General features: G+C 70.9%; 53 protein-coding genes and 1 tRNA gene (1 of these 54 cut by a window edge). 31 read left to right on the forward strand and 23 right to left on the reverse strand.

Annotated features, from left to right (window positions below; all coding sequences use genetic code 11):
- A protein-coding gene (locus tag ACWD6N_RS18895) for a glycerophosphodiester phosphodiesterase family protein (protein WP_354963000.1) crosses the window boundary here: on the reverse strand, window positions 1-597 show its 5' end (the start). It extends 1,446 nt beyond the left edge of the window; only the first 597 of its 2,043 coding nucleotides appear in the window; its start codon is at window positions 595-597; its stop codon lies beyond the left edge, outside the window.
- Window positions 598-788: 191 nt separating this feature from the next.
- On the opposite strand from ACWD6N_RS18895, the gene ACWD6N_RS18900 reads away from it, so the two are divergent.
- Complete coding sequence (locus tag ACWD6N_RS18900; protein WP_354962999.1) at window positions 789-1,211, forward strand: hypothetical protein; 423 nt, start codon at window positions 789-791, stop codon at window positions 1,209-1,211.
- A gap of 79 nt (window positions 1,212-1,290) precedes the next feature.
- Here ACWD6N_RS18900 and ACWD6N_RS18905 read toward each other — a convergent pair whose 3' ends face one another.
- The gene (locus ACWD6N_RS18905; protein WP_354962998.1) at window positions 1,291-3,585 is read right to left on the reverse strand and encodes a HelD family protein; all 2,295 of its coding nucleotides are present in this window, start codon (window positions 3,583-3,585) and stop codon (window positions 1,291-1,293) included.
- A 148-nt stretch (window positions 3,586-3,733) separates the two neighbouring features.
- Here ACWD6N_RS18905 and ACWD6N_RS18910 point away from each other — a divergent pair, with 148 nt between their 5' ends.
- Window positions 3,734-4,369 carry an SGNH/GDSL hydrolase family protein gene (locus tag ACWD6N_RS18910; RefSeq protein WP_354962996.1) on the forward strand — a complete coding sequence of 212 codons (636 nt, stop codon included), beginning with the start codon at window positions 3,734-3,736 and terminating at the stop codon, window positions 4,367-4,369.
- 113 nt (window positions 4,370-4,482) lie between these two features.
- Here the strand turns inward: ACWD6N_RS18910 and ACWD6N_RS18915 are convergent, their stop codons facing one another.
- Window positions 4,483-5,625: a LolA family protein gene (locus tag ACWD6N_RS18915; protein ID WP_354962995.1), complete on the reverse strand. Its 1,143-nt coding sequence runs from the start codon at window positions 5,623-5,625 to the stop codon at window positions 4,483-4,485.
- 95 nt (window positions 5,626-5,720) lie between these two features.
- Here ACWD6N_RS18915 and ACWD6N_RS18920 point away from each other — a divergent pair, with 95 nt between their 5' ends.
- Window positions 5,721-6,377 (forward strand): response regulator transcription factor, encoded by a 657-nt coding sequence (locus ACWD6N_RS18920; RefSeq protein ID WP_354962994.1) that lies wholly within the window; start codon window positions 5,721-5,723, stop codon window positions 6,375-6,377.
- A 173-nt stretch (window positions 6,378-6,550) separates the two neighbouring features.
- Complete coding sequence (locus tag ACWD6N_RS18925; protein ID WP_354963301.1) at window positions 6,551-7,915, forward strand: sensor histidine kinase; 1,365 nt, start codon at window positions 6,551-6,553, stop codon at window positions 7,913-7,915.
- A 19-nt stretch (window positions 7,916-7,934) separates the two neighbouring features.
- Here the strand turns inward: ACWD6N_RS18925 and ACWD6N_RS18930 are convergent, their stop codons facing one another.
- Window positions 7,935-9,599 carry a tetratricopeptide repeat protein gene (locus tag ACWD6N_RS18930; RefSeq protein ID WP_450005000.1) on the reverse strand — a complete coding sequence of 555 codons (1,665 nt, stop codon included), beginning with the start codon at window positions 9,597-9,599 and terminating at the stop codon, window positions 7,935-7,937.
- Between the two features lie 57 nt (window positions 9,600-9,656).
- Window positions 9,657-10,118 carry a MarR family winged helix-turn-helix transcriptional regulator gene (locus ACWD6N_RS18935; protein WP_354963300.1) on the reverse strand — a complete coding sequence of 154 codons (462 nt, stop codon included), beginning with the start codon at window positions 10,116-10,118 and terminating at the stop codon, window positions 9,657-9,659.
- A 49-nt stretch (window positions 10,119-10,167) separates the two neighbouring features.
- On the opposite strand from ACWD6N_RS18935, the gene ACWD6N_RS18940 reads away from it, so the two are divergent.
- Window positions 10,168-10,689: a VOC family protein gene (locus ACWD6N_RS18940; RefSeq protein ID WP_074318189.1), complete on the forward strand. Its 522-nt coding sequence runs from the start codon at window positions 10,168-10,170 to the stop codon at window positions 10,687-10,689.
- A 24-nt stretch (window positions 10,690-10,713) separates the two neighbouring features.
- Entirely contained in the window at window positions 10,714-11,604 is an 891-nt protein-coding gene (locus ACWD6N_RS18945; RefSeq protein WP_354962992.1) for a hypothetical protein, read from the forward strand.
- Between the two features lie 93 nt (window positions 11,605-11,697).
- On the opposite strand, the gene ACWD6N_RS18950 is transcribed toward ACWD6N_RS18945, so the two are convergent.
- The 4 genes from ACWD6N_RS18950 to ACWD6N_RS18965 all read right to left on the reverse strand — a co-directional run bounded on the left by ACWD6N_RS18950 (window position 11,698) and on the right by ACWD6N_RS18965 (window position 13,972).
- Window positions 11,698-11,877: a DUF4236 domain-containing protein gene (locus tag ACWD6N_RS18950; protein WP_089016974.1), complete on the reverse strand. Its 180-nt coding sequence runs from the start codon at window positions 11,875-11,877 to the stop codon at window positions 11,698-11,700.
- A 151-nt stretch (window positions 11,878-12,028) separates the two neighbouring features.
- A complete protein-coding gene (locus ACWD6N_RS18955; protein WP_354962991.1) occupies window positions 12,029-12,547 on the reverse strand; it encodes a GNAT family N-acetyltransferase in 519 nt (172 codons plus the stop codon).
- Entirely contained in the window at window positions 12,547-13,002 is a 456-nt protein-coding gene (locus tag ACWD6N_RS18960) for an RrF2 family transcriptional regulator (protein WP_354962990.1), read from the reverse strand. Before ACWD6N_RS18960 ends, ACWD6N_RS18955 begins: the two co-directional genes overlap by 1 nt.
- 7 nt (window positions 13,003-13,009) lie before the next feature.
- Window positions 13,010-13,972, reverse strand: a complete 963-nt coding sequence (locus ACWD6N_RS18965; protein ID WP_354962989.1) for a helix-turn-helix transcriptional regulator — start codon at window positions 13,970-13,972, stop codon at window positions 13,010-13,012.
- A gap of 227 nt (window positions 13,973-14,199) precedes the next feature.
- On the opposite strand from ACWD6N_RS18965, the gene ACWD6N_RS18970 reads away from it, so the two are divergent.
- Complete coding sequence (locus tag ACWD6N_RS18970) at window positions 14,200-14,976, forward strand: glucose 1-dehydrogenase (protein WP_354962988.1); 777 nt, start codon at window positions 14,200-14,202, stop codon at window positions 14,974-14,976.
- A 114-nt stretch (window positions 14,977-15,090) separates the two neighbouring features.
- Here ACWD6N_RS18970 and ACWD6N_RS18975 read toward each other — a convergent pair whose 3' ends face one another.
- Window positions 15,091-15,522, reverse strand: a complete 432-nt coding sequence (locus ACWD6N_RS18975; RefSeq protein ID WP_007457244.1) for an SsgA family sporulation/cell division regulator — start codon at window positions 15,520-15,522, stop codon at window positions 15,091-15,093.
- Between the two features lie 294 nt (window positions 15,523-15,816).
- Here ACWD6N_RS18975 and ACWD6N_RS18980 point away from each other — a divergent pair, with 294 nt between their 5' ends.
- The gene (locus ACWD6N_RS18980; RefSeq protein WP_387325204.1) at window positions 15,817-16,446 is read left to right on the forward strand and encodes a TIGR02611 family protein; all 630 of its coding nucleotides are present in this window, start codon (window positions 15,817-15,819) and stop codon (window positions 16,444-16,446) included.
- A 50-nt stretch (window positions 16,447-16,496) separates the two neighbouring features.
- Window positions 16,497-16,568: transfer RNA gene (locus tag ACWD6N_RS18985), tRNA-Val, on the forward strand.
- Between the two features lie 213 nt (window positions 16,569-16,781).
- Here ACWD6N_RS18985 and ACWD6N_RS18990 read toward each other — a convergent pair.
- The 3 genes from ACWD6N_RS18990 to ACWD6N_RS19000 form a co-directional block, all read right to left on the reverse strand.
- Window positions 16,782-17,423, reverse strand: a complete 642-nt coding sequence (locus tag ACWD6N_RS18990; protein WP_354962986.1) for a hypothetical protein — start codon at window positions 17,421-17,423, stop codon at window positions 16,782-16,784.
- 365 nt (window positions 17,424-17,788) lie between these two features.
- Window positions 17,789-18,235, reverse strand: coding sequence for a hypothetical protein (locus tag ACWD6N_RS18995; RefSeq protein ID WP_354962985.1), 447 nt, complete (start codon window positions 18,233-18,235; stop codon window positions 17,789-17,791).
- 284 nt (window positions 18,236-18,519) lie between these two features.
- Window positions 18,520-19,149: a copper resistance CopC family protein gene (locus tag ACWD6N_RS19000; RefSeq protein ID WP_354962984.1), complete on the reverse strand. Its 630-nt coding sequence runs from the start codon at window positions 19,147-19,149 to the stop codon at window positions 18,520-18,522.
- Between the two features lie 243 nt (window positions 19,150-19,392).
- On the opposite strand from ACWD6N_RS19000, the gene ACWD6N_RS19005 reads away from it, so the two are divergent.
- The 9 genes from ACWD6N_RS19005 (at window position 19,393) to ACWD6N_RS19045 (ending at window position 27,096) form a co-directional block, all read left to right on the forward strand.
- Entirely contained in the window at window positions 19,393-19,836 is a 444-nt protein-coding gene (locus ACWD6N_RS19005; protein ID WP_354962983.1) for a hypothetical protein, read from the forward strand.
- Window positions 19,836-20,198 carry a sigma factor gene (locus ACWD6N_RS19010; protein WP_354962982.1) on the forward strand — a complete coding sequence of 121 codons (363 nt, stop codon included), beginning with the start codon at window positions 19,836-19,838 and terminating at the stop codon, window positions 20,196-20,198. The genes ACWD6N_RS19005 and ACWD6N_RS19010 overlap by 1 nt, the downstream gene beginning before the upstream one ends.
- Window positions 20,199-20,310: 112 nt before the next feature.
- Window positions 20,311-21,195 carry an RNA polymerase sigma factor SigJ gene (gene sigJ, locus ACWD6N_RS19015; RefSeq protein WP_354962981.1) on the forward strand — a complete coding sequence of 295 codons (885 nt, stop codon included), beginning with the start codon at window positions 20,311-20,313 and terminating at the stop codon, window positions 21,193-21,195.
- A 133-nt stretch (window positions 21,196-21,328) separates the two neighbouring features.
- Window positions 21,329-22,726: a MocR-like pyridoxine biosynthesis transcription factor PdxR gene (gene pdxR / locus ACWD6N_RS19020; protein ID WP_354962980.1), complete on the forward strand. Its 1,398-nt coding sequence runs from the start codon at window positions 21,329-21,331 to the stop codon at window positions 22,724-22,726.
- 41 nt (window positions 22,727-22,767) lie between these two features.
- On the forward strand, window positions 22,768-23,184 hold the full coding sequence (locus ACWD6N_RS19025; RefSeq protein ID WP_354962979.1) for a cupin domain-containing protein: 417 nt from the start codon (window positions 22,768-22,770) through the stop codon (window positions 23,182-23,184).
- Window positions 23,185-23,186: 2 nt separating this feature from the next.
- A complete protein-coding gene (locus tag ACWD6N_RS19030; protein ID WP_354962978.1) occupies window positions 23,187-24,002 on the forward strand; it encodes an NAD-dependent epimerase/dehydratase family protein in 816 nt (271 codons plus the stop codon).
- 161 nt (window positions 24,003-24,163) lie between these two features.
- A complete protein-coding gene (locus ACWD6N_RS19035; RefSeq protein ID WP_354962977.1) occupies window positions 24,164-24,925 on the forward strand; it encodes a cyclase family protein in 762 nt (253 codons plus the stop codon).
- Between the two features lie 13 nt (window positions 24,926-24,938).
- The gene (locus ACWD6N_RS19040; RefSeq protein WP_354962976.1) at window positions 24,939-26,597 is read left to right on the forward strand and encodes a thiamine pyrophosphate-binding protein; all 1,659 of its coding nucleotides are present in this window, start codon (window positions 24,939-24,941) and stop codon (window positions 26,595-26,597) included.
- 106 nt (window positions 26,598-26,703) lie between these two features.
- Entirely contained in the window at window positions 26,704-27,096 is a 393-nt protein-coding gene (locus ACWD6N_RS19045; protein WP_354962975.1) for a YybH family protein, read from the forward strand.
- 115 nt (window positions 27,097-27,211) lie between these two features.
- Here ACWD6N_RS19045 and ACWD6N_RS19050 read toward each other — a convergent pair whose 3' ends face one another.
- Entirely contained in the window at window positions 27,212-28,666 is a 1,455-nt protein-coding gene (locus ACWD6N_RS19050) for an alkaline phosphatase PhoX (protein WP_354962974.1), read from the reverse strand.
- 761 nt (window positions 28,667-29,427) lie between these two features.
- A complete protein-coding gene (locus ACWD6N_RS19055) occupies window positions 29,428-29,955 on the reverse strand; it encodes a hypothetical protein (RefSeq protein ID WP_354962973.1) in 528 nt (175 codons plus the stop codon).
- A gap of 306 nt (window positions 29,956-30,261) precedes the next feature.
- Here ACWD6N_RS19055 and ACWD6N_RS19060 point away from each other — a divergent pair, with 306 nt between their 5' ends.
- Together ACWD6N_RS19060 and ACWD6N_RS19065 are read left to right on the forward strand one after the other, a co-directional pair.
- Complete coding sequence (locus ACWD6N_RS19060) at window positions 30,262-30,840, forward strand: hypothetical protein (RefSeq protein ID WP_354962972.1); 579 nt, start codon at window positions 30,262-30,264, stop codon at window positions 30,838-30,840.
- A gap of 59 nt (window positions 30,841-30,899) precedes the next feature.
- Complete coding sequence (locus tag ACWD6N_RS19065; RefSeq protein WP_354963299.1) at window positions 30,900-31,247, forward strand: ArsR/SmtB family transcription factor; 348 nt, start codon at window positions 30,900-30,902, stop codon at window positions 31,245-31,247.
- A gap of 136 nt (window positions 31,248-31,383) precedes the next feature.
- On the opposite strand, the gene ACWD6N_RS19070 is transcribed toward ACWD6N_RS19065, so the two are convergent.
- On the reverse strand, window positions 31,384-32,031 hold the full coding sequence (locus ACWD6N_RS19070; protein WP_354962971.1) for a response regulator transcription factor: 648 nt from the start codon (window positions 32,029-32,031) through the stop codon (window positions 31,384-31,386).
- Window positions 32,028-33,257: a sensor histidine kinase gene (locus tag ACWD6N_RS19075; protein ID WP_354962970.1), complete on the reverse strand. Its 1,230-nt coding sequence runs from the start codon at window positions 33,255-33,257 to the stop codon at window positions 32,028-32,030. Before ACWD6N_RS19075 ends, ACWD6N_RS19070 begins: the two co-directional genes overlap by 4 nt.
- 17 nt (window positions 33,258-33,274) lie before the next feature.
- Here ACWD6N_RS19075 and ACWD6N_RS19080 point away from each other — a divergent pair, with 17 nt between their 5' ends.
- From ACWD6N_RS19080 to ACWD6N_RS19095, 4 genes are all read left to right on the forward strand, one after another.
- Entirely contained in the window at window positions 33,275-33,868 is a 594-nt protein-coding gene (locus ACWD6N_RS19080; protein WP_354962969.1) for a CDP-alcohol phosphatidyltransferase family protein, read from the forward strand.
- Window positions 33,865-34,335, forward strand: coding sequence for a VTT domain-containing protein (locus tag ACWD6N_RS19085; protein WP_354962968.1), 471 nt, complete (start codon window positions 33,865-33,867; stop codon window positions 34,333-34,335). The genes ACWD6N_RS19080 and ACWD6N_RS19085 overlap by 4 nt, the downstream gene beginning before the upstream one ends.
- Window positions 34,336-34,399: 64 nt before the next feature.
- A complete protein-coding gene (locus ACWD6N_RS19090) occupies window positions 34,400-34,798 on the forward strand; it encodes a nuclear transport factor 2 family protein (RefSeq protein ID WP_450005001.1) in 399 nt (132 codons plus the stop codon).
- A 268-nt stretch (window positions 34,799-35,066) separates the two neighbouring features.
- Window positions 35,067-36,002, forward strand: coding sequence for a hypothetical protein (locus ACWD6N_RS19095; RefSeq protein ID WP_354962966.1), 936 nt, complete (start codon window positions 35,067-35,069; stop codon window positions 36,000-36,002).
- 70 nt (window positions 36,003-36,072) lie between these two features.
- Here ACWD6N_RS19095 and ACWD6N_RS19100 read toward each other — a convergent pair whose 3' ends face one another.
- Window positions 36,073-36,528 (reverse strand): NUDIX hydrolase, encoded by a 456-nt coding sequence (locus ACWD6N_RS19100; protein WP_354962965.1) that lies wholly within the window; start codon window positions 36,526-36,528, stop codon window positions 36,073-36,075.
- A 106-nt stretch (window positions 36,529-36,634) separates the two neighbouring features.
- Complete coding sequence (gene map / locus ACWD6N_RS19105; RefSeq protein ID WP_354962964.1) at window positions 36,635-37,456, reverse strand: type I methionyl aminopeptidase; 822 nt, start codon at window positions 37,454-37,456, stop codon at window positions 36,635-36,637.
- Between the two features lie 103 nt (window positions 37,457-37,559).
- Between map and ACWD6N_RS19110 the strand changes: the two genes are divergently transcribed.
- The gene (locus tag ACWD6N_RS19110) at window positions 37,560-37,826 is read left to right on the forward strand and encodes a helix-turn-helix domain-containing protein (protein ID WP_089016955.1); all 267 of its coding nucleotides are present in this window, start codon (window positions 37,560-37,562) and stop codon (window positions 37,824-37,826) included.
- A gap of 25 nt (window positions 37,827-37,851) precedes the next feature.
- Here the strand turns inward: ACWD6N_RS19110 and eno are convergent, their stop codons facing one another.
- Window positions 37,852-39,117 carry a phosphopyruvate hydratase gene (gene eno, locus ACWD6N_RS19115; protein ID WP_354962963.1) on the reverse strand — a complete coding sequence of 422 codons (1,266 nt, stop codon included), beginning with the start codon at window positions 39,115-39,117 and terminating at the stop codon, window positions 37,852-37,854.
- Window positions 39,118-39,234: 117 nt separating this feature from the next.
- Between eno and ACWD6N_RS19120 the strand changes: the two genes are divergently transcribed.
- Both ACWD6N_RS19120 and ACWD6N_RS19125 read left to right on the forward strand, forming a co-directional pair.
- Complete coding sequence (locus tag ACWD6N_RS19120; RefSeq protein WP_450005002.1) at window positions 39,235-40,137, forward strand: MerR family transcriptional regulator; 903 nt, start codon at window positions 39,235-39,237, stop codon at window positions 40,135-40,137.
- Window positions 40,138-40,423: 286 nt separating this feature from the next.
- Window positions 40,424-41,944 carry a non-reducing end alpha-L-arabinofuranosidase family hydrolase gene (locus ACWD6N_RS19125; RefSeq protein WP_354962961.1) on the forward strand — a complete coding sequence of 507 codons (1,521 nt, stop codon included), beginning with the start codon at window positions 40,424-40,426 and terminating at the stop codon, window positions 41,942-41,944.
- 51 nt (window positions 41,945-41,995) lie between these two features.
- On the opposite strand, the gene ACWD6N_RS19130 is transcribed toward ACWD6N_RS19125, so the two are convergent.
- The gene (locus ACWD6N_RS19130) at window positions 41,996-42,286 is read right to left on the reverse strand and encodes a hypothetical protein (protein WP_354962960.1); all 291 of its coding nucleotides are present in this window, start codon (window positions 42,284-42,286) and stop codon (window positions 41,996-41,998) included.
- 133 nt (window positions 42,287-42,419) lie between these two features.
- Here ACWD6N_RS19130 and ACWD6N_RS19135 point away from each other — a divergent pair, with 133 nt between their 5' ends.
- From ACWD6N_RS19135 to ACWD6N_RS19145, 3 genes are read left to right on the forward strand one after another with little or no spacing between them, the layout of a single operon-like run.
- Window positions 42,420-42,629 carry a hypothetical protein gene (locus ACWD6N_RS19135; protein ID WP_354962959.1) on the forward strand — a complete coding sequence of 70 codons (210 nt, stop codon included), beginning with the start codon at window positions 42,420-42,422 and terminating at the stop codon, window positions 42,627-42,629.
- 53 nt (window positions 42,630-42,682) lie between these two features.
- Window positions 42,683-43,507 (forward strand): rod shape-determining protein, encoded by an 825-nt coding sequence (locus tag ACWD6N_RS19140; protein ID WP_354962958.1) that lies wholly within the window; start codon window positions 42,683-42,685, stop codon window positions 43,505-43,507.
- 30 nt (window positions 43,508-43,537) lie between these two features.
- A complete protein-coding gene (locus ACWD6N_RS19145; protein ID WP_354962957.1) occupies window positions 43,538-43,780 on the forward strand; it encodes a potassium transporter TrkA in 243 nt (80 codons plus the stop codon).
- Between the two features lie 49 nt (window positions 43,781-43,829).
- Here ACWD6N_RS19145 and ACWD6N_RS19150 read toward each other — a convergent pair whose 3' ends face one another.
- Complete coding sequence (locus tag ACWD6N_RS19150) at window positions 43,830-44,426, reverse strand: TraR/DksA family transcriptional regulator (protein ID WP_354962956.1); 597 nt, start codon at window positions 44,424-44,426, stop codon at window positions 43,830-43,832.
- Between the two features lie 400 nt (window positions 44,427-44,826).
- Here ACWD6N_RS19150 and ACWD6N_RS19155 point away from each other — a divergent pair, with 400 nt between their 5' ends.
- Window positions 44,827-45,456 (forward strand): TetR/AcrR family transcriptional regulator, encoded by a 630-nt coding sequence (locus tag ACWD6N_RS19155; RefSeq protein ID WP_449937818.1) that lies wholly within the window; start codon window positions 44,827-44,829, stop codon window positions 45,454-45,456.
- Between the two features lie 33 nt (window positions 45,457-45,489).
- Here the strand turns inward: ACWD6N_RS19155 and ACWD6N_RS19160 are convergent, their stop codons facing one another.
- Window positions 45,490-46,980 carry a glycoside hydrolase family 15 protein gene (locus ACWD6N_RS19160; RefSeq protein ID WP_450005003.1) on the reverse strand — a complete coding sequence of 497 codons (1,491 nt, stop codon included), beginning with the start codon at window positions 46,978-46,980 and terminating at the stop codon, window positions 45,490-45,492.
- Between the last annotated feature and the right edge of the window lie 94 nt (window positions 46,981-47,074).

Below are 47,074 nucleotides of genomic sequence, written 5' to 3' on the forward strand. Positions count from 1 at the left end.
CTGCTTGAGCAGCCCGGCGGCGCGGATCTCGGCCGCGGTGACCCGGACGAACTGCTCGCGGGGCGCGGTCTCGCTCGGCGCGCCGGCCTCCACCTTGGTCTCGACGTTGAGCTTGACGTCCTTCGCCCGATAGCGGTTGACCAGGGCGAACACCTCACGCAGTAGCGGCATCCGGGCACCCGGCACGGCGAGCTGGCCGGGCTTGTCCGCCAGCGTCTTCGAACCGCAGTCGAGGGTGCGCACCTGGGCCAGGGTGAGCGTGTTGATGTACTTCCCGACGTACGGGAACTCCGGGTCACCGGGCGACACCGGGGTGGTGTCGACGCACTTGGTGCCGGTGACCTTCCGGTCGTGGGTGACCACGGCCTGACCGTCCTCGGTGATCTGCACGTCCAGTTCGAGGGTGCTCACCCCGAGCTGGAGGGCGTTGCCGAAGGAGGCGAGGGTGTTCTCCACCCGCAGCCCGAGGCCCCCGCGGTGGGCCTGCACGTCGAATGTCCGGTCCGGTCGCGGCTTCGCCTGGGCGGGCACCGCGAGCCCGGTCGTCACCGTCGCGGCCACCAGGGCCGCGACGGCGGTACGGCGTACTCTGCGCACGCTGTCATCCCCTCCCGCCGGTGGGCGTCTCCCACCGGTCGCCGGACAGCATGGGCATCGTGGACAGCCGGCAGGCGGCCGGCGGACGGCGCGACGGTGAACCGGGGTGGACGACCTCCGGGCCTCGGCGGGTTTGACCGGCCGGCCGTCGGGCACGCAGTCAGTTCCACAGCTTCTGCGAGGTGATGGACGTGCGTGAGGACGACATGCGGCAGGACGCCGCCCGCCAGGCCGAGGACCGGATCGCAGGTGGCGTGTACGGCAAGGGCGCCGTCGACGAGGTGACGGTGCCGCGCACCGATGTGGAGCGGATGATTCAGCAGGACGACCCGGACGATCCGGCGAAGGTGCGGGTCGATCCGCAGGTGCTGCGCGACGGCGGCCCCGTCGGGGGGCAGGGCGCGGTGACCACCACCGGTGGCACCGCCGGTCCGGCGAGCGTTCGCCGGGTGGCCCGGCAGCCGGAGCGGCACCGGGGCAAGGTGGCCCCGACGGCGACCGGCGACGCCACCACCGGCGGTCTGAGCACCCCGATGGGCGGCGGCACCAGCGACCAGTCCACGTCCGCGACCGGTCCGGGCAAGTCCATCAGGGACAGGTCCGTCGGCGACTGACCCTGTCGAGCGAGTTCGCACCGCCGCCCCCGCCGAGCGACCACTCGGCGGGGGCGTTGCGGTTTCCGGGGTACGCCGGTCAGCTGCTCGGGCGCAGGATGCCCAGGCGTTGGGTGGCGCGGGTGAGAGCCACGTACAGGTCGCTGCGCCCGCGCGGCGACTCGGCCACCATCCGGTCCGGATCGACCACCAGCACCGAGTCGAACTCCAACCCCTTGGCCTGCGCGACGGTCAGCACCACCACCCGGCTCTCCAGCTCCGGATGCTCGCCCACCGCGGCCTCCGGCAACGCCGCGGTCACCGTCGCGCCCAGCGCGTCCACCCGGCCGGCCGGCACGATCACGCCGAGCCGGCCCTCGGCCAGCCGGGCCGCCTCCCGGGTGGCCGCCGCCACCAACTCCGCGGCCAACTGCTCGTCCGGCACCGTCCGGTCCCACGGCGGTACGCCGCTCTCCCGCACCGAGCGCGGCGGCCGCAGTGCCGGGTCGATCTCGGCCAGCACGTCGGCGGCAACCGCCATGATCTCGGCCGGGGTGCGGTAGCTGACCGTCAACTCGGTCAACCGCCACCGCTGCGCCACGTACGGCGCGAGAGCATCGGCCCAGGAGGGTGTGCCGGTGAGCGCGCCGGTTTGCGCCACGTCCCCGACGATCGTCATCGACCGGCTCGGGCAGCGGCGCATCAGCAGCCGCCAGGCCATCGGTGACAGTTCCTGCGCCTCGTCCACGATGACGTGGCCGAACGCCCACTTCCGGTCGGCGGCGGCGCGCTGCGCGGTGGTCAGCCGGTCGGCCTCCTCCTGCCGCTCCAGCAGCCGGTCCGCGTCGATCAGGTCGGTGACGCCGAGGATCTCACCACCTTCGGCCTCGTCCTCGACGTCGATCGACCGGGAGCCCCGGGCGATCTCCAGCACGCCCTCGGCGTACTCCCGTTCCATCCTGCGGATCCGGTCCCGCCGGGCGGCGGCGGCCCGCTCGTCCTCGCCGAGCAGCTCGGCGGCCTCGTCCAGCAGCGGCACGTCGGCCGGCGTCCAGCCACCCGGCTCGCGGTGCAGCAGGGCCCGTTCGTCGTCGGTGAGCATCGGCGCGGCGGCGGCGATCCGGTCCGGGTCGGCGTACAGGTCGGCGAGCAGGCGCTGCGGGGTCAGCACCGGCCAGAGCCGGCCGAGGGCGGCCCGGATCTCCGGTTCGTCGCGCAGCTCCCGGCGGATCTCGGCGCGGTCGGCCTCGTCGAGCAGGTTGTCCCCGCCCAGCGGGTCGGCGCCGATCCGCTCGGCCACCTGGTCGGCGAGCGCGTGCACGATCTCCACGTCGAAGAGCGCCCGGGCCAGGTTGTGCGGCCGGTCCGCGCGGCGCACCCGGTCCCGGGCGGTGCGCACGGTCTCCGGGTCGAGGGTCAGCGCCTCCCGCTCCACCTCGATCTCCAGCGGCTCGTCCGGCACCCACTGCCGGTCCCGTACGGCCCGCGCCAGCACCTCGGCGAGCACCGCCCGGCCCTTGAGGGCGGCGGTCTCGGCGGGCTCGGTCCGCTGGGCGCTCACCCCGGGAAAGAGGTCTCCCTGGGTACGCAGCAGCACGCCGGTCTCGGCCAGGGTGGGCAGCACCTGGGAGATGTAGCGCAGGAAGGTCGCGTTCGGGCCGACCAGCAGCACGCCCCGGCTGGACAGCTCCCGCCGGTGTGTGTAGAGCAGGTACGCCGCCCGGTGCAGCGCGACCGCGGTCTTGCCGGTGCCCGGGCCGCCCTGGACCACCATCACCCCGGGCAGGTCGGCGCGGATGATCCCGTCCTGCTCGGCCTGGATGGTCTCCACGATGTCGCGCATCCGGCCGGTCCGGCCGGCGTTGAGCGCGGCGAGCAGCGACGCCTCACCGGTCAGCTCCTCGTGCGCGCCCGGAGCGGCGGTGGAGATGTCCAGCACCTCGTCGTTGAGCCCGGTCACCTTGCGCTGGCGGGTACGCAGGTGCCGCCGACGGCGTACGCCCTGCGGGTTGGCGGCGGTGGCGAGGTAGAACGGGCGGGCGGCGGGGGCCCGCCAGTCCATCAGCAGCGGGTCGTAATCGCCGCTGGTGTCGAAGATGCCGATCCGGCCGATGTAGTGGCGGGCGCCATCGTCGCCGTCGAGGCGGCCGAAGCAGAGACCGTTCTCCACGGCGGAGAACTGCTCGACCTGGTCGGCGTACATCCGTACCGAGCTGTCGCGCTGGGAGCGGTCCTGCAGGGTGCCGCCGGTGTTGCGCAGCTCGCCGGTGAGCCGCTCGGCGGCCTGATCACGCAGCCCGTCCAGCCGGTCGTAGAGCATCGAGACGTACTCCTGCTCGCGACCGATCTCGTCGTCAAGCGGCAATTCGCCGGAACCGCCGGAGTGCCTTGACAAGCCGTCTCCCTAAAGATTAGAATCCTTTGCAGGAACGGCTTTTGAGCCGTTCTTTTTTGTGCCCTCGAACAGTTGAAGATAGCGCGTCCCGCCGGCCTCGACCACGCTGACCGGGGCGGCGCGCTCGGTGATCACGAGGTGGCGGCGGATGATCCTGCGGACCGGGCAACGGGTGGTCTTCATCGGCGACAGCATCACCGACTGCGGCCGGCGGGACACCGCGGCGCCCTACGGCGCCGGCTACGTCAGCCTCGTTCGTGCCCTGGTCGGCGCCCGCCACCCCGAGCTGGACGCGGAGTGGATCAACCGGGGTGTGAGCGGGGACACCGTGCGGAACCTGGCCGCCCGCTGGGACGACGACGCCATCGCCGAGCGTCCGGACTGGCTCTCGGTCATGATCGGCATCAACGACATCTGGCGGCGCTACGGCGACCGGCCCGACGAGGCCGTCCCCCTCGACGAGTACGAGCGCACCCTGCGCGACCTGCTCCGCCGTGCGGTGGACGCCACCGGCTGCCGGCTGATCCTCGGCGACCCGTTCCTGATCGAGGCGGACCGCGGCGACCCGCAGCGCGCCGACACCGACCGGTACTGCGCCGTGGTGGCCGCGCTGGCCACCGAGTTCGACGCGGTGCACGTGCCGACCCAGGCGGCGTTCGACCGGGTGCTCGCGGTCAGCCCGGCGAAGCGTTGGGCCGACGATCGGGTGCATCCGCACCTGCCCGGCCACGCGGTGCTCGCCGACGCGTTCCTCACCGCCCTCGGCGCGACCGCCACCCCCTGACGCCGCCGCCCGGCGCCGGCTGACGGTCCGCTTCGCTCGACCACGGCGCCCACCGGACACGACGGCGCGCCGGGCCGACCGGTGGGTCGACCCGGCGCGACAACACCGGTAAATCAGCCGCGGGCGACCTGGTACAGCCGCTCCGGGGTGACGGCGCCGGCGAGCACCCGGCCGTCGTCGGTGAGGAGCACGCTGAACAGCTTGCCGGCGAGCAGCCGACCGCTGCCCCAATCACCACTGACCGCCGTCAGCCCGCCGAGCAGCTTCGACACGTCGACGTCCGGCGTACCGGCCGGCTTGTCGCGGGCTGGCTTGTCGCCGGCCGGCTTCTCGGTGGCCGGCTTGCCGCCGACGGCCCCGTCGAGGCGGGCCACCAGCACGGTGGTCCAGCCGGTGCCCACGGCGCGTACCTGCGGATCACCCGCCGGCTTGGAGTGGTCGGGCCGGCCCGCGGGCCGCTGCTCGGCCGACTCCTCGGTGACGGTCACACCGGGCGGCGGGTTGAAGGTGAACTGGTCGGCGGCTGGGCGTTGGTAGTCGACCTGGGTGAAGGCCACCTCGAACGCCGGCTGGTCGCTGCCCGTGGCGAGCACCTCGAAGCGCAGCGGCACGTGCTGCTTGGCGTCGATGGCGATCCGTAGCTGGTGCACCAGCGAGTCCTTGTCGCGCGGCTGGAGCACCAGCTCGTACGCGTCCCGCCCGGCGACGGTCGCCGACCGGCCGACGCTGACCTCGGTGCTCGGGTCGACCGCGCGCAACGCCAGGTCGGCTGCCTCCTGCGGGGTTGCCGGCAGGCTCGGCGCCGCCTCGGGCGCCGGACCCCCGGCCATGGCGTCGCCCAGCGTGACGTGGCGGGCGGTGTTGCCGCGGCTCTCCCAGCTCCACACGTCCCGGCCGTTGCGGATGATGTCCTGCTCGCCGAGGGTGTCCAGCAGCGCCACCCGCTGCCGCTCCGGGCCGGAGTACCAGACCCGCAGGGTGTGCGTGCCGGTCAACAGGGTGGTCAGGTCGTTGCCGGGGACCAGCCCGACCAGCGGCGGCAGGCCGAGGTCGGCGCGCTGCACGACCGTGCCGGACAGCCCCTCCAGCCGGGAGGTCTGCAGGTCGACCAGAAGCTGGGCGGCGGTGCGCGGCGGCAGGCTCGGTTCGGCCTCGGCGGCGAACGTGCCGATCGCGGCGCCGCCACCGATGACGGCGACGGCGGCGGTCGCCGGGACCAGCCAGCGCAGGACGGGACGGCTTCTCAGAACGGACATGTGGTACCTCCTGCCGACCATCCTGCCCTCTCGGCGCTGTGAACACGCTGAGGACGCCGATCCGCCTGCTTTGACCCAGGTGGCACCCTTGAGTCGTGCGGTTGCTGGTGGTGGAGGACGAGGCCCGGTTGGCGGCTGCGCTGCAACGCGGGTTGCAGGCGGAGGGGTTCGCGGTGGACGTGGCGGCGACCGGCCCGGCCGGGTTGGACGCCGCCCGGCACGGCGGGTACGACGCGATGATCCTCGACGTGATGCTGCCCGGCCTGTCCGGTTACGAGCTGGTCCGGCGGCTGCGCGCGGAGGAGCACTGGCTGCCGGTGCTGATGCTCTCCGCGAAGGACGGCGAGTACGACCAGGCCGACGGCCTGGACTGCGGCGCCGACGACTACCTCACCAAGCCCTTCTCGTACGTGGTGCTGCTGGCTCGCCTGCGGGCGTTGCTGCGCCGGGGCGCGCCGGAACGCCCGGCGGTGCTGGCCGTCGGCGACCTGCGACTGGACCCGGCCCGGCGGCGGGTGACCCGGGCCGACGCCGAGGTGACGCTGACCGCGCGGGAGTTCGCGTTGCTGGACTACCTGATGCGTCGACCCGGCCAGGTGGTCTCCAAGATCGAGCTGCTGGACCACGTCTGGGACGCCAGCCTGGAGACCGCGCCGAACGCGGTCGAGGTGTATGTCGGCTACCTGCGTCGCAAGCTCGGCCGGGACCGGTTGGAGACCGTCCGGGGCGCCGGCTACCGGCTGGCGACGTGAGCACGCACGTGCCGGCCGACCTGACGGCCGGTGGGCCGACCGCGCCTGAGGCCGCCGCGCCGACCGCCGACCGCCGGGGGACCTCCGCCGGTCCGGCGACCTCGGGCGGTCCGGGGCGCGTCCGCCGGAACTGGCGCAGCCGGGTGCCGGTGCTCGGGCTGCGCGGCCGGCTCATGGCGATCGGGGTGCTCGGCCTCACCGTGGCGCTGGCCCTCGGCGGGGTGGTGCTGCTCGGCGCGCTCGGCTACGTGCTCCAGCGCACCGTGGACACCGAGGCGTTCCGGACCGCCGACGCCGTCGCCCTGCTCGCCGCCGAGGACGCGCTGCCCGACCCGCTGCCGGTGGCCGGTGGGCAGGTCCGCGTCCAGGTGATCGACACACAGGGGCGGATCCGGGCCGCCTCGATCGACGCGGACCGGCTGGTCCCGATGGTCCGCCCGGAGCGGCTGAACGGTGACCGCCGGCAGCGGCTGGAGGTGCAGGCGGAGCGGGTCGGGCTCGCCGGCCCGGTCCGGGTGGTCGCCGTACCGGCCGGCACCGCGGCCGACCCGCTCACCGTGCTGGTCGCCCGCTCGATGGCCGATGTGCGGCACAGCACGCACGTGGTCCGGACCATCCTGCTGGTGGCGTTCCCGCTGCTGGTGGCCGTGCTGGCCGCAGTGGCCTGGCGGGTGGTGGGCGCGACCCTGCGGCCGGTGGAGGCGCTGCGCCGGGGTGCCGAGGAGATCACCGGGCGGGCCGGGACCGGGCGACTGCCGGTGCCCGCCTCGGCCGACGAGATCCACCGGTTGGCGGTCACCCTCAACGGGATGCTGGGCCGGTTGGAGTCCGCCCGGGCCCGGCAGCGGGCGTTCGTCTCCGATGCGGCACACGAGTTGCGCAGCCCGTTGACCAACATCCGGACCGAGCTGGAGGTGGCCCAGCGCCTCGCCGGCCGGACGGACTGGACGGCGGTGACCGCCAACCTGCTCGCCGACACCGATCGGCTGAGCCGACTGGTCGACGACCTGCTGCTGCTGGCCCGCCTGGACGAGACGCCACCGGCCCGGGGGACCGGGCCGGTGGAGCTGGGCGCCCTGCTGACCGAGGTCGCAGGCCGGTACCCGTCGCCGCCGGTGCGGGTGGTGCCGCCGCCCGGCCCGCTGTGGACGGTCGCGAACGCCGACGAGCTGCGCCGGGTGTTGGCCAACCTGGTCGACAACGCGGTCCGGCACGCGTACGGCGCTGTTCTGCTCGCCGTGGAGGCGACACCGGCCAGGAACCAGGAGGCCGCGTACCACCTGGTGACGGTGACCGACGACGGCCCGGGGATTCCGGTGGCCGACCGGGACCGGGTCTTCGGCCGGTTCACCCGTCTGGACGACGGGCGGGCCCGCGACGACGGTGGGGCTGGCCTCGGCCTGGCCATCGTGTGGGAGCTGGTCCGCCGCGCCGGCGGCAGCATCACGCTGACCGACGGCGACGACCAGCAAGGCCTACGGGTACGTCTGCTGCTGCCGGCGTTGCCAACCGACGAGGAGCCACGGGCCGGCCGCTGACCGACGGGGCTCAGCACGCTCAGTGGCGGCGGGTGCAGACCTCGTCGGCGCTGGCCACGGTGTCGGTGGACCAGACGACGGCCACCGTGAAGCAGTAGTCGTTGGCGCGGTTGAGCGCGTAGACGACGAAGCTGGTGGCACCGGCGGGCAGCGTGGCGATGACGTTCTTACCCTGGCCGGCCCGGCCGGCGGAGACGACCACCGGCCCCTCACCACCGGCCGGGTAGGTCCAGCGCAGGGCGATGTTGTCCCGGTTGTCACGCAGGGCCACCGCGCCCGGTGGGGTGCCCGGCGCGGCCGTGGGCGGCGCCGCGCCGGAAGGGGAGGCACTGTTGCTGGCCGGCGCGCCCGTGCCGGTCGGGGAGGCGGTGCCCGGGCCGGGACGCTGGTCGTCCCCGTCGCCGACCCTCGCCACCCCGGCGATCACCGCCGCGGTGCCCAGCAGCACCACGACCACGCCGGCGACCAGCACCGGCACCAGCCGGTTGCGTCGCGGTGCCGGTGCCCGGTGCACGGGCACCGGCAGCAGCCGGGACGGTGTGTACGGCTCAAGCGGCGCGTACGGATCCGGCGGCGTGTACGCGCCGGGCGGCGTGTACGGCTCGGACGGCTGGTACGGCTCGCCTGGCCGGTGCAGCCGGTACACCCCCGACGCCTCTTCCGCGCCGCCCGCGAGCCCGACCACGGACGGGGGGACCGGTGTGTCGGTGGACTGGCGGGCGGGCTCGTCCGCCGGATCGGATGGCCACGTGAAGCCCACCGACCCACCCGGTTCGTCGGCCGGCGACCGAGGACTCGGCACCGCGCCGCCGCCGGCCACGCCCCCATGGCCGGCCAGCGCCTCATCGTCGCCGATGGCAGGGCCGGCCGCCGGATCGGCGTGCTGGGGCGGGGGAGCGGGTGGGTGATAGCCGGACCCGACCGCTCCGTCCCCGTGTGACGGGGCCCGGGCGGCCGGCACCACGGGGCTGTCCCGGGGCGTCTCGTCGGCGCAGGCGTGATCGGGGTTGGCCGCCGCCCGAGCCAGCGCCGCCACCTGCACGGCCAGCGGATCGTCGGCGGGAAGGTGCTGTCGGCACAGCTCGCGGGCCAGCGCCAGGTTGTCGTGCGCCTCGGCGAACTGCCCACAGTCGCGCTGCATCGCGCCGAGCCGGGCCAGCATCTTGATGCCGCTGGGATGCCCGTCGCCGTACACCTCGCGGTGCAGCTCCCAGGCGTCCTGGAGCCGGTCGCGGGCCACCGTGCACTGGCCGCGGGCGTACTCGACGGTGGCCAGGTCGGCGTGCGCGGCGAGCACCCGCAGCGACTCCGGGCCGTCCTGGGCGGTCAGCTCGATGATGACTTCCTGGTAGAGCCGGGCGGCCCGGGAGTGGCTGCCGACCCGGTGCAGCACCGCGGCCAGGGTCGCCGCGGCAGCCACGGTGCGCGGGTCGGAGCGGCCGTGCAACCGGGTGGTGGCCGCGTACGCGAAGGCGGCCCAACCCCGGGCGGAGTGCGGCTCGCCGAGCGCGACCAGCACCCGCGCCTGGAGGCTGGCGGCCTCGGCCAGCTCGGTAGTGGCGTTGGCCGGGCGCGGGTCGGCGTCGGTGAGCGCGTCGGAGAGCAGCCGCTGTGCGCCGGTCAGGTCGCCGGCGGACACGAGGTGGTGCGCCTGATCAGTCAGTTCGCCGAAGCCGGAGGGCACGCCCCATCGTGCTCATCCGACGACGGTAAGTACAAGACCCGCGCCCGTGTCGATCGGTCAGGATCTGCTCAGGTGCTCGGCCAGCGTCTCGCTGATCCGGCGCAGCTGGTCGACCTGGGCCGGGCTCAACGCGTCGAACAGGTGCCGGCGTACGCCCTCGACGTGGCCGGGGGCGGCAGCGGCGAGGGTGGCGAAGCCGGCGTCGGTGAGCAGTGCGACCTGCCCACGCCGGTCGGTGGCGCACTCCTCGCGGCGCACCCAGCCGGCCGCCTCCAACCGGGCCACGGCGTGCGAGAGTCGGCTCCGCGACGACCCGGTCGCCTCGGCCAGGTCACTCATCCGCAGTCGCCGGTCGGGGGCCTCGGAGAGCCGGACCAGGATCTCGTAGTACGCGTGCGGCATCCCCGCGTCGCGTTGCAGCTCGCGGTCGAGCGTGTCCATCAGCGCGCGGGAGGCGGTGAGGAACGCCCGCCAGGTGCGCTGCTCGTCGGAGTCCAGCCAGCGGGTCATGACCGTCATCATACCCGCAATGGTTGAGAGCTCAACTAAACCGCGCTAGCCTGGAGCCATGGGAATCCATCGACTCAACCACGCCGTCCTCTACGTCAGTGACCTCGCCCGTAGCGTCGCCTTCTACCGCGACGTGCTGGGCTTCCGCCCGGTGGCGATGACCCCGGACGGATTCCGGGGCGCCACCTTCCTCCAGGCCCCCGACTCGACCAACGACCACGACCTCGGCCTGTTCGAGATCGGCGCCGGCGCCGGGCGGTCGACCGCCGGCCGCGCCACCGTCGGGCTCTACCACCTGGCCTGGGAGGTGGACACCCTCGACGAGCTGGCCGCCACCGCCGAGCGGCTCTCGGCCGCCGGCGCTCTGGTCGGCACCTCGGACCACGGCACCACCAAGAGCCTCTACGGGCAGGACCCGGACGGCCTGGAGTTCGAGGTGGTCTGGCTGGTCCCGGCCGACCGGCTCGACGACGACGCGCTGGCCGCCCGCAAGCGGATCGGCCGGCTCGACCTGGCCGCCGAACGGCAGCGCTACGGCGGGCAGACCCGCGGCGGGGTGGGGATCTCCGTCCCGGCCTGACCGCTCGTAGGGTAGAACGGACCGATGTCGACCGACCGGACCACCGACTTCCTCCGCGAGCTGCTGGTCCGCCAGTTGACGACCTGGCTGCCCGCGGCCCTGCACCGCTCCAGGCGGGCCACCATCGCCCTCGCCTGGGCCGGTGACGACGCCGGCGGCGCCGAGGCCGCGCTGCGGGTGGTCGCCGGGCACGCCGACCAGGTGCGCGGCCGGCGGGTGACCGTGCTGGTGCTGGCCGACGGCGCCGCTGAGCTGCCGACCCGGCTCGGCCCGGTCGAGGCGGAACTGCCCGCCGAGGTCACCGTGCACCTGCTGCCGGGCGTCCCGGACCGGCTGCCGGTCGCGGTGAAGGCGGCCGGCGCCGCCGGCTCTCCGCTGTTCTGCTTCCTGGACCTGCCCGGCGCCGTGGCCCCGGAACTGGTCACCGCCGCGAGCAACGGCCGCACGGGGGAGCTGTTGCTGCACGCCGACAGCGGCACCCGCGACGCGCTGGTCGGCGCCGGCTTCCCGCTGGTCGCCGAGGTGGCGCCGGTGCTGCCCGACGGTGCGGCGGCGGGCGTGATCGCGTTCGGCAGCCGATCGGACCGGAGCCTGGAGGCCGTGCGCGACGCGCTCTGGGCCGTCGGCGCGGACCTCGACGTGCGCCTGTCCGACCCGGCCGACCCGGCGGGCGCGCCGGTCGACGTGGCCGGCGACCCCGACCCCGAGCCGCTGGCCCGCGAGCTGCTGGCCGAGCTGCGCCGGGGCGGGCCGCGGCCGGTCACCGAGCTACGCCGGCACACTCTCACCGCGACCGTCTACCGTGCCTCCGACGCCACCCGGGCACTCACCGCCCTGCTCGACGCGGGCGACGTGCGCCGCGAACGCGAGGCCGGCCGGCTGGCCGGCGACGAGATCATCAGTTCGACGCGCTGAGCGCGCCCAGCCGCCCCGGTCGGTGTCCGACCGCCCGCGGACGCCGAGCGGGGTGCCGGTGAATCACCGGCACCCCGCTCGACTCCCGGGACACTACGACCGGGACTTGTCCTGCTTCCAGGACAGCGGACCCGGCAGGTCGACCCGGTGCGCCCGAGCCCTGGAGTTCCAGGACCAACGCCCGATCTTGATGCTCCACGAGGAGAAGCCGTTCTCGGTGAAGTTCAGGATGATCGGACCGATCTTCTTGCGCTTGCGAAACATGAGGCCCATCGGAGGACTCCCCTCGTCACCGTTCCCTGCCGTGTCGAGATCGAACATTCCCGAACCGGTGAATTCCGAAACCCACTCGGTGTCCGGCATGGACGGTTGCCCGATGCGGCGTCGCGGTCTCCATTCCGGAGACGAGCTGCGGCCCGACGGCTCAGGCCGGGACGGGGTTCCGGTCCAGCGCGAGAACCCGGGTGACGCTGCCGTCCTCCTCGGTCACATCCTGCTGGTGGACGAAGCCGAGCTTGGCCAGCAGCCCGAGTGAGGCGTGGTTGGCGTCGGCCACCGTGGCGTACACCCGGGGCAGGTCGAGACGGTCGAAGCCGTACCGGACCAGCGCGGTGGCCAGCTCGGTGCCCAGGCCGCCACCCCACGCCGGCTTGGCGAGCGCGTAGACGAGCTCGTGGCCCTCGACGTCGTCGGTCCGCTTGATCTCGGCGTGCCCGACGTAGCGGCCGTCCCGACGGACCGCCCACACGTCGAAGAGGTCGTCGGCGTAGACCCGGCTGAACACCCGCCCGAACAGGTCGCCGGCGTCCGCCTCGGTCATCGGCCCGTCGCCCATGAACCGGCCCACCTCGGGGTCGGCGAGCAGCGCGACGAAGTCCTCGGCGTCGGCCGGTCGGTAGGGCTCCAGCAGCAGACGGTCGGTGCGCAGGGTGGGCGTGGGCATCAGCGGGGCTCCCAGGCGTCAGGCAGAGCGGTGAGCTTGCGGACGTGGGCCGGCAGCCGACCGCTGATGATCGCGGCGAGGCTCACCTCGTCGACCACCCGACGGACCGCGGCGCGTACCGCCACCCAGAGGCCGGGCAGGTTCTCCGCCGCGCCCTCGTACCGGGTCTCCTCCGGGCGCAGGCCGCGTACCCCGGCCAGCGGACCCTCCACGGCGCGCAGCACCGCGCCGACGGTCACCTCGCGCGGCGGACGGGCGAGCGTGTAGCCGCCCTCGGCGCCACGCTGGGCGCGGACGATGCCGGCCCGGCGCAGATCGGCCAGGACCGCCTCCAGGAACTTGCGGGGCATGTCCTGCTCCGCGGCGATGGCCTGGGTGGACAGCAGCGAGGGGTACGCGGTGGCGAGGCTCAGCGCCGCCCGTACCGCGTAGTCGCCGCGCGCGGAGATCTGCACCCTGCCATCATGCCCGGCTGGCGCCGATGCCCGGTCCCGCGGGCTGTCCGGGTGGGGCGGCGTGACCGCCGTTGGCCGGCTCGCCGGGGGCACCGGGGCGGAACCAGCCGGCATTGGCGGTCGCCGCTTCGGCCGGTGACCGGGGCCGGACCACCCGGGCGGCGGCCGGCTGGTCCCGGGCGGCCCGGAACGCGCCGGGGCTGAGCCCGATCTCCCGGGTGAAGAAGCGGCCGAAGTTGGTGGGTTCGGAGAAGCCCAGGTCCCGACCGATCCGGGCGATCGGCTCGTCGGTCGCGGCGAGCAGCCGTCCGGCCTGCAACGCGACCCGCTCGTCGATGACCTGCTTGGCGCTGCGCCCGGTGACGGCCAGGCAGGCCCGCGTCAGGGTCCGTACCGAGCAGCCGAGGGCGGCGGCGTAGTCCTCCACCCGCCGGGTGTACTGGTAGGCGTGCTCCACCTCGCGGCAGAACCGGTGGAACGTCTCGGCCTCGGGCCGGCCACCCGACCGGTCCCCGCCGGGCAGCGCCAGCCGCAGCAGCAGCACGGCGAGCTGGTGGCGGAGAAGGGCGCGGCCGGCGGGGGTGTCGCGGTGCCGCTGGCAGTCCACCGCCAGCTGGCTCACCTCGCTGATCACGGCGTCCTCGTCCTCGCCGGCCAGCTGCCGCCAGGTCGGCGGCGCGTCCGGGTCCACGTCGAGACCGCGCAGCGCCTCGGAATCCCAACCGACCACGGTGGCGTCGAACTGTGGGCCGGCGCAGCGCAGCACCTGGCCGGCGCGCACCCGCAGCAGCGTGCCGGGCCGGCACGGCAGCAGGTGGAAATCCAGCTCGGCGTCGCCGTGCCCACGGGTGGTGAGGATCAGCAGCTCCCGCTCGACGAACACCGGACGGAGCCAGCCCCGGTCGCCGGCCAGGTCGGCCAGCGCGAACGTGGCGATCTCGTCGGGGACGGGTGGCGCCGCTCCGATCATTGCCGCAGGAAGGGGACCGGTGGAGACCATCGCCTGCGACGGTAGCCCGAACCGCAGGTCACCGCATCCCGGCCACCGGCGGATCCGGCGCGCCGCCACGGGCTTGTCGCGGTCCCGGCGGCCGGGCTACGTTACCCGGCGGTAGCGCCGTCCGGTCTCCGGTCCGCCCGGCGCCCCGCCGGCCGCCCGCCGGACCGGCGGACCCGCCGACTCGCGATGGGATGGGCATGACGCAGCTGTTCTCGGTCGAAGGCAAGACGGTCCTGGTCACCGGCGGGTCGCGGGGGATCGGTCTGATGATCGCCCAGGGCTTCGTCCGGGCCGGCGCGCAGGTGATCATCTCGTCCCGCAAGGCGGACGTCTGCGAGGCGGTCGCCAAGGAACTCTCCGCCGAGGGGCGCTGCGAGGCGATCCCGGCCGACCTGGGCGCCGACGCCGGGGCCGAGTCGCTGGCCGCTGCCGTGCGGGAGAGCTTCCCCCGCCTCGACGTGCTGGTCAACAATGCCGGCGCGACCTGGGGCGCCCCGCTGGAAAGCTACCCGGAGGCCGCGTTCGACAAGCTCTGGGCGGTCAACGTCAAGGCCGTCTTCCGGCTGACCACCGCGCTGCTGCCGGCGCTGCGCGCCGCCGCCAGCGCCGACGACCCGGCCCGCGTGATCAACATCGGGTCGATCGACGGCATCCGGGTGCCGTGGATGGAGGTGTACGCGTACTCGGCCACCAAGGCGGCCGTGCACATGCTCACCCGCAGCCTGGCCCACCATTTGGCCGGCGAGCAGATCACCGTCAACGCGATCGCGCCCGGCCCGTTCGAGAGCAAGATGATGGCGTTCGCCCTGAACGACCCGGCGAGCCGGGCCAGCATCGAGCAGCAGGTGCCGCTGGGCCGCATCGGGCGCCCGGAGGACATGGCCGGCACGGCCATCTACCTCTCCTCCCGGGCCGGCGCGTACCTCACCGGCGCGGTCATCCCGGTCGACGGCGGCATCACCACGCACGGCTGAGCACCGGCCGACCCGGAGCGGGCAGGCCCGCGTACTCCCGGGGTGTGCCGGAGCCGCGCGGTCGGCAGATCCGCGCGGCCCCGTCATGGCCGGTGTTGCCCGTTCGGGCGGTGGTCAGCGACCGGCGAGCAGCCGGTTCACCGCCGTGTCGACGTCCAGGTGCTCGGCCTCGCGGCCGCGCGGGACGACGACGTAGGTCCGTCGAAGGAAACGCACCAGGACGCTGCGCGGCACCTCGAAGAGGGCGTTGCCGTCCGGTGACGACAGGGCCAGCGCGACGAAGTCGCCGCGCGGGGTGGCCCAGGGCCAGACCCGCACATCACCGATGCCGGCTGGCTCGTCTAGGCCGGTGACGAGCAGTTCGCGAGCGAAGGACCAACTCACCGCCTCGCCGCCAGCTGATTCGGCATGGAACAGGACATGGACCGCATACGGGTCAGCAGGGTCGTAACGCAGACTGGCACGCACCGGCAATGCGGTGGCGTCAGGTGCGACGAGCCTTAGCGACGTCTCGACCTCTACGGTCGTCGGTCGGATGACACTCATGGACGTTCTCCCCCCGGCACCGCTGCGGAACGCGCGTGTCCCGCTTTTCCCATACTCAGGTGCTACTCCTGGCTACGCTCCGCCATACGCTGACTTCACCCAGTGGTGGGAAGGGGGACGGAAAGGCCGCGTGAATGTGAGGATTCATGTAGGATTTCCGGTTCTGCCCAGTGCGTGATCCCGCCCGGCATCGGGTGGCTCAGTCGTCGACTTACTCCGGTAACGTCCAGTCGGCCGTTGCAGTGACGGGCCCGAGCGACACTGGGGGGTGAAATGGTCGCGAAGCGATCCTCAGTGGATCCGGCAGCGGCGTCCGGTCCGCCGAACGTCGCGGTCCGAGCAGCCGAAAAGCGGGGGTACGCAGTGCCAATGGAGCAGCCCGAGCGGTCCGGTCGGCCGGCGTCCGAGCCCGGCCGTCCCGGTGCCGGAGAAGCGGGCCGTTCTGGCGCCGTTGGCACGGGCCGTGCCGTCCGGGACGGGGCCGGTCGTGCCGGTGGCCTCCTCGTGGTGGCGGACCCGCCGCGGCGCCCCAACTGGCGGGAGCGGATCTCCACCACCCTCGACCTGATCCGGGCCAACCCCACCGGCCGGATCACCCTCAAGATCTTCATTGCGATCGCCGGGGCGTTGGTCGTGACCATCGGCATCGCCCTCATCCCGCTACCCGGGCCGGGCTGGCTGCTGGTCATCGCCGGGCTCGGCATCTGGGCCGTCGAATACCACTGGGCCCGCCGGCTGCTCGGCTTCACCCGCCGACACGTGCACGGCTGGACCAACTGGGCGAAACGCCAGTCGCTGCCGGTGCGAATCGTGCTCGGCTCCGTCGGCCTGGTCTTCGTGGCCGTGGTGGTGTGGCTGTCACTCAAGTACAGCCTCGGCATCGACGTGGTGGCCGCCGCGATGCACTACCTCGCGACGCACTGACCCCGGATTTCCGGTCTGGTTCCACGATCGGGTAGAGTCAGTGGCGCTGAGGGCGATTAGCTCAGTGGGAGAGCGCTTCGTTCACACCGAAGAGGTCGCTGGTTCGATACCAGCATCGCCCACCGTAAGTATTTGCAGGTACGAAGCCCGTTACCGGAGTAGCCGGTAACGGGCTTCGCTGTATGTGCGGCTTACGTTGGGAGCAGTTGGGGAGCAGCGGCGGAGGTGGCGGTCCCGGTCGGGTCATTGCTGGCGATCCGATTGACCGCCCTCATGTGCGACGCCGCCACCGGGGAAACCGGGCCCAGTACGCCGATCGGGCCGCTTGCCGATGCCTACACCTTCGGGCGCAACGCCTGCAGTACGTTCGTGCGGCGGCGCGACTCTCCGATCGTCGCGCGCGCTTCGCGGATAGCTGCTTGCGTCCGCGAAACGCTATCCCGTTGGTGGGTCAGGTCGGCCTCGATGCCGAGATTCTTGGACTCCGCCCGCCATTCCGGGTGGGCCGCCTCCAGCCAGGCCCTCGCCTCCTCGGCGATCTGACGCGACCGCTCATAGAACGGATGCTCCGACTTGAATGGAGCCCAGGCGACACCGCCGGGCGTGAGGTCGTACACGTCCAGGAAGGTCCACGACCATTTGCTTGTGGTGTTGGTTGCCTCGGCGGTGCGTTTCCCGGGCGGTTTAAGCACATACTCCTTCGCAGGCGCTACGCCACGCATAATCTGTGGCGCGGCCCATGCCCAGTCGCGATCGCGATCGCCCTGCCGGTCCGGGCCGGCATTAAGCACATAACGATCCTCGATGAGTTCGGTGGAACGAACCGTGGTCCACTCGGTGAAATAGGGCTCGGCGGGGTCAACCTTCCCCCGCCCGGCGACCCACGTCCTCCAGTCGATACATGCGGGCTCGACGCTGATGGCCAGCGGATGTCCCACTGAGCTCGTCCACGTGTAGACCGTTGCCTTCTTGGCCATGCGCCGACTCCTCACGTTCTGGGGGACGTTGCAGATACTGCCTGATCGGTGCGACATACACGGCCCGGGGACCCGTGGAGCAGGCCCGCGATCCCCGGCGCGACGCGGACGAAGACACCGAACGGCACCACCTTTGACGACCGGCCCGGACAGCACCTCACCAACCTGGTCCGCGAACTGGACCAGCGGGTCCTCCTGCAACGCTTTCAGCGACAGCCGCACCCTTTGAGACGCACGAAGACGCCGAATTTGTGGATCTCCGAGACAATTCCGCGCACCACCGTCGCCGCGCTGCGGCTGACGTCCAGACACGGCAGAACTCTGTAGCCGAGATGGCGATCTGCGGCTCCTGACCAGGTACACGATTATCCGCTGACGGCTCCGCTCGGGGGCCGTTCGACGCCGTGGCGTCGGCGATGCCTGGCGTCCCGGACAAGGGTCAGGGCGATGACGAGAAGGCCGAGCAGGGCGACGACGGCATTGGCAGCCGTGAGGAACACGGCCTCGCCATGGGTGGCGTGGTCGAGGTGGGTCACGTGGTAGAAGAAGTGGGGTATGGCGAAGGTCGAGAAGGCCGCCGCCGCGGGGATGGTGAACACGGCTCGAGGTGCGACGAACGCTATGCCGAGGACGACGGCGAGGCCGAGGGTGGCTCCGCCGAAGTCTCGCGCGTAGTGCTCGCTGAATGGCGGGGTGAGGGCGACGGTCGGAAAGTTCTTGTAGAAGCTCTCGGGAAAGGCCTGGTTCCAGAACCCGACGACGAGTTCGTCGAGGAAGAGAACGGCTAGGGCGATCCGGATCAGCGCGGTCACCGCAGAGCCTCGGGTGCGGTCTTCTGGCGTGACGGGTGTCGGGCGAGGACGACGGGCTCGTGGCCGGCAGCCCCAACGGTGTCGACGACGCGTATTCCGACACAGCCGGTCCCGCCGGCTACCGCGATACGCACTGAGTTACCTCCCGATCCACGTCAGCCGCGACCCTGCAGTGGCGCGTCGCCCGGTCCGGGCGCCGGTGCGAAAGGGACATCAACCGTTGTGCCATCACTGTTGGTCCTACCTATCTGACTTCCCGCCAAGGCCAAAGTTCAGCAAAACGCCTAAAACGTGGAATGCTCACGCGCGCTCGGCGCCGAGGCCGGCGAGCTACGCCTGCCGGCGGTGTAGACACCGCGTGAAAGCGTCATGATCGCGAGAAGGAGAGCGAGTACGGCCACGCCCGCGGCGGCGTAGAACGCGACCACTCCACCGTGGGTGACCCGGGCTCGGAACGGGTTCGCCGCGGCGGCAGCCGCCGCGCCCGCTCCCACGGTGAACGCGGCCGTGCCGGCCACCGGGTGTCCATCGGTGACGGTTGCTCGCCAGCTGATCTCGTACCCGCCGTCGGGCATACCCGCATCCACCGGCTGGACCAACGTCGCGCCTCTGACGGCCGGTCGACCGCCGGCCCAGTCCGTTCCCGTGCGGTCCATGATCGTGACGGTGCTGTCCGGGGTGATCGCGGCGGCGAACACCACCTCAACCCGGCGCGGGGCAGTCGGAAGCGCGGCACCGTCCGCCGGCGTGATCGAGTGCGTCGCGCCGTGGGCGAACACCGGGGTCGGCGCGACCGCCAGCGGGAGACCAGCAGCGAGCCCGACCGTGACGATCAACCCGAGGGTACGACGAATGAGAGGTGCCCGGCCGGTGCCGGGCTCGCCGGTCACGCCCTCGGCGACACGTCCGTACATGGCATGCTCCCTTCGCCGCCGCCGACCGCGGCGTCCGAAAGTGGGACCGAGCTGCGCCGCGATTCGTGACAGCAGGGCTGGCCGCTCGGCGGCCTGTCACGAATCGGAGAGCTGCTCGGTCCGAACCGGTGACAGCACGCCCACCACCGGCGATGGGCATCCGACGCGCCCAGCTCCGTCGGCTGGCACCCCTGAGGCGACAGCTCGGACGCCGGGCCGGGACAGCGCAAGGAGCAACAACTCGTGACCATCATCATCCGCATCGCATTGGCGATCTTGTTCGTCGACAACGCCATGGTCGGGCTCTGGAACGCGATCTGGCCGGCGAGCTTCTACACGAACTTCCCGACGGTGGACCTCACGCCGCCGTTCAGTGAGCACTACGCGCGGGACTTCGGCAGCGCATCACTGGCGATCGCGTTGCTGCTGGGCATCGCGGCGGTCAAACCCAAGGCCCACTTCGTCATCCCCGCCGCGGCGGCCTACTCGATCTTCGGGGTGCCGCACTTCTTCTACCACCTCGCCAACATGGAGAACGCCACCATCGGTGAGGCGATTCTCCTCACCACCGGAAACGCGGCCGTGGCGCTCGTCGGCCTGGTGATCATCCTGCTTACGGTGCTGCGTGACCGCCGAGCGGCTCGGCTCGGCTTCGCGCCGGCTCTGGCCGCCCACTGGGAGAAGTGATGGTTCCCGAATCCCGCCGGCCACCTCGGTCGGCCGCGCTACCCAGCGCGTTCTGCGCGGTCGTCGCCGAACGACGCCTCCTCGAGAACATCGCACACCGCCTGCTCGGCTCAGCCGCGGCGGCGGAGTACGCGGTACAGGAAACATACGTCCGCTGGTACACGATGCGGGACGACGAACAGGACAGCATCGACAGCCCGGTCACCTGGCTCATCGGCACGCTCGTGCGGATCTGTGTCGATCTACTTGAATCGGCCCCTCGCCGTACCGACGGCCAGACCGTCCACCGAGCAGGTCACCCCACTCTTGCGGGCCCGGTGCCCCGACGATGGCGTGCCTGGCGTGACGCGCCGACGCTGTAGTACGGCCGTGCGGGGTATCCACATGTGCGCCGGTGCTCAGCGACAGCGGCGATATCGGCAGTGGATTGCGCTCATCCGCACATCCGAGGATAGAAGGGACGAGGCGTCAGTCATGGCAGGGCTAGGGAAAGAGGGGACACTGCTCGACGCCCTCGGGGTGTTCGACGCGGTCCGTCCCCGGCTCTTCGGCATCGCCTACCGGATGCTCGGCAGCGTCACGGAGGCGGAGGACGTCGTGCAGGACGCCTGGCTCCGGTGGCAGCAGACCGATCGCAGTCAGGTACGGGACCCGATCGGCTTCTTGATCACGACCACCTCTCGAGTCGCTCTGAACGCCGCGACATCGGCTCGCGCCCGCCGCGAGCTCTATCCCGGGCCGTGGCTACCCGAGCCCGTCGACACGTCCGCCGATCCGATGTTCCAGGCCGAACGGAACGAGTCGCTCGAACTTGCCGTGCTGCTCCTGTTGGAACGGCTCACCCCGGCCGAGCGAGCGGTGTACGTGCTGCACGAGGCGTTCGACTACCCGTTCCGGCTGGTTGGCGAGGTACTCGGCATCAGTGAGGCGAACGCGCGGCAGCTCGGCCGACGCGCCCGGATGCACCTGGCCCAGGAGCGGCGCGGTCCGGTCGCCCGCGCGGAGCACGGCCGTCTGCTGCGTGCATTCCTCACCGCCGCCCGATCCGGAGACCTGACCCAGCTCGAGAAACTGCTCGCCGAGACAGCCGTTTCCTACGCCGACGACGGCGGCACCGTCCGGGCCGCACAGGTGCCCATCGTCGGACGCGACAACGTGGCGCGTTACATCCTGGGACTGGTCCGCAAGTTCGGGAGCGACCTCTCGTTGGAGATCGTCGAATCCAACAACCAGGCCGCGATCCTCCTGTCGCGGGCAGGAACCGCCGTCGGGTTGGTCACCGTCGACGCCTCACCCGACGGTATCGAACGAGTGTTGATCATCCTCAACCCGCAGAAGCTGAACCAGTTCCAGCGATAACAGTCGGTGTCGAGGCGAATCACATGACCGCATTTAGTGTGCGGCGGTTCAGCGGCGGCTGCCCGTCGATTGGCTGACTGCCTGAGTCGTCGTCGACACGTCGCGCCGGCCGCACGGATGGGATCGTTGGCGGATGGCGGAGTCACTCGACCTGCATCTGGAGTTCGATCGGGGTGCGGGGTTCCCGGGTCGTTCGCTGGAGAGTGCGCTACGAGAGAGCATTCGGACCGGCCGGTTGCGGGCCGGGTCGCGTCTGCCCGGGAGCCGGAGCCTGGCCACTGACCTGGGCCTGGCCCGGGGCACGGTGGTGCAGGCGTACGCGCAGCTGGTGGCGGAAGGGTGGCTGGTGTCGGCGCCCGGCTCGGGCACCCGGGTCGCGGACGTACGCCATGATCTGCCCGACTCGCGGCGGAAACCACGGCCGTCGACGGCGTCCGGGTCGGCCATCGAGTTGCGGCCGGGAATTCCTGATCTCGCTTCGTTTCCGCGCGCGGCCTGGGCCGGCAGCGTCCGCCGGGCGCTGGCGACGGCGTCGCGCGGCACGCTGGACTACCCCGAGCCGACGGGGCTGCCCGCGTTGCGGGCGGCGTTGGCCGGGTATCTCGCGCGTACTCGCGGGGTGCGCTGCGACCCGGACGCTGTGGTGATCACCGCGGGATTCACCCAGGGTCTGTCCCTGCTGGCGCGGGCGCTGCACAGGCGCGGCGTACGCGCCATCGCCACCGAGAATCCCGGCCTGGCCCACCACCGCATGGTGCTCCGTGCTGCGGGCCTGACGGTCACCCCGCTCACCGTCGGCGCGGGCGGAGCCGACCCGGACGAGGCGGCGGGCCAGGCCGCGCTGCTCACCCCGGCGCACCAGCATCCGACCGGGGTGGTGCTCGCCCCGCAGCACCGCTACCAGTTCATCGCCTGGGCGCGGGAGCACGACGCGTTCCTGATTGAGGACGACTACGACGGGGAGTTTCGCTACGACCAGCGGCCGGTCGGCGCGATGCAGGCGCTGGCGCCAGAGCGGATCGTGTACGCCGGCAGCACGAGCAAGTCGCTGGCGCCGGGCGTGCGCCTGGGCTGGTTCGTTGTTCCCGAGCCCCTGCGCCGCGACCTTGCTGACGTGATCCTGGAGGCCGGCGCCGCGGTCTCGTCGATCGACCAGCTGGCGATGACCGACCTGCTCACGCAGGGCCACTACGACCGACACATCCGCCGCATGCGCCTGACCTACCGGCGCCGCCGGGCCGAGCTGGCCGACCGCCTGGCCGAGGTGACCACCACCCCACTGGAGGGCATCGCGGCTGGCGTGCACGCACTGCTGCCGCTGACCTCGGCGACGCACGAGCGCGGGCTGATCCGGGCCGGACACCGCCAAGGCCTGCACCTGACGGGCCTGTTCAGCAGTGGCTACTGGCACGATCCGGCGGATGAGCGGCAGGCAGCGGCCCTGATCCTCGGATACGCGGCGCCGCCAGCACACGACTGGAAGGCGGCGCTGACCGGACTTGGCCAACTGGTCCATCAGACCCGTTGCTGAGTGGTCCATTCCGTTGGTCCGGGCGGAGTTACGTTCGATGCATGCAGACCATGAAAATCGGGAACAACGAGCTCGTCTTGCTCGGCACGGCCATGCCGCCGGAGCTGCCGAAGGGCTCGCACGTGATGACGGCGACGATCGAACTGCCGCCGGGCGACCCCGGCTCGCCGCCGCACCGGCACTCCGGGCCGGTCTTCGGCTACATGCTCGAAGGCGAGATGATCTTCGAGCTGGAGGGCGAGCCGGAACGGGTGATCAAGGCCGGCGAGTCGTTCTGGGAGCCAGGCGGCGACGTCATCCACTACCAGGCCGCCAACAACCTGCCCGACCGGGTGAGCAAGTTCCTGGTCGTCATGGTGTGCGCGCCTGGCCAGGAGATGCTGGTGCTGGTCAGCCCCGAGGAACTCGAACAGCGCAAGGATCGCCGCGCGTCCCGCGAAACTGACGGAGAAGCCTGATCATGCGTATCCTTCTCGCCGGTTCGACCGGCGTCATCGGCCGTCGGCTCGAGCCGCTCCTGACCGCCCAGGGGCATGAGGTCGCCGGGCTGGCCCGCAACGGCGCGGTCGCCGTTGACGTTCTCGACCGGGAAGCGGTGGTGGCCGCCGTCCGCTCCGTCCGGCCAGACGTGGTGATGCACCAGTTGACCAGTCTGAGCACGGGCGACTTCGCTGCCAATTCGCGGCTGCGCCGGGTCGGGACCCGCAACCTGGTCGACGCGGCGCTCGCTGCCGGGGTACGCCGGATCGTGGCGCAGAGCATCGCCTGGGCGTACGAGCCGGGCGCCGAGCCCGCGCCCGAGAACACGGCGCTTGACCTCGGCGCCCCCGAACCGCGGCAGACCAGTGTGGCCGGTGTCGCCGCGCTCGAGTCCGCCGTACAGGAAGCACCCGAGTGGATCGTGCTGCGGTACGGCACCCTCTACGGTCCGGGCACCTGGTACGCCCGGGACGGCCAAATGGCTCAGTTCGCCGCTGCCGGCAAGGTCCCCGCTGACGCGGACGTGAGCAGCCTGCTGCATGTCGACGACGCCGTCGCCGCCGCGCTCGCCGCCCTGGACTGGCCGTCCGGCGCGGTCAACATCTGCGACGACGAGCCCACCCCGGCCGCGAAGTGGGTGCCCGCGTTCTGCGCGGCGGCGGGGGTCGCGGCCCCGGCGGTGACCGAGGGCGAGCGGCACGGCTGGGCGCGGGGAGCGAGCAACCACTACGCCCGCAAGCACCTCGGCTGGACCCCGAATTATCCCTCCTGGCGAGGGGGATTCGCCGTCCTGTGAGCCGTCCGCCCGCCTTCCGCCGCGCTGCGCAGCATCCGCCCCGCGCCGCGCTTGCCCGGACTCGGCGGAAGGTCGCTGTGGAGCCGCGGGGCGGGCAGCGCCGCTGACACGCCCCGTTCGAGGGTCCATCATGGAGCGTGAGCGCGGTGTACCGTCGCCGCATGACGGTGCTGCAGGAGTTTGTCGCCGCTCTTTCCAGCGGCCGGATCCAGGTTGTCGACCTCACCGCTCCGCTCTCGGACCAGACCCCGATCCTGGGTCTGCCCGAGCAGTTCGGCCAGACCTGGCCGTTCCGGCTCAGCGAGATCAGCCGGTACGACGACCGCGGTCCGGCCTGGTACTGGAACAACTTCTCCACCGGCGAGCACACCGGCACCCATTTCGACGCCCCGGTGCACTGGGTCACCGGTCAACAGGGCGCGGACGTGTCGCAGGTCCCGGTGAGCCAGTTGATCGCCCCGGCGGTGGTGATCGACCACGCCGCCGACGCCGTCGACGACCCTGACTTCCTGCTCGAGGTCGAGCACATCAAGGCGTGGGAGGCGGAACACGGTGCCCTGCCCGCCGGTGGCTGGCTGCTCTACCGCACCGGTTGGGACGCGTACAGCGACGACCCGGAGCGGTACGCCAACGCCGGGCGTACCCCGGGCATCTCCGTCGAGTGCGCCCGCTGGCTGGCCGAGGAGTCGCCGATCCAGGGCGTCGGGGTGGAGACGGTCGGCACCGACGCGGGCGCCGCGCATTCGTTCGACCCGCCGTTCCCGTGCCACTCGTTCCTGCTCGGCCAGGAAAAGTACGGCCTGACCCAGCTACGTAACCTGGCGCAACTGCCGGCGACCGGCGCGGTGGTGATCGCCGGACCACTGCCGATCGTCTCCGGGTCCGGCAGCCCGTGCCGGGTCCTCGCGCTGGTCGAACGGTAGGACCGGGCCGCAGATGCGGGTATCCGAGGTGGTCGGGCGGGTTCTGTACGGACACGGCGCGCGGTACGTCTTCGGGGTGGTCGGCAGCGGCAACTTCCATGTCACGAACGCGCTTGTGGCGGCCGGCGCCCGGTTCGTGGCGGCGGCCCACGAGGGCGGCGCGGCGAGCATGGCGGACGGGTACGCCCGCACCTCCGGGACGGCGGGCCTGCTCTCGGTGCACCAGGGTCCGGGCGTCACCAACGCGCTGACCGGCCTCACCGAGGCCGCGAAGAGCCGTACCCCGATGGTGGTCCTGGCCCCGGAGGCGACCGAGCCCCGGTCGAACTTCTTCATCGACCTGCCGGCGCTCGCCACCTCGGTCGGGGCCGACTTCCACCGGGTACGCGCGACGCACGCGGCCGAGGACGCGGGTGCGGCGTACCGCGCCGCTGCCCGGGGCGCGACGGTCGTGCTGGGCCTCCCGTTGGAGGTGCAGCGCACAGTGACCGAACCGTGGTCCGGCCCGGTCCCTGCGGTCGCGCCGCCCCCGGCCACCGCCCCGCAGGTCGAGCCGTTGCTGGCCGCGCTCCAGGCCGCACGTCGACCGGTCTTCATCGCGGGTCGGGGCGCCAGGGCGGCCCGGGAACCGCTGACCCGGCTCGCCGATGCGTGCGGCGCGCTGCTCGCGGTCTCGGCCGCGGCGAAGGGACTGTTCGCCGGGAACCCGTGGAACATCGACGTGGCCGGCGGCTTCGCCACCCCGCTCGCCGCCGAGCTGATCGGCGCGGCGGACCTGGTCGTCGCCTGGGGCAGCACGCTGAACATGTGGACCACCCGGCACGGCGAGCTGATCCCGCCCTCCGCCGTCGTCGTCCAGGTAGACCACGACCCGGCCGCGTTCGGGGTGAACCGCCCGGTCGACCTGACGGTGGCCGGCGAGGTGGCGGCGGTCGCCGAGGCGGTGCTCGGTCGGCTGGGCGCCGGCTCCACGGGGCCCGTGGATGCCGGGACCGGCGGCTGGCGTACGCCGGAGCTGGCACAACGGATTCGCGACCACGGCCGGTGGCGGACGGTCCCGTATCGGGACGAGAGTGGGTCGGCGCGGGCCGGCGCCCCGGCGACGATCGACCCGAGGACGCTCTCGGCCGTCCTGGACGACCTGCTGCCGCCCGACCGGACGGTGGTGGTCGACTCCGGCAACTTCATGGGCTACCCGTCGATGTGGCTCGACGTGCCGGACGTGGCCGGATTCTGTTTCACCCAGGCGTTCCAGTCGATCGGGCTCGGCCTGGCCAGTGCGCTCGGCGCGGCGGTCGCCCGGCCGGACCGGCTCACCGTCGCCGCGGTCGGCGACGGTGGCTTCGTCATGTCCGCGACCGAACTGGTCACCGCCGTCCGGCTGGCGCTACCCCTCCTCGTGGTGATCTACGACGACGCGGCGTACGGCGCCGAGGTGCACCACTTCGGCCCGGACGGGCACCCGTTGGAGACGGTCACCTTCCCCGAGACCGACCTGGCCGCGATCGCCCGTGGTTACGGCTGCGACGGGTTGACCGTCCGGACCGTCGACGATCTCGGGCCGGTACGCCGCTGGCTCGCTGGTCCCCGTACCCGGCCGCTGGTAATCGACGCCAAGGTCTGCGCCGCGCGCGGCTCATGGTGGCTCGAGGAGGCGTTCCGTGGCCACTGAGCCACCGCCGTGCGTACGGCGTCCCGGCCGCTGGGTCGACGAGCGCATGACCCGCGGCTGGCCGGTTCCCGCCGCCCGCCGCTCGGCGAATGGCAGGGTGATGTCCATGAACAGGAAGCACGTCGCCGATTGGCTCGCCGCCTACGAGCAGGTTTGGCGGACGCCGGGCACGGACGCGCTGGTCACGCTCTTCACCGAGGATGCGACCTACCAGCAGGGGCCGTACTGGACGCCTGTCGCCGGCCTGCCGGCCATCGCCCGGATGTGGGAAGAGCAGCGCAACGGTCCCGACGAGGTATTCCAGATGACCAGGGAGATCGTCGCAGTCGACGGCGACACGGCGGTGTCGCGCCAGGAGGTCCGCTACGGCGACCCGGTCAACCAGGAGTACCGCGACCTGTGGATCATGCGATTCGCGGACGACGGACGTTGCCGGTCGTTCGAGGAGTGGCCGTTCTGGCCGGGACAGCAGCCGGCTGCGGCTCCGGACGGTTCGTGACCCGAGGACCTCGTACACCTCCGAGGTTCTACTTGCCCCCACCGGCCGAACCTGGCGTCGTACACGCGGTGGGGGCAGGCGCGATCGCCTGCCCCCACCGGTCGGTCTGGTTCCGTTAGCCCAGGTACTTCTCCCACGGGCCGGTGATGGCCAGGGTGAGGCCGGGGTCCTGCATGTTGACGAAGAGCACCTTGCCGTCGGCGGTGAAGGTCGGTCCGCAGAACTCTGAGTCGTTGAGCTGGTTGCGGGCGATCGCGTACGTCGGGCCGCCCGGGACGGTGCTGAGCACGTGGGAGGCGCCCGAGCCGTCCTCAGCGAGCACGAGGCTTCCCCACGGGGTGACGGTCACGTTGTCCGGGCCGTCGAAGGTGAGGTCGTTGTACCGGACCGGCGTCCCCTCCTCCGAGGCGGTCTGGTGCGGGAAGTACGTCACGAGCTGGATGGTTTGGGCCTCGTAGTTGTAGAACCAGACCATGCCATCGTGCGGAGCCGCGTCCGCCGGCAGGTCACCGTCGTCCCAGGCGTAGGAGTTGACCACGTATACGCCCTCGTCGGTGCCCCACACGCCCTCGAACTTGCGTCCGCGCGTGACCTGGCCATCGGTGAACTGCTCGCGCACGGGCTTGTTCCGCGCGTCGCGGTCGGGCACCTCGATCCACCGTACGGGGAAGGGCCGGCCCAGCTGAGCGGAGGTCAGGTAGGCGACGTCCGGCAGCACCGAGCCGTCGTCCATGATGATCTGCATGGCGGCGAGGACGCCGGCGTTCGGTGCGAGGCGGGTGAGCACGCCGGGACCGAGCTTGACGCCGCGCGGCGCCGTCCAACGGTAGAAGAGGCCGTTGGGCCCGTCGGCATCTTCGGAGAGGTAGACGCTGGTCCGGTCCTTGTCGACCGCCAGGGCCTCGTGGGAGTAGCGGCCCAGGCACTTGATCGGCCGCGGGTCCGCGCTGCCGTCGGCCGAGACCTCGAAGACGTAGCCGTGATCCTTCTGGTAGACGCCGGACCGGCCGCCCTCTTCCCATTCGTCGCCGGCGCGGTCCTCGGTCTCCTCACAGGTGAGCCAGGTCCCCCAGGGGGCCGGCCCGCCGGCGCAGTTGGAGATGGTGCCGGAGAGGGCGACGAACTCACCCAGGTTCCGCCCCGCACGGTCCGTCTTGATCACCGTGCAACCGCCGGCGTCGACGGCGCCCGAGTCGTACACCGTGCCCTTGACGTGCGGTACGCCGAACTCGGCGCCCGGGTCGATCTCGTGGTTCTGGATCAGGGTGTAACGGCCGTGTCCGGCGTCGTAGACGGCCATGCCGTCGTGGTCGGCCGGGGTCATGCCCTGGCCGCGGTCGAGCCGGGTGACACCGGTCCGGGTGACCACGGTGTAGCTGAAGCCCTCGGGCAGGGCCAGGATGCCGTCGGGGTCGTCCACGAGCGGCGGGAAGGGCACGTGGCCGGCCTTGACCGGCGGGTGAGGCCGGCCCGGGTTGGCCTGCGCCAGGGACGGCAGGCCGCCGGCGACGACAAGGCCTACGCCGGCGGCGGCGCCGCCAGCGAGAAAGGTACGACGAGAGGAAGGCACGTGGATCAGCTCCTGGTCCAGACAAGTGCGACGATCGACAGCCAACTCCTGCGGACAGACACCGACAGGTCGCCTAGGGGATCGATTGGTGACATCGGAGTGAAGAATCAGCGCCACTCCCGCATCGCCAGGCCGGCGGCCTACCGCCTCCGAGAAACACGGCCGCCCTCGTGGGTCAGCAGGTGTGACCGTTTGTGGTGCGGGCCGGAGGGTAGTTGGGTGGTTATGACCAGCCCTGAGCAGAGTCAGCAGGAGAGAGCCCTCGAGACCGGCGAGGTGTATCAGGACGCCGAGGGACGCCGAACGACCGACCCGGGCTCCGGGGCGGCGCACGCCGAAAGTGAAGCCGACCGCAACGCGGAGCACCTGAAGCGGGGCGAGGTTGGGCCGCGCGTCCCGGAGGAGTAGCCCGGTCCGTCCGGCAGTGCATGTTCAAAACCTGCGTGACCCCGAGCAACGAGGGGCGCGGCTACGTGCTGCACCGCCGATAGAAGGAGCGCTTGGGCGATGAGCGCTACCGCCTCCTGAACCGTGTGTCGCTCGGCCGGCCGCTGGTGGTCGGAAGCAAAGATGCACCCTCGTACGTCCGCTATCAGTCGGTGGTGCGGATGCCACGGGAGCGCCGGAGCGCGTTGACCCCGGAGTCCGGCCTGTGCCCCCTCAGATTGGGGCAGGCAGCGAGACCATCGGGGTATGAACAACGCCGGCGGTGACAGTGTTTTGCGCTGTCACCGCCGGCGCGGGTGCTTCTCCTGGTTCGGTTAGCTGGTGCCGAAGTACGGCCAGTACGGCAGTTTCTCCGACGTGTACCGGTCGTAGTTCCCGGCGTACCTGTAGGGCACACCGGCCCAGTCCTCGCCGAAGTCGACATCGACGGCCCAGACCGGCGCCGGGGCGTCGTCGTACACCGTCTGATGAGTGCACCCGCCGGAGGCCTTGAACTTGCTGACCTCTTCGCTGGAGTTCGAACCGTACTTCAACAGGACGCGGGCGATCACGCCCCGCCCGTTGGCGAGCCTGTCCCAGACGCAGGCCGTCACCTCGACGTTGTACGTACCGTCCCCCGGGGTGTACCAGTACTCGACAAAGAGCTGGTATTCGCCGATCTTCTGGTTGCTGGAGTTATACATGGGCACGGGCACGTTCCCCGTGCCCTTGTAGCCCGAATAGTGCCGCAGCGCGCTGTTGTTGGGCAGGTTCGACACGGCGAACGCGGTCGACGGGGCAAGGAGGGCCACCACCGTTGCGATGACCGCCGCGATGCCGGCCTTGCGCAAAATTCTCTTCATCGCGCGATCATGGACGGACCGTCCCGGTCCTGTCGATCTCGTTGCGCTGTAGCGCAAACTCACCGGTCAGGCATCCGAAGTTCTGGTCAAGCGGCAAGTTGTCGACCTTGTTTGGGTTGATACCCAAGCATTGACTTCCGTCTTAGTTGCAGCCGGTATGAGGCAGCCAGGCGCGATGCCGACGAGGCGCTGAAGCCCGCGCTGAAGAGAGTCTTGGGGCACCATCCCAGTCGATCCGGTCGGCGGAATCGTGACGGCTGGCCGGCCGTCAGACTGGACGCACGTCCAGTCGACCGGGGGACCGTCATGCTTCGGATTCACTTCACCGCTGCGGACCTCGTCCGCACCCGGATCGCCTGTACGCCTGATCCGCTGTGGGAAAGCATGCTCAGCATGCACTGGCTGCGGCTCCGGTGCCAGGATCCGCTGCTGGCCGTGTGGCGGCAACGAACGTGCGGGTTGCTGCATCAGCGCCACGGACACCGGGCCGAGGTTGCGTTGCCCTTGTCGATCAACCCGCCGGTGGGCTACTTCCCGGACTTCCTCACCCCGACCGAGGCGGCCGGCGGGTTCGAGCCGGGACTGGACGCCCTGCTGCGCACGCCCAAGGCCAGACTCGCCATCGACCTGGCGACGCTCCGGTCGACGGGGGTCCGGCTCTCGTCGGCCGTCGCGGATCTGGCGGCCGGCGACGTGACCGCCCTGCGCCAGCTCGGGGCCGGCCTTCAGCTCTACTACCGGCTCGCGATCCTGCCCCTGTGGAACGTGATCCGCTCCGCGTTCGACGCCGACCGGGCGTTGCGGTCCCGACGGCTGCTGAACCAGGCCTGTCGGCGCTGCTCAACGACCTGCACCGGACCGCCAGGTTCGACGGCGGCGTCCTGACGATCACCGACTACATCGCCGAGCGTGACCTCCACCTGGACGGTAGGGGGTTGCTGCTCGTGCCCTGCTACTTCAAGCGGCACGACAAGCCGATGGTGCTCGCCGATCCGCTGCTGCCACCGGTGTTGATCTATTCCATCCATCCACACGCCCGGGTGGTGTCGACGGCGGCTGCGGCCGGATCCCTGTCGGCGCTGGTGGGCGATACCCGGGCCGCCATCCTGGTGCTGACCGCCGAAGGCGGGACCACGTCGGAGATCGCCCACCGGCTCGACATCAGCGTCCCGTCGGCGAGCAGGCACCTGGCCGTGCTGCGCTCCTCGGGTCTGGTCACCAGTGCCCGCGACCGCAACGCCGTGCACCACACGCTCACCCCGCTGGGCCTGGCGCTGCTAAGCGCCGGATGACCCGGTAGATCGGGCGTCACTCCACCGGACGCGGGCGCTCCAGGCCGGGCTCCGGATTAACCTGGTCGATGTCAGCGGACAACCGACATGTCAGCATGCGATTGGATACGCCGAGCGAGACCGCTGCTGGTTCTTGTCAAGGTGCGAGGCCGGCCTGGATCGCCAGGATGGCGGCGCGTACGCGGTCGCGGCTGCCGGTCTTGGCCAGCACGTTGGTGACGTGGGTCTTGACGGTGCTCATGGATAGGTAGAGGCGTTCCGCGATCTCGTTGTTGTTGAGCCCGGCACCGATCAAGGCGAGCACGTCGGTCTCCCGAGCGGTCAGCTGGTAGGCGGCCAGTTCCACGCGGGTGGCCGGCCCGGTCGCGCGTACCCGGTCGAGTACGGCGCCGGTGACCTCGGCGGAGAGGATCGCCTCGCCGGCCGCGACGGTGCGCACCGCGGCGATCAGGTCGCGGGCGCTGCACCGCTTGAGCAGGAACCCGCGCGCGCCGGAGGCGATGGCGTCCAGGACGTAGGCGTCGTCGTCGAAGGTGGTTACGACGATTACGGCCGGGGCGTGCGGGATCGCGGCCAGTTCGCGGGTGGCCTGCAGGCCGTCGAGCACCGGCATGCGGATGTCGACGAGGGCGACGTCGATGCGGGAGTCGTGACGCACGGCTTCGAGCAACTGCCGGCCGTCGGCAGCCTCAGCTGCGACGTGGATGTCGGGTTGGGAACGCAGGATCAGGCTGAAGCCGTCGCGGACCAGCTGCTGGTCGTCGGCAATCGCGACACGGATCACGGTGTCGCCACCGGCAGGTTGGCCTGCATCAGGGTGCCGCCGCCGGAGCGTTGGCTCAGCTCCCAGCTCCCACCGCGTGCGCGCACGCGCTCCTCGATGCCGAGCAGGCCCGAGCCGCGCGTGGGTGCATGGGGTGGCCCGATGCCGTCGTCGCTGACCCGCAGACGGACGTGGTCGCCGACGCGGACCAGTTCGACCCAGGCGGCCGTGGCTTTCGCGTGGCGGGCGATATTGGTGAGGGCCTCTTGGGCGATCCGGTAGGCGGTCAACACGCCGATCTCGTCCAGGCCGGGCTCAGCGTCCAAGCGTACCTGCACCGTCACGCCCTGCTGGCGCAGCGGCTGCGCGAGCAGCTCGTCGATGTCGGACAGGCGTGGCGGCGCGGTCACCGCGATCGCCGCGTTCGGATCGCGCAGGTGCACGACGAGCGTATCGAGCTCACTCAGTGCGGTGCGTCCGCTGCCCGCGATCGCCTGCAGCGCCGCCCCGGGGTCGTCGCTGAGCTGCCCCGCCTCGGCCTGAACCACCATCGCGGTGACGTGGTGGCCGACCACGTCATGCAGCTCGCGGGCCAGGTTTGTGCGCTGCTCGAGCCAGGCCGCCTGGCCGCGCAGCTCGCCTGTCTCCTGAGCGAGGGCGTAGCCGCGTGACCACGACCGCAACAGGGTCGCCAGGAGGTAGCCGGCCGCCACGAAGACGAACGGCTGCTCGTACAGCCCCCGCTGGTTGATCAGCGCGGTAGCGAGGGCGCCGACCGCGCCGATCAAGCCACCCACCCACCCCAGCCACGGGCGTCGGGCCGGGTCTTCGCAGATCGAGACGAACACGAGGCCGGCGGCCGCGAGGCCCAACTGCACCGACTCTCCGGTGCTCACCATCGCCACGAACCCGGCGGAGACCGCGAAGACCAGGGCCCGGTAGCGGGGCCGCAGCGTCATGGCCACGAGGCCGACGGGCAGTACCAGCCACGCCCAGCCCGCCGGCACGGACAGGCCCCCCTCGACGGTCGTGACGACGACGGCGACGATCAAGCCCGCCACTCCGTAAGCGAGCCGGCGCACTCGCTCGGGGTCGCGCAACCATTCCCGGATACCAGTCATCACCTGCACAGTCTCTGCGACCAGCGCGTTAACCGGCCAGGTACCCAGGTACCAGATCGGCCGGCACCCCGGTGCCACCCCCGCGACCAGATCGGCACCGCGGCACGTTCCGCCCGGAACGCTCACAGCACGACGCTGCAGGGGTGACTCTTGTTGACTCCCGCACCGCCATCAACGTCGGCCCTCTTCGTACGGTTCCCAACTACATCACCGTCATCCGCACGGTCGCCGCTGTCACCGTCGGTGTCGCCGCCCTCGTCGCCGGCTCAGTGGTACTGCTGGCGGTGGCGTACGGAATTTACTGGCTCGGCGACGTGCTCGACGGCTGGGCCGCCCGCCGGCTCGGACAGGAGACCCGGGCGGGGGCCGTCCTCGATATCGTGAGCGACCGCGCGTGCACCGCGGTGCTCTGCGTAGGTCTGGTCTCACTCGTACCCGATGTCGCGGTCGTGGCCCTGGTGTTTCTGCTCTCGTTCCTGGTGCTGGACACCATGCTGTCGCTGGCGTTCCTGTGCTGGCCCGTGATCAGCCCCAACTACTTCTATCTGGTTGACCGGCGGGTATGGGCGTTGAACTGGTCACCCCTGGCCAAGGCCGCCAACACCGCCGGGGTTGTCGGCGCCGTCGCGTTCGGGCAGCACCGGCTGGCGCTGGCCGTCGCCGTCGCCGTCGTCGCGGTCAAGCTGTGGTCAGCCGCAGCGGTGGTCCGCCTGCTCGAACGGGACGGCCGGGCGTGAGCAGCCTCGCCGAGGTGGCGGTGGCGCTCGGGTACGGTCTCGCCTCGGCGCTCGTCCCGGTCGTCAACGCCGAGGCGTACGCCGTGGTCGCCGGGCAACGTGGCGGCCACGCTCTGGTCGCCGTACTCGCTCTGGGGCTCGGGCAAACCGCCGGCAAACTGCTCCTGTTCGAAGCTGCGCGTCACGGAACGGGGCGGCTGGCCCAGAAGCTCGCGCACCGGAGCCGATCAGGTCGCGCGGCGGCCCGGGCCGCTCGTTGGGCCGGGCGGATCCGGCGCTGGCTCTCCCGCCGCCGCACCGCCGTTCCGACGGTGCTCGTCTCCGCCACGGTCGGGGTTCCACCGTTGGCCGTAGTCAGCCTCGCCGCCGGCACCGCAGGCCTTCGACGCTGGGAGTTCGCCGTCGCGTGCCTGCTCGGCCGGGTGATCCGTTTCGCCCTCCTCGCCCTGCCAGCGGCGCTGGCCTAACCCCCGCTTGACTCGACGAGTACTGGCGTCCGGCGGCGGGAGCAAAACCCCGTACCCTGGCGCGGTGATCGACTTTCGCGCGGCGGTTGAAGCACGCGACCTCGACGCCGTCGCGGCGGCCCTGGCCGACAACGTGGTGTTTCGCAGCCCGGTGGCGTTCAAGCCCTATCCGGGCAAGGCGATCACCGCGGCGATCCTGCGCGGCGTGCTGCGGGTGTTCGAGGACTTCCGGTACGTCCGTGAGCTGAGCGGCGACGGCGGTCGCGATCACGCGCTGGTGTTCGAGGCGCGGATGGGCGACGTCGCCGTCGAGGGCTGCGACTTCCTGCACCTGGACGACAGCGGCCTGATCGATGAGTTCACGGTCATGGTTCGTCCGCTGTCCGCCGCACAGGCCCTGGCCGCCGCGATAGCCGCCCAATTCGAGCAGATCCAGCGTGAGGCCACCGCCGGCCAGTCGTAGGCACTCGTCGGAGGGGGCACGACGACGCCGGTGCGGGGAGATCGGGCCACATGACGACATGCGCGACCGGGACACGTGACGGGCATTAACGCTTTTGCTGCCGGACCCCTCGGGCGTCACGCAACGTCCTCCAGACGGTGAGTGGCCAGGACGCCGAGGCACCGGGGTACGCGCGTCCGGCGGCATGCTCGCTGGTCCCTCCTGCGAGGGAGTGCCTTCCCCTGCCGGCGGGGGCCGCCCGCGCCCGGGCGCCGGGAGGATCGGGTGCATGAACACATCGGCATCGACCGCTCGCAGGAGCGGCCACGGCCTGACGTACGCAGTGCTCGGCTGGGCCGTGGCATACGGGGGCGTACGTCTGGCGTGGACCGTGGGCGAGGCTCCGGAGTTCGGGCAGTTCGGGTCGGACCTGGTCGGTTTCACCGGCTGGCGGTCAGTGGCGTTGTGCGTGGCCGCGGGCGTCCTGGCGGTTGCTCTGGACCGGGCGGCGACATGGCGGCCGGCGCTTGCGGGAGCCGCCTGGACGGTCGCGGGGGCACTGGTCGCGGCAGCCGCGATTCTGCTGCCGGAGTTGGTGGGCTTCCTGCTGTTCACGGTCGGCCCGTACTTCGACCCGGTGGCGTTCGCCAGCCGGCTCGGTTGTGTCACCGGAGCGGTTCTGCTCGGTCTGGCCACCGCTCGCTATCAGCGGCGTACCCGGGGCGACTGTCCGGACTGCTGCCGGACGGTCCGACCGGGCCCGCGGCGCTCAGCACCCGCGCGGTGGGCGCGCTGGGCCGCGTACGCCGCAGTCGCCGGCCTCGTCACCCGCTTCGCGGCCCAGGTCGTGGTGGGATTCGACGGACTCACGCACGACGCCTCCGTGATCGGGCTGGAGATCGGCCTGTTGCTGGCCGGAGTGCTGCTGCCGCTGGCACTGGTACACCGCTGGGGCGAGATCTGGCCGGGGTGGGTGCCGCTGCTCGCCGGCCGCACGATCCCTCGTCTGCTGCTGCTGGTGCCCGGCTTCGGGCTCGGGGCGGGCCTTGTGGCCTACTTCGGTATGGGGCTGTTGCAGTTGACGTCAGGGTCGATCAGCCAGTTCTCCGACACGTTCCTCTGGGTGGCGATGTCGGCGTACTGCATCCTGGGGCTCGGACTCCTCGCGGCGTCAAGCGACTACCACCTGCGCACCCGCGGTGCGTGCGGGGCCTGCGGCCGGTGACCGGTTCTACTCGGGCCAGCACCAGGGGATGGCGGCCCCTTCAGCGGGGGAGCGTCGGCACGGCCGGGCCTCAGTGCTGAACGAGACCGCCGACCGGGACGGAGGCGACGTGGCCGGATACCGGAAGGGTCTGCGCCAGTGCGAGACCAACGTCGACAAGCGACGATCGGCGTAGGCGAGCTACGTCGTGGATCGGAGTCCAGATCGATTCGGCGGTTTCGCCGTTCGGCTCGGGCCGGAGGGCGCCACCGGTGATACGGACTCGGTAGAAGATGCCGACATTCTGGTGCTCGGTCCCTAACCGCGCCTCGGCAGCGGGAATCACTCTCGAGTCCACACCCAGCAGGCGTTCGACCACCGCGTCGCAGCCGGTCTCCTCGGCGACCTCACGGATCACCGCGTCGAACGGATCCTCCGCGTGCTCGACCATGCCGCCGGGGAGGGTCCAGTGCGTGTCTCCCGTCGGTGGCACGTAACGGGCGAGCAGTACCCGTTCGTCCTCGATGCACACGGCGTACGCCGCCAACCGAAAACTCATCCTCGGACCTCCCGCCCAGACCCTAGCGCCCGTCGACCGGCTCGTCGGCGGCGAGCTTGAGCCAGCGGTGCAGGCACTCCGCATGCGGCGCCCGTCAGGACGTCGCGACCGACTGCCCGCTGCGGTTGCCCGTGCCTGTGGCGTGCCCGGGGCGGCGGGTGAGCACCCGGGGGCCGGCCTCGGTGATCGCGATGGTGTGCTCGGAGTGGGCCGTGCGCGAGCCGTCCGCGGACCGGATCGTCCACCCGTCCTCATCAAACTTGATCTTGTCGGTGCTGCGGCAGAACCACGGCTCGATCGCGATCGTCAGGCCGGGCTTGAGCTTCATGCCCCGGCCGGGGCGGCCGTTGTTGGGCACGTGTGGGGCGTCCTCATGCATGGTGCGGCCGATGCCGTGCCCGCCGAATTCGGTGTTGACCTGGTAGCCGTAGCGGCGGGCGACTCCGCCGATGGCGGCGGAGATGTCGCCGAGCTGGTTGCCCGGCCGCGCGGCGTCGATTGCGGCCTCCAGAGCGACCTCGGTGGCCTCGATCAGCTTCAGGTCATCCGCAGAGGGGGTGCCGACGATGACGGACAGTGCGGAGTCGGCGACCCAGCCGTCGATCCCGACCGCCATGTCGATGCTCAGCAGGTCACCGTCACGCAGGGCGTAGTCGTGCGGCAGGCCGTGCAGCACGGCGTCGTTGACCGAGAGGCACAGGACGTTGCGGAACGGTCCGCGGCCGAACGTCGGCGTGTAGTCCCAGTAGCAGGACTCGGCGCCACGCTCCTTGATCCGGCGGCGGGCGTGGTGCTCGAGGTCCATCAGGTTGACCCCGACGGCGGCGACCTCACGCAGCTCCGCCAGCAGCTCGCCGACGAACTGGCCGGCCACGGCCATCCGTCCGATCTCCTCCGGGGACTTAAGCTCGATCACGACCAACCCTTCCTCTCGGTAGCGGTATATTTATACCACGCTGGTCGGGGGTGTCCGCCGGGTCGGCGTTGCCGGTCCGAGAAGGCGGATCTATCCTGCTCACATGGTTCGCCCACCGCTCACACCGGAACAGATCGCAGCGGGGCAACGTCTCGGGGCGGCGCTTCGGGTCGCGCGAGGTGGCCGCAGCCTCGTCGAGGTGGCCCTGGCGGCCGGCATCTCGCCGGAGACGCTGCGCAAGATCGAGGTGGGTCGGCTCCCGGCACCCGCGTTCGGCACCGTGGTCTGCCTCAGCGAGGTCCTCGGCGTCGCGCTCAGCGACCTGGCCGAGGTGTGGCTGGCCGACCTGCGCGTCCGCGAAGCGTCCTGAGGACCTGTCCGGCTGAGCCCACACCTCAGCGGCGGCCCGGATAGAGCGCGCGGGCACCGAGCTCTTCCTCGATGCGGATGAGCTGGTTGTACTTCGCCGTCCGGTCCGAGCGTGACAGCGAACCTGTCTTGATCTGACCGCAGCTGACGCCCACCGCCAGGTCCGCGATCGTGGTGTCCTCGGTCTCGCCGGATCGGTGCGACATCACCACCCGGTAGCCCGCCTTGTGGGCGGCATCCACCGTCGCGAGGGTTTCGGTGAGGGTGCCGATCTGGTTGACCTTGACCAGGATCGCGTTGGCGTAACCGTCTTCGATGCCGTCGCGCAGCCGATTGACATCGGTGCAGAAGACGTCGTCGCCGACCAGTTGGACCCGGTCGCCGGCCAGGGCCGTGAGCCGCTTCCAGCCGGCGAAGTCGTCCTCGGCCATCGGGTCCTCGATCGAGCTGATCGGGTACCGGGAGACCAGGTCGAGGAGGTAGTCGACGTGCTCCTCCATGGTCCGGGTACGGCCCTCGCCGGCGTACTCGTAGACGCCGTCCCGGTAGAACTCCGAGCTGGCCGGGTCCAGGCAGATGGTGATGTCCTGGCCAGGCTCGTAGCCGGAGTCCTCGATGGCGCGCAGCACGAACCGCAGTGCCTCGTCGGCGGTCGCGAAGTTCGGCGCGAAGCCGCCCTCGTCGCCGACGTTGGTGCTGTGCCCGGCCGCGGCCAGGGATCGGCGCAGGGTGTGGAACACCTCGGAGCCCATCCGCACGGCCTCGAAGAAGTTCGCCGCACCGACCGGAGCGATCATGAACTCCTGGAAGTCGAGCGGGTTGTCGGCGTGCGCCCCACCATTGATGATGTTCATCATCGGCACCGGCAGCAGGCGGGCACCTACCCCACCCACGTAGCGGTAGAGCGGCTGGCGATGGGCAAGGGCCGCGGCCTTCGCCGTGGCGAGGGAGACGCCCAGAATGGCGTTCGCGCCGAGACGGCCCTTGTCCTTCGTGCCGTCCAGCTCGATCATCGTCTCGTCGACCAGCGCCTGGTCCTCCGCATCGAGACCGAGCACCGCCTCGGCGATCTCCCCGGTGACCGCGGCGACGGCGTTGCTGACGCCCTTGCCATGGAAACGTCCCGGGTCGCCGTCACGCAGTTCGACCGCCTCGTTCGCCCCGGTCGACGCGCCGGACGGCACGGTGGCCCGGCCGGCCGAGCCGTCCGCCAGGACCACATCCACCTCGACAGTGGGGTTGCCACGGCTGTCCAGGACCTGTCGACCGATCACCCGGCTGATAGCTGTCATCACGTACTCCCTGTTCTCGCCTGTCTACGGGGCCAGACTGACAGAGAAATGCGGTCCCGCCACCGCGACGATGAACACCTTGACCTGCACCTTGAGGTGCGGGTTTAGGGTTGTCGGATGCGAGTGGGTGAGCTGGCACGCCGCACTGGGACGACTGTGCGTGCCCTGCGGTATTACGAGTCGGCCGGGCTGGTCGTGCCACGGCGGCTGAGCAACGGCTATCGCGACTACGAGCCGATCGCCCTACGCCTGGTCGCGCAGATTCGCGAGCTCATGGCGCTGGGTCTCACCGTCGAGGAGACCCGCCCGTTCGTCGAGTCGATCACCGACGGGTCTGACGACGCGGATGTGTGCGCGGCGGCACTGGCGACGTATCGGAGCACCGTCGACGCTGTCCAGGAACGTATCGGCAAGTTGACCGCCCAGCGCGACGCCCTCGACGCGCGCCTCGACGCAGCCGCGAGTCAGGTGGTGACCGGTGGCCCGGCCGCTGGCGCCAACCCCGCAGGCCTGGTTGGCACGCCTCTGCCGCCGCTGAGCTTCTACGCCACCGACGGTCGGCCGGTCGATCTCGGCGCCCTCGGCCATGGACGCAGCGTCATATTCATCTATCCACTCAGCGGGCGACCGGGTGTCGACCTGCCCAGGAGCCTGCTGGAGATCCCCGGCGCGCGGGGCGGCACCGAGCAGGCCACCTGGCTCCGCGACCACCACACGGAGATCCTCAGCGCTGGAGTGGCGCGCGTCTACGGGCTGTCCGCACAGTCAACCGGCTACCAGCGTGAACTGGTGCACCGGCTCCGCCTGCCGTACCCCCTGATACCCGATCCGCGGCTGACCCTGGCCGCCGAGCTCGGGCTGCCCACCTTCACGGCCGGCGATATGACGCTCTACGAGCGGCTGACACTGATCGTCACCGACGAGGTGGTCGAGCACGTGTTCCACCCGATCCCGGAGCCCGCGTCCCACGCACTGGACGTCATGCGGTGGCTCACCAAACGGCGCCCGACTGTCCGGTAAGGCGCAGCCATCGGCGCGTCCCGACCAGGGGCGTTGATCAGCAACGCTGGTCCCGGAAATTGCGGCTTGACCAATGGCATGTTATCGCTCACAGTCGATGTCTGGGGACGACGGCACCTGCGGCTTACCGGGCGAGCCTGCTTCGTCGACCTCGAATCATCGCGTGCGCCAGGGCATGCCGACGTCTTGTTAGCGCTGACACCTCCGACGTCTACGCCCGGCCACGCGTCCCGGTCCGCCAATCTCCCGGCAGACCGGTACGGCTCCTGGTCATTGGAGGAAGATCATGTCTGCCCTTGGTAGGTCTTCATCTCCCGCGCCGCCGTCGCGGCGGCGCGGAACATTGCTACGGGTCGTCGCCGCTGGCGTGCTGGCGGTGGTGGTCGGTGGTGCCGCCGCGGCGGTGGTGTCGACGCCCGCCGCCGCGGCGACGGTCGACACGAGCGCCTGGTACGTGTTGATCAACCGCAACAGTGGCAAGGCGTTGGACGTGTACAACCTGGCCACGAATGACGGTGCGCGGATCGTGCAGTGGGCGCGGAACAACGGCAATCAGCAGCAGTGGCAGTTCGTGGACTCCGGTGGTGGCTACTACCGGTTGCGGTCGCGGCTGTCGGGCAAGGTGCTGGACGTCTACAACTTCTCGACCGCCAACGGTGCGAGCATCGTGCAGTGGAGTGACGGTAACGGGGTCAACCAGCAGTTCCGGTTGGCCGACTCCGACGGTGGCTACGTCCGGTTGATCAACCGGAACAGCAACAAGGTGGTGGAGGTGCAGGGCGCCTCGACCGCCGACGGCGGGAGCATCGTGCAGTACGACGACTGGAACGGCAACAACCAGCAGTGGCAACTCGTCCGCGTCGACGGCGGGGGCAACCCGACCACGCCGCCGCCGGGCACGTGCGCTCTGCCGTCGACGTACCGCTGGGCCTCGACGGGCTCGCTGGCCAACCCGAAGTCGGGGTGGGTCTCGCTCAAGGACTTCACCTACGCCCCCTACAACGGCCGGCACCTGGTCTACGCGACGACGCACGACACCGGGACCAGGTGGGGTTCGATGAATTTCGGCCTCTTCACCAACTGGTCCGACATGGCCTCGGCCAGCCAGAACACGATGTCCTTCTCCACCGTTGCGCCCACGCTCTTCTACTTCGCCCCGAGGAACATCTGGGTGCTTGCCTATCAGTGGGGTGGGACCGCTTTCTCCTACCGGACGTCGAGCGACCCCACCAATGCGAATGGGTGGTCGTCGGAGCAGGTGCTCTTCTCCGGAAGCATTTCCGGCTCGGGTACGGGACCGATCGATCAGGCACTGATCGGTGACAGCACGAACATGTACCTGTTCTTCGCCGGGGACAACGGGAAGATCTACCGGGCCAGCATGCCCATCGGAAACTTCCCGGGCAGTTTCGGCTCGACGTCAACGGTGATCATGAGCGACACGACGAACAACCTGTTCGAAGCCGTTCAGGTCTACAAGCTTCAGGGCCAGAACCGGTACCTCATGCTCGTCGAGGCGATCGGCTCGCAGGGACACTACTTCCGCTCGTTCACGGCCACCAGCCTGGGCGGTTCGTGGACACCGCAGGCCGCGACCGAGAGCAACCCCTTCGCCGGCAAGGCCGACAGTGGCGCCACCTGGACCAACGACATCAGCCACGGTGAACTGGTTCGCGGCAACGCCGATCAGACCATGACCGTTGATCCCTGCAATCTGCAGTTGCTCTACCAGGGACGATCCCCCAGCTCCGGCGGCGACTACGGCCTCCTACCGTACCGGCCGGGCCTGCTGACACTGCAGCGCTGAGGTGAACGGGCGGGCTCGGTGCGAAGCCGAGCCCGCTGCCCTGGGTGCTCATCAATCGGCGCGGGCGCGCAGGACGAAGCCCACGGCGATTGTCCCCAGAACCAGAACGATGTAGAGGATCACCAGCGCCCTGCCCCGCCGTCGCTGCCGCACCGGTTCCGAGCCGGTCCGCTCAGAGCCGCGGGCAACGGCTGAGCTCAACTGCTCGAAACCCGCTACCTCCCCGGCTGGCGTCAACCAACTCGTCTCCTCCACATGCGGCAACGGTGGTGGACCGGAGACGTCCTGTGTCTCGTAGAGAGGTTCTATGCGCGGCGGCAGCCGACGGAACCGGTTGTCCATGCCACGACTGTGGCAGAGGCTGTAAAGCCGGGCCGATGCCAGTGAACGAGCGTGCACTGGTGACTGCCCGAGCCGTGGCAGTCACATGGTGCGAATGTGGCCGACACGCTGGGCGACGGCTATGGTTTGCGGCATGCAGGACCGGCGCACTTCTCGGCGCGTCGGCGAGCGGATGCCGCTGCCGACGATGCTGCTGCTTGCCGTCCTCGTGATGGTGCTCTCGGCCACCCGGTCGATCGGCCTGTGCATCGTGTTCCGCTCCGCACGGCGGGCGATCCCCGGTTGCGTGCCTGCCTGGTCGGCGGATCGTGCTCCGCCGCACCACGCGCGCGCCTTCGCCTGACCCACTCGCCCCGGCCCGCGCCGGTCCCCGCCTGGGAGCATCATGCCCACTTCGTGCGTTCCCGCATACCCGCTTCCGCCCTCGACACCTCCCGCCACCCAGATGCCGGGGCGGTGCACATGCTGACCCCCGGCGCGTACGCCCGCCCGGGCGTACGGCATCCTCTCGCTCTCGACCTGGGCACGTCGACCGTGCGGCTCTGGAGCCCGACGCGCGGTGCGGTCGTCACCGCACCGGCCGTCATCGCGCCGGGACCGTCCGGACGGCATCTCGTCGGTCACGCCGCGCTGGATGCGGTCGCCTCTACCGCCGGGAAACTCACCTGGCCGGTTCGTGACGGCGTGGTGGACAACTTCTTCGCCTGCGTGTACCTGCTGCGGGTGCTCAGCGCCGCCACCGGTCGGCCCAGCGATGACGAATCCCCGGTCCTGGTCGGCGTCCCGGCCACCGCGACGGCGCGGCAGAAGAACACCCTGATCGCGGTGGTACGTCGGGCAACCGGCGGGCGGGTCGCCGTGGTCGAGGAACCACTCGCGGCGGCGCTTGCCTGCCGTCCCGGACCCGACTCCGACGACGTGCTGGCCGTGGACATCGGCGACGGGCGTACAGAGGTCGCCCGCATCACCGACGGGACGGTCGTGGCCGCCGAACGCGCGGACGTGACCAACACGGTTGATCAGATCCCGGCGATCGCCGCTTGCGTGCGACGCCTGAACGCCGGACCGCAACTGGTCCGGCGGTTGCTGCTCACCGGTGGCGGTGCCACTCATCCGGATCTCGCCGCCCGGCTGGCCGCCATGACCGGCCGCACCGTGACCATGCCCGCCGAACCGCACCTTGCCACGCTCGCCGGCCTGCGCCTGCTGTTGACCCGCTGAGCCGTTTCGCCGCTTGCTTCTGGAGTCGTCATGAATGTCGAACTGACCCCGCTGCCCGGTATCGGGTTACGCCGCATGTTCACCACCGCCGAAGGCCGCCGCGTCGGCGTGGTCACGCACCATTCAAGCGGCCGGCGCGATCTCGTCTACGAGTCCCACGACGATCCCGACGCCACCTGCAGCCTCACCCTGACCCGATCCGAGGCCATAGCCCTCGCCGGGCTCCTGGGCATCCTCGACGTCGTCGATGTCGCGGAACTGTCTCGCGCGTAGGACCTGTGGCTGCCGTGCCACCTGTGCGGCACGGCAGCCACATCCGGTGTCACCTGTTGTGCTTTTCCTGGCACGGCACGCAGAAGCGAGCGTGCGGGAGAACCTCGAGCCGCTCGGCCGGGATGTTCTTGCTGCACTTCTGGCAGGCACCGTAGGTGCCGTCGGTGATCCGGTTCAGCGCACCCGTGATCTGTTCGATGTTGCGGCGGGTGGCCGCCAGCAGCGCGGCCTGGTTGTGGGCCTCGCTGGGGTCGCCGGTGTCCGCGTTGAGCTCGGTCAGTTCCCGCAGCCGAGCCGTCTGTGTGGCGAAATCGTCCGCCAGGGACGCTCGCAGATCAGCCAGCCAACGCTGGTCGACAGTTCGATGATCGACGCTCATGGTCTGCCCTTCAAAAGGAACGGAAAAAGAAAAAGGGCCGAAGCTTGAATAGCTTCGCCCTGGCGGTCGTTCTGGGTGCAACGATTCCGCGGGAGGGCCTCGGTTGGTTCGCGCCGGGCTCGACAGCCTGTACGTGGGCGCGATGTGCGTTGTGCGGACAACCGGCACTCGCATCCCGGCCATACGGCGCGCCGCCGTCGCCACGTGGACAGCGCCGACTGCCGTCACATCTGTGACGGCAGGCGAGCGGAACGTCACCGGCGGCATGCCTCCACCATAGGGCGATATTGCCCTAAAGCCAACGCCGTCCGACAGATGATCACCGCAGCGGGCAGTCCGTGATCGGACCGGCGTGATCTTGTTGCCGTGCCGCCTGGGACAAACCTGGCGTGGCCTCGGAAGTCTCAGCCAGTCGGCGGCGTACGGGCATGACCACGACCCACTCGCCGCGCCGTTCGTCGAATCCGGGCGGGCCGGAAAATGGGCGTACGACATCGACGATGGCAATGGGCTGGATTTCGCTGATCTTGGCCTTGGGCGAGTGCCGGCTACCACCCGGTGACCAGGGGCTCGTTGAGCCAGCGCGTACCGGCACCGTGCCCCCGGCCGGTCGGCGCGTGGGTCATCAAATCGGACGATTCGCGTCCGTTTATGGTAGGTTCTGGGGATGTCTGACCTGGACCCGGAGCAGGGCGTCCGCGCGGACGCCCGGCGCAACCGACGCCAGCTGATCGCGGCGACGCGGGAGGCGATCGCCTCCCGCGGGCTCGACGTCTCGGCTCTGGACATCGCGACGGCGGCGGGCGTGGGGGTGGGCACCCTGTACCGGCGCTTCGGCACCAAGGAAGCGCTGCTCGACCACGCGGTGCTCGGCCTCTACGACGAGCTCTGCGACACGGCGCAGGTCTGTCTGGAGCGCCCCGATCCATGGGAGGGCCTGGCGGAGTTCGTGATGGAGTTGGCCGGAGCGCACCGGGACAGCCGCGGACTGGCCGAGGTCACCGCGGCGTGCGAAAGGCCGCCGTCGCCCGAGCTCGCACAGCGGACCACCGCACTGCAGGACGCTGTCGCGCGGCTGACCGAGCGGGCGCGCGCCGCAGGTGCCCTACGTGACGACGTGACCTGGCAGGACATCCTGATCTTCTCGCGGGCGGCGTTGGACACCGACCACTGCCTCGGCGTCGACGCGGGACCCGACGGGTGGCGTCGAGTCGTCACCATCCTGCTCGACGGGATACGCGCCCCCGGGCGAACCTCACTTGAGGGGCCGGCGCCGCACGTCCACGGGACAGGATGACGGACCTCGCGTGGGGTGAGCTGCGACGCCCCGTCACGCCTGCTTTCTTTGGCGGTCGAGGAGTTGGTCCAGGGCGGCCGCGGTGTTGATGAGGGAAAGGTGGCTGAACGCCTGGGGAAAGTTGCCGGTCTGCTCGCCGCTTGAAGCGATCTCTTCGGCGTAGAGGCCCAGGTGGCTACTGAAGGTCAGCATCTTCTCGAAGGCGAGGCGGGCGTCGTCAAGCCGTCCGGCGCATGCGAGGGCTTCCACGTACCAGAAGGTGCACATGTTGAATGTGCCTTCGTCGCCGGGTAGCCCGTCGGGGGAGGCGGCCGGGTCGTATCGGTAGACAAGGCTGTCGGAGACCAGTTCGTCCTCGATCGCGCGGAGTGTGGACTGCCACATCGGATCGGTCGGCGTCACCAAGCCGACGGACGGCATGGTGAGTAGCGCGGCGTCGAGAACGGACTCCCCATAGCTCTGGACGAAGGAACGGCGACTGGGGTCGTAGCCGTACCCCATGATCTGATTGTAGATGGCGTCTCGTTGCTGGCCCCAGCGGATGGTGTTGCCGGGGCGGCCGTGTCGTGCGGCGAGGCGGATGGCGCGGTCGAAAGCCACCCAGGACATCATCCGGGTGTAGGTGTAGTTGCGGGGGTGCCCTCGGCTCTCCCAGATACCGGCGTCGGGCTGGTTCCAGTTGTCGCAGAGCCAGTCGACGACTTTGGCGGTGCAGCGCCAGACCTCGTGTGAGGCGCGGATGCCTTGTTCGTCGGCGACGTGCATCGCGTACAGCACCTCACCGTGGATATCGAGCTGCAACTGGTCGGTGGCGCTGTTGCCGACACGGACAGGGCCGGAGCCGCGGTAACCCTCGAAGGTGTCGAGTATCTCGTCAGGCGGAACCGGCGTACCGTCGACGCGGTACATGATCTTCAGCGGGACGTCGTTGTCGCCGGCTTCGTGGACGGGCTCGTCGAGCCACTCCGTGTACCGGCTGGCCTCCTCGGTGAACCCGAGCCCCAGGAGAGCGTGTACCGAGAATGAGGTATCGCGGATCCAGGTGTAGCGGTAGTCCCAGTTCCGGGTGCCGCCAACCTTCTCCGGTAGCGCGGCGGTCGGGGCCGCGATCATGGCGCCGGTGGGTGCGTACGTCATGAGTTTGAGGGTGATGGCGGAGCGCGCGACCATCTCGCGCCAGCGTCCACTGTAGCTGGAGCGGCCGAGCCAGCGGCGCCAGTAGTCGTGGGTCTGCTGGAACATCGACTCGACCTCGTCAGGGGGGATGGCGCGGGGTCCGTGGGTGGAGGCGGTCTCCACAACCATCCCGCCGGTGTCGCCCTGACCCAACGTGGCGAACATGAGCAGGTCGTTGCAGATGTCGTGGATGTCGGAGTCGTCCACGAACCGCTCGACCGGGTGGACCGCATTGACGGTGAGTGTCATTGCGGAGCTGCGGAAGGCGGCGCCCTCGGCCCGCAACTCCAGATCGTGGTGGGTGCGGCCGTAGTTGAAACGAGGTCGACATTCGATGCGGAACCGCATACTGAAGTGATCTCAACAAGATTCGGGTAGGTAGCGGTACTCGAAGTGCGTGAGATGAAGTGCGGCGCGGACGGTCGCGCCCATTCTGCCGGGG

It is taken from the genome of Micromonospora sp. NPDC005163 (assembly GCF_053599835.1).

Bases quoted from the DNA above. Each gene is read 5' to 3' on its own strand.
- ACWD6N_RS18910 (WP_354962996.1), top strand. From the start codon at position 3,734: ATGATCCTGCGGACCGGGCAACGGGTGGTCTTCATCGGCGACAGCATC.
- ACWD6N_RS18915 (WP_354962995.1), bottom strand. From the start codon at position 5,625: ATGTCCGTTCTGAGAAGCCGTCCCGTCCTGCGCTGGCTGGTCCCGGCG.
- ACWD6N_RS18925 (WP_354963301.1), top strand. From the start codon at position 6,551: ATGGCGATCGGGGTGCTCGGCCTCACCGTGGCGCTGGCCCTCGGCGGG.
- ACWD6N_RS18935 (WP_354963300.1), bottom strand. From the start codon at position 10,118: ATGACGGTCATGACCCGCTGGCTGGACTCCGACGAGCAGCGCACCTGG.
- ACWD6N_RS18940 (WP_074318189.1), top strand. From the start codon at position 10,168: ATGGGAATCCATCGACTCAACCACGCCGTCCTCTACGTCAGTGACCTC.
- ACWD6N_RS18945 (WP_354962992.1), top strand. From the start codon at position 10,714: ATGTCGACCGACCGGACCACCGACTTCCTCCGCGAGCTGCTGGTCCGC.
- ACWD6N_RS18950 (WP_089016974.1), bottom strand. From the start codon at position 11,877: ATGGGCCTCATGTTTCGCAAGCGCAAGAAGATCGGTCCGATCATCCTG.
- ACWD6N_RS18955 (WP_354962991.1), bottom strand. From the start codon at position 12,547: ATGCCCACGCCCACCCTGCGCACCGACCGTCTGCTGCTGGAGCCCTAC.
- ACWD6N_RS18965 (WP_354962989.1), bottom strand. From the start codon at position 13,972: ATGATCGGAGCGGCGCCACCCGTCCCCGACGAGATCGCCACGTTCGCG.
- ACWD6N_RS18970 (WP_354962988.1), top strand. From the start codon at position 14,200: ATGACGCAGCTGTTCTCGGTCGAAGGCAAGACGGTCCTGGTCACCGGC.
- ACWD6N_RS18975 (WP_007457244.1), bottom strand. From the start codon at position 15,522: ATGAGTGTCATCCGACCGACGACCGTAGAGGTCGAGACGTCGCTAAGG.
- ACWD6N_RS18990 (WP_354962986.1), bottom strand. From the start codon at position 17,423: ATGGCCAAGAAGGCAACGGTCTACACGTGGACGAGCTCAGTGGGACAT.
- ACWD6N_RS19000 (WP_354962984.1), bottom strand. From the start codon at position 19,149: ATGTACGGACGTGTCGCCGAGGGCGTGACCGGCGAGCCCGGCACCGGC.
- ACWD6N_RS19010 (WP_354962982.1), top strand. From the start codon at position 19,836: ATGGTTCCCGAATCCCGCCGGCCACCTCGGTCGGCCGCGCTACCCAGC.
- sigJ (WP_354962981.1), top strand. From the start codon at position 20,311: ATGGCAGGGCTAGGGAAAGAGGGGACACTGCTCGACGCCCTCGGGGTG.
- pdxR (WP_354962980.1), top strand. From the start codon at position 21,329: ATGGCGGAGTCACTCGACCTGCATCTGGAGTTCGATCGGGGTGCGGGG.
- ACWD6N_RS19025 (WP_354962979.1), top strand. From the start codon at position 22,768: ATGCAGACCATGAAAATCGGGAACAACGAGCTCGTCTTGCTCGGCACG.
- ACWD6N_RS19030 (WP_354962978.1), top strand. From the start codon at position 23,187: ATGCGTATCCTTCTCGCCGGTTCGACCGGCGTCATCGGCCGTCGGCTC.
- ACWD6N_RS19035 (WP_354962977.1), top strand. From the start codon at position 24,164: ATGACGGTGCTGCAGGAGTTTGTCGCCGCTCTTTCCAGCGGCCGGATC.
- ACWD6N_RS19040 (WP_354962976.1), top strand. From the start codon at position 24,939: ATGCGGGTATCCGAGGTGGTCGGGCGGGTTCTGTACGGACACGGCGCG.
- ACWD6N_RS19045 (WP_354962975.1), top strand. From the start codon at position 26,704: ATGAACAGGAAGCACGTCGCCGATTGGCTCGCCGCCTACGAGCAGGTT.
- ACWD6N_RS19055 (WP_354962973.1), bottom strand. From the start codon at position 29,955: ATGAAGAGAATTTTGCGCAAGGCCGGCATCGCGGCGGTCATCGCAACG.
- ACWD6N_RS19060 (WP_354962972.1), top strand. From the start codon at position 30,262: ATGCTTCGGATTCACTTCACCGCTGCGGACCTCGTCCGCACCCGGATC.
- ACWD6N_RS19095 (WP_354962966.1), top strand. From the start codon at position 35,067: ATGAACACATCGGCATCGACCGCTCGCAGGAGCGGCCACGGCCTGACG.
- ACWD6N_RS19110 (WP_089016955.1), top strand. From the start codon at position 37,560: ATGGTTCGCCCACCGCTCACACCGGAACAGATCGCAGCGGGGCAACGT.
- eno (WP_354962963.1), bottom strand. From the start codon at position 39,117: ATGACAGCTATCAGCCGGGTGATCGGTCGACAGGTCCTGGACAGCCGT.
- ACWD6N_RS19120 (WP_450005002.1), top strand. From the start codon at position 39,235: ATGCGAGTGGGTGAGCTGGCACGCCGCACTGGGACGACTGTGCGTGCC.
- ACWD6N_RS19125 (WP_354962961.1), top strand. From the start codon at position 40,424: ATGTCTGCCCTTGGTAGGTCTTCATCTCCCGCGCCGCCGTCGCGGCGG.
- ACWD6N_RS19130 (WP_354962960.1), bottom strand. From the start codon at position 42,286: ATGGACAACCGGTTCCGTCGGCTGCCGCCGCGCATAGAACCTCTCTAC.
- ACWD6N_RS19135 (WP_354962959.1), top strand. From the start codon at position 42,420: ATGCAGGACCGGCGCACTTCTCGGCGCGTCGGCGAGCGGATGCCGCTG.
- ACWD6N_RS19145 (WP_354962957.1), top strand. From the start codon at position 43,538: ATGAATGTCGAACTGACCCCGCTGCCCGGTATCGGGTTACGCCGCATG.
- ACWD6N_RS19150 (WP_354962956.1), bottom strand. From the start codon at position 44,426: ATGCCGCCGGTGACGTTCCGCTCGCCTGCCGTCACAGATGTGACGGCA.
- ACWD6N_RS19155 (WP_449937818.1), top strand. From the start codon at position 44,827: ATGTCTGACCTGGACCCGGAGCAGGGCGTCCGCGCGGACGCCCGGCGC.
- ACWD6N_RS19160 (WP_450005003.1), bottom strand. From the start codon at position 46,980: ATGCGGTTCCGCATCGAATGTCGACCTCGTTTCAACTACGGCCGCACC.